Origin of the sequence: Lysinibacillus sp. NPDC086135, assembly GCF_044746345.1 — a bacterium.
GTDB lineage: Bacteria > Bacillota > Bacilli > Bacillales_A > Planococcaceae > Lysinibacillus.
Window position 1 is genome coordinate 380,584 of the sequence record NZ_JBIVCA010000001.1, and the last position, 57,671, is coordinate 438,254.

At 37.6% G+C, this 57,671-nt stretch carries 51 protein-coding genes, 2 pseudogenes and 2 other annotated features (1 of these 55 running past the window's edge); of the genes and pseudogenes, 46 read left to right on the forward strand and 7 right to left on the reverse strand.

Annotation, left to right across the window (positions count from 1 at the left end):
- Nucleotides 1-88 precede the first annotated feature (88 nt).
- The 6 genes from qoxD to ACIPKN_RS01955 all read right to left on the reverse strand — a co-directional run bounded on the left by qoxD (nt 89) and on the right by ACIPKN_RS01955 (nt 6,348).
- Nucleotides 89-373, reverse strand: coding sequence for a cytochrome aa3 quinol oxidase subunit IV (gene qoxD / locus ACIPKN_RS01930; RefSeq protein WP_400932878.1), 285 nt, complete (start codon nt 371-373; stop codon nt 89-91).
- Nucleotides 373-972: a cytochrome aa3 quinol oxidase subunit III gene (qoxC, locus tag ACIPKN_RS01935; RefSeq protein WP_142509044.1), complete on the reverse strand. Its 600-nt coding sequence runs from the start codon at nt 970-972 to the stop codon at nt 373-375. The genes qoxD and qoxC overlap by 1 nt, the downstream gene beginning before the upstream one ends.
- A gap of 1 nt (nt 973) precedes the next feature.
- The gene (gene qoxB / locus ACIPKN_RS01940) at nt 974-2,917 is read right to left on the reverse strand and encodes a cytochrome aa3 quinol oxidase subunit I (RefSeq protein WP_400932881.1); all 1,944 of its coding nucleotides are present in this window, start codon (nt 2,915-2,917) and stop codon (nt 974-976) included.
- A gap of 27 nt (nt 2,918-2,944) precedes the next feature.
- Entirely contained in the window at nt 2,945-3,886 is a 942-nt protein-coding gene (qoxA, locus tag ACIPKN_RS01945; protein ID WP_142509042.1) for a cytochrome aa3 quinol oxidase subunit II, read from the reverse strand.
- Nucleotides 3,887-4,718: 832 nt separating this feature from the next.
- On the reverse strand, nt 4,719-5,561 hold the full coding sequence (locus tag ACIPKN_RS01950; RefSeq protein WP_400932883.1) for a DUF2785 domain-containing protein: 843 nt from the start codon (nt 5,559-5,561) through the stop codon (nt 4,719-4,721).
- Between the two features lie 319 nt (nt 5,562-5,880).
- Entirely contained in the window at nt 5,881-6,348 is a 468-nt protein-coding gene (locus ACIPKN_RS01955) for a hypothetical protein (protein WP_400932885.1), read from the reverse strand.
- A gap of 388 nt (nt 6,349-6,736) precedes the next feature.
- On the opposite strand from ACIPKN_RS01955, the gene ACIPKN_RS01960 reads away from it, so the two are divergent.
- The 41 genes and pseudogenes from ACIPKN_RS01960 to ACIPKN_RS02160 all read left to right on the forward strand — a co-directional run bounded on the left by ACIPKN_RS01960 (nt 6,737) and on the right by ACIPKN_RS02160 (nt 52,602).
- Nucleotides 6,737-7,726 carry a CDC27 family protein gene (locus ACIPKN_RS01960; protein ID WP_400932887.1) on the forward strand — a complete coding sequence of 330 codons (990 nt, stop codon included), beginning with the start codon at nt 6,737-6,739 and terminating at the stop codon, nt 7,724-7,726.
- 112 nt (nt 7,727-7,838) lie between these two features.
- Nucleotides 7,839-9,128, forward strand: coding sequence for a trigger factor (tig, locus tag ACIPKN_RS01965; protein ID WP_400932889.1), 1,290 nt, complete (start codon nt 7,839-7,841; stop codon nt 9,126-9,128).
- 826 nt (nt 9,129-9,954) lie between these two features.
- On the forward strand, nt 9,955-11,226 hold the full coding sequence (clpX, locus tag ACIPKN_RS01970; RefSeq protein ID WP_142509037.1) for an ATP-dependent protease ATP-binding subunit ClpX: 1,272 nt from the start codon (nt 9,955-9,957) through the stop codon (nt 11,224-11,226).
- A gap of 229 nt (nt 11,227-11,455) precedes the next feature.
- The gene (gene lon, locus ACIPKN_RS01975; RefSeq protein WP_400932892.1) at nt 11,456-13,780 is read left to right on the forward strand and encodes an endopeptidase La; all 2,325 of its coding nucleotides are present in this window, start codon (nt 11,456-11,458) and stop codon (nt 13,778-13,780) included.
- A 4-nt stretch (nt 13,781-13,784) separates the two neighbouring features.
- Complete coding sequence (gene yihA / locus ACIPKN_RS01980; protein WP_400932894.1) at nt 13,785-14,366, forward strand: ribosome biogenesis GTP-binding protein YihA/YsxC; 582 nt, start codon at nt 13,785-13,787, stop codon at nt 14,364-14,366.
- A gap of 119 nt (nt 14,367-14,485) precedes the next feature.
- Nucleotides 14,486-14,659, forward strand: a complete 174-nt coding sequence (locus ACIPKN_RS01985; RefSeq protein ID WP_012295488.1) for a YjfB family protein — start codon at nt 14,486-14,488, stop codon at nt 14,657-14,659.
- 161 nt (nt 14,660-14,820) lie between these two features.
- Complete coding sequence (locus tag ACIPKN_RS01990) at nt 14,821-16,482, forward strand: hypothetical protein (RefSeq protein WP_400932896.1); 1,662 nt, start codon at nt 14,821-14,823, stop codon at nt 16,480-16,482.
- A gap of 297 nt (nt 16,483-16,779) precedes the next feature.
- Nucleotides 16,780-18,234 (forward strand): S-layer homology domain-containing protein, encoded by a 1,455-nt coding sequence (locus ACIPKN_RS01995; RefSeq protein ID WP_400932898.1) that lies wholly within the window; start codon nt 16,780-16,782, stop codon nt 18,232-18,234.
- A 19-nt stretch (nt 18,235-18,253) separates the two neighbouring features.
- The gene (locus ACIPKN_RS02000; RefSeq protein WP_400932900.1) at nt 18,254-21,157 is read left to right on the forward strand and encodes a vWA domain-containing protein; all 2,904 of its coding nucleotides are present in this window, start codon (nt 18,254-18,256) and stop codon (nt 21,155-21,157) included.
- 985 nt (nt 21,158-22,142) lie between these two features.
- Entirely contained in the window at nt 22,143-23,498 is a 1,356-nt protein-coding gene (hemA, locus tag ACIPKN_RS02005) for a glutamyl-tRNA reductase (RefSeq protein ID WP_400932902.1), read from the forward strand.
- Between the two features lie 189 nt (nt 23,499-23,687).
- Nucleotides 23,688-24,515, forward strand: coding sequence for a cytochrome c biogenesis protein CcsA (gene ccsA, locus ACIPKN_RS02010; RefSeq protein WP_142509031.1), 828 nt, complete (start codon nt 23,688-23,690; stop codon nt 24,513-24,515).
- Between the two features lie 18 nt (nt 24,516-24,533).
- Nucleotides 24,534-25,466, forward strand: coding sequence for a hydroxymethylbilane synthase (gene hemC / locus ACIPKN_RS02015; RefSeq protein ID WP_400932905.1), 933 nt, complete (start codon nt 24,534-24,536; stop codon nt 25,464-25,466).
- Nucleotides 25,456-26,217: a uroporphyrinogen-III synthase gene (locus ACIPKN_RS02020; RefSeq protein WP_400932907.1), complete on the forward strand. Its 762-nt coding sequence runs from the start codon at nt 25,456-25,458 to the stop codon at nt 26,215-26,217. Before hemC ends, ACIPKN_RS02020 begins: the two co-directional genes overlap by 11 nt.
- The gene (hemB, locus tag ACIPKN_RS02025) at nt 26,214-27,194 is read left to right on the forward strand and encodes a porphobilinogen synthase (RefSeq protein WP_400932909.1); all 981 of its coding nucleotides are present in this window, start codon (nt 26,214-26,216) and stop codon (nt 27,192-27,194) included. Before ACIPKN_RS02020 ends, hemB begins: the two co-directional genes overlap by 4 nt.
- Entirely contained in the window at nt 27,195-28,487 is a 1,293-nt protein-coding gene (hemL, locus tag ACIPKN_RS02030) for a glutamate-1-semialdehyde 2,1-aminomutase (protein WP_142509027.1), read from the forward strand. It begins immediately after the preceding gene.
- Nucleotides 28,488-29,132: 645 nt separating this feature from the next.
- A complete protein-coding gene (locus ACIPKN_RS02035; RefSeq protein WP_400932912.1) occupies nt 29,133-29,579 on the forward strand; it encodes an SRPBCC family protein in 447 nt (148 codons plus the stop codon).
- Nucleotides 29,580-30,108: 529 nt separating this feature from the next.
- Nucleotides 30,109-30,972, forward strand: coding sequence for a valyl-tRNA synthetase (locus ACIPKN_RS02040; RefSeq protein WP_400932914.1), 864 nt, complete (start codon nt 30,109-30,111; stop codon nt 30,970-30,972).
- Between the two features lie 268 nt (nt 30,973-31,240).
- Nucleotides 31,241-31,519: a binding site (T-box leader), on the forward strand.
- Nucleotides 31,520-31,645: 126 nt separating this feature from the next.
- Nucleotides 31,646-34,291, forward strand: coding sequence for a valine--tRNA ligase (locus ACIPKN_RS02045; RefSeq protein ID WP_400932916.1), 2,646 nt, complete (start codon nt 31,646-31,648; stop codon nt 34,289-34,291).
- A gap of 292 nt (nt 34,292-34,583) precedes the next feature.
- Nucleotides 34,584-35,879: a bifunctional folylpolyglutamate synthase/dihydrofolate synthase gene (locus ACIPKN_RS02050; RefSeq protein WP_400932918.1), complete on the forward strand. Its 1,296-nt coding sequence runs from the start codon at nt 34,584-34,586 to the stop codon at nt 35,877-35,879.
- Nucleotides 35,876-37,129 (forward strand): bifunctional folylpolyglutamate synthase/dihydrofolate synthase, encoded by a 1,254-nt coding sequence (locus ACIPKN_RS02055; protein WP_400932920.1) that lies wholly within the window; start codon nt 35,876-35,878, stop codon nt 37,127-37,129. Before ACIPKN_RS02050 ends, ACIPKN_RS02055 begins: the two co-directional genes overlap by 4 nt.
- 528 nt (nt 37,130-37,657) lie before the next feature.
- Entirely contained in the window at nt 37,658-38,305 is a 648-nt protein-coding gene (locus tag ACIPKN_RS02060; protein ID WP_142509022.1) for a hypothetical protein, read from the forward strand.
- A 99-nt stretch (nt 38,306-38,404) separates the two neighbouring features.
- Complete coding sequence (locus ACIPKN_RS02065) at nt 38,405-38,998, forward strand: Maf family protein (protein ID WP_400932922.1); 594 nt, start codon at nt 38,405-38,407, stop codon at nt 38,996-38,998.
- Nucleotides 38,999-39,032: 34 nt separating this feature from the next.
- A pseudogene (gene radC / locus ACIPKN_RS02070) lies at nt 39,033-39,554 on the forward strand (RadC family protein); the annotation flags it as partial.
- Nucleotides 39,555-40,281: 727 nt separating this feature from the next.
- Complete coding sequence (locus ACIPKN_RS02075; protein WP_400932924.1) at nt 40,282-40,779, forward strand: hypothetical protein; 498 nt, start codon at nt 40,282-40,284, stop codon at nt 40,777-40,779.
- 22 nt (nt 40,780-40,801) lie between these two features.
- Nucleotides 40,802-41,179, forward strand: coding sequence for a hypothetical protein (locus ACIPKN_RS02080; RefSeq protein WP_400932926.1), 378 nt, complete (start codon nt 40,802-40,804; stop codon nt 41,177-41,179).
- 148 nt (nt 41,180-41,327) lie between these two features.
- Nucleotides 41,328-41,474 (forward strand): annotated as a pseudogene (locus tag ACIPKN_RS02085) (JAB domain-containing protein); the annotation flags it as partial.
- A 606-nt stretch (nt 41,475-42,080) separates the two neighbouring features.
- Nucleotides 42,081-43,100, forward strand: a complete 1,020-nt coding sequence (locus tag ACIPKN_RS02090; protein ID WP_132356994.1) for a rod shape-determining protein — start codon at nt 42,081-42,083, stop codon at nt 43,098-43,100.
- A gap of 13 nt (nt 43,101-43,113) precedes the next feature.
- Nucleotides 43,114-44,025 carry a rod shape-determining protein MreC gene (gene mreC / locus ACIPKN_RS02095; RefSeq protein WP_400932929.1) on the forward strand — a complete coding sequence of 304 codons (912 nt, stop codon included), beginning with the start codon at nt 43,114-43,116 and terminating at the stop codon, nt 44,023-44,025.
- Nucleotides 44,025-44,549, forward strand: a complete 525-nt coding sequence (gene mreD / locus ACIPKN_RS02100; RefSeq protein WP_142509018.1) for a rod shape-determining protein MreD — start codon at nt 44,025-44,027, stop codon at nt 44,547-44,549. The genes mreC and mreD overlap by 1 nt, the downstream gene beginning before the upstream one ends.
- Before the next feature lie 27 nt (nt 44,550-44,576).
- On the forward strand, nt 44,577-45,245 hold the full coding sequence (gene minC / locus ACIPKN_RS02105) for a septum site-determining protein MinC (RefSeq protein WP_400932932.1): 669 nt from the start codon (nt 44,577-44,579) through the stop codon (nt 45,243-45,245).
- Nucleotide 45,246: 1 nt separating this feature from the next.
- Nucleotides 45,247-46,044 (forward strand): septum site-determining protein MinD, encoded by a 798-nt coding sequence (minD, locus tag ACIPKN_RS02110; protein ID WP_400932934.1) that lies wholly within the window; start codon nt 45,247-45,249, stop codon nt 46,042-46,044.
- 93 nt (nt 46,045-46,137) lie between these two features.
- The gene (locus ACIPKN_RS02115) at nt 46,138-46,692 is read left to right on the forward strand and encodes a peptidoglycan DD-metalloendopeptidase family protein (RefSeq protein WP_400932936.1); all 555 of its coding nucleotides are present in this window, start codon (nt 46,138-46,140) and stop codon (nt 46,690-46,692) included.
- Nucleotides 46,682-47,293: a zinc metalloprotease gene (locus ACIPKN_RS02120; protein WP_400932938.1), complete on the forward strand. Its 612-nt coding sequence runs from the start codon at nt 46,682-46,684 to the stop codon at nt 47,291-47,293. The genes ACIPKN_RS02115 and ACIPKN_RS02120 overlap by 11 nt, the downstream gene beginning before the upstream one ends.
- A gap of 45 nt (nt 47,294-47,338) precedes the next feature.
- Nucleotides 47,339-47,414 (forward strand) — a sequence feature (ribosomal protein L21 leader region).
- Nucleotides 47,415-47,428: 14 nt separating this feature from the next.
- The gene (rplU, locus tag ACIPKN_RS02125) at nt 47,429-47,737 is read left to right on the forward strand and encodes a 50S ribosomal protein L21 (RefSeq protein WP_036124117.1); all 309 of its coding nucleotides are present in this window, start codon (nt 47,429-47,431) and stop codon (nt 47,735-47,737) included.
- Between the two features lie 16 nt (nt 47,738-47,753).
- On the forward strand, nt 47,754-48,110 hold the full coding sequence (locus tag ACIPKN_RS02130) for a ribosomal-processing cysteine protease Prp (protein WP_132356987.1): 357 nt from the start codon (nt 47,754-47,756) through the stop codon (nt 48,108-48,110).
- On the forward strand, nt 48,107-48,406 hold the full coding sequence (gene rpmA / locus ACIPKN_RS02135; protein ID WP_132356986.1) for a 50S ribosomal protein L27: 300 nt from the start codon (nt 48,107-48,109) through the stop codon (nt 48,404-48,406). Before ACIPKN_RS02130 ends, rpmA begins: the two co-directional genes overlap by 4 nt.
- 138 nt (nt 48,407-48,544) lie before the next feature.
- Nucleotides 48,545-49,072, forward strand: a complete 528-nt coding sequence (locus ACIPKN_RS02140) for a Spo0B domain-containing protein (protein ID WP_400932941.1) — start codon at nt 48,545-48,547, stop codon at nt 49,070-49,072.
- 5 nt (nt 49,073-49,077) lie between these two features.
- On the forward strand, nt 49,078-50,367 hold the full coding sequence (gene obgE, locus ACIPKN_RS02145) for a GTPase ObgE (RefSeq protein WP_142509013.1): 1,290 nt from the start codon (nt 49,078-49,080) through the stop codon (nt 50,365-50,367).
- 23 nt (nt 50,368-50,390) lie between these two features.
- Complete coding sequence (locus ACIPKN_RS02150) at nt 50,391-50,846, forward strand: ACT domain-containing protein (protein WP_053484814.1); 456 nt, start codon at nt 50,391-50,393, stop codon at nt 50,844-50,846.
- A 466-nt stretch (nt 50,847-51,312) separates the two neighbouring features.
- The gene (gene pheA, locus ACIPKN_RS02155; protein WP_248716680.1) at nt 51,313-52,188 is read left to right on the forward strand and encodes a prephenate dehydratase; all 876 of its coding nucleotides are present in this window, start codon (nt 51,313-51,315) and stop codon (nt 52,186-52,188) included.
- Nucleotides 52,189-52,212: 24 nt separating this feature from the next.
- Nucleotides 52,213-52,602 carry a thiol-disulfide oxidoreductase DCC family protein gene (locus ACIPKN_RS02160; RefSeq protein ID WP_400932944.1) on the forward strand — a complete coding sequence of 130 codons (390 nt, stop codon included), beginning with the start codon at nt 52,213-52,215 and terminating at the stop codon, nt 52,600-52,602.
- A 154-nt stretch (nt 52,603-52,756) separates the two neighbouring features.
- Here ACIPKN_RS02160 and ACIPKN_RS02165 read toward each other — a convergent pair whose 3' ends face one another.
- A complete protein-coding gene (locus ACIPKN_RS02165; protein WP_400932946.1) occupies nt 52,757-53,290 on the reverse strand; it encodes a transcription repressor NadR in 534 nt (177 codons plus the stop codon).
- A 140-nt stretch (nt 53,291-53,430) separates the two neighbouring features.
- Between ACIPKN_RS02165 and ACIPKN_RS02170 the strand changes: the two genes are divergently transcribed.
- The 5 genes from ACIPKN_RS02170 to queA form a co-directional block, all read left to right on the forward strand.
- Complete coding sequence (locus tag ACIPKN_RS02170) at nt 53,431-54,459, forward strand: LysM peptidoglycan-binding domain-containing protein (RefSeq protein WP_400932948.1); 1,029 nt, start codon at nt 53,431-53,433, stop codon at nt 54,457-54,459.
- Between the two features lie 70 nt (nt 54,460-54,529).
- Nucleotides 54,530-55,327, forward strand: a complete 798-nt coding sequence (locus ACIPKN_RS02175; protein ID WP_400932951.1) for a phosphotransferase — start codon at nt 54,530-54,532, stop codon at nt 55,325-55,327.
- 115 nt (nt 55,328-55,442) lie between these two features.
- On the forward strand, nt 55,443-56,063 hold the full coding sequence (gene ruvA / locus ACIPKN_RS02180) for a Holliday junction branch migration protein RuvA (protein WP_400932953.1): 621 nt from the start codon (nt 55,443-55,445) through the stop codon (nt 56,061-56,063).
- An 18-nt stretch (nt 56,064-56,081) separates the two neighbouring features.
- Entirely contained in the window at nt 56,082-57,086 is a 1,005-nt protein-coding gene (ruvB, locus tag ACIPKN_RS02185; protein ID WP_400932955.1) for a Holliday junction branch migration DNA helicase RuvB, read from the forward strand.
- Nucleotides 57,087-57,103: 17 nt separating this feature from the next.
- Nucleotides 57,104-57,671: the 5' portion of a tRNA preQ1(34) S-adenosylmethionine ribosyltransferase-isomerase QueA gene (gene queA, locus ACIPKN_RS02190; protein ID WP_400932957.1), read on the forward strand. It continues 476 nt past the right edge of the window; the window shows 568 of its 1,044 coding nt (coding positions 1-568); the start codon lies at nt 57,104-57,106; its stop codon lies off the right edge, out of view.

Below are 57,671 nucleotides of genomic sequence, written 5' to 3' on the forward strand. Positions count from 1 at the left end.
TTGAGTTGGGTCTACTTTCAATGGTGGAAAAATATATTTACAAAAAGAAAAAGCCGAGAAAATGATATCATTTTCTCGGCTTTGTTTATCAATTATAGCCCCAGATCATTGCGAATAATGTACCAATGATTGTGACAACACCTACGAATACTGAATATAAAATCGTTGTATATAACGTTTTCTTGTCTTCAGATTCACCGATGTGCATGAATAATACTAATTGTACAGTTGCTTGCGCAAGAGCAGTTACTAGTAAAACGGCGAATGCCATGTTAAGAGACATATCGAATTTAATAACAGATAAAGCTACAACAGTTAGTAATAGTGAGAAGCCGAAGCCCATCACATGTTGTTTTGGGAATAGTTCCTTCATCAGCTAATCAGTCCTTTCAAGTAAACGAAGCTGAAGATGAAAATCCAAACAACGTCTAAGAAGTGCCAGTACAGTGAGAAGATAAACGCTTTGTTAGCCGTTTGTGGGTTTAAACCACGGCTAGCTACTTGGATTAAAATTGCAACGCCCCAGAAGAAACCGAATGTTACGTGGGCACCGTGCGTACCAAGTAAAGTCATTAATGCCGATAAGAATGCACTTGTTTGAATTGTTGCACCTTCATCAACATATGTGATAAATTCATCAATCTCAATGCCTAAGAAGCCAAGACCTAATAGAAGTGTGATGATGAAAAATGCCATCATCGCTTTTTTATTGCCAATACGCATTGCGTGAACACCAAGACCAATTGTGAAACTACTAGTTAATAATAAGAAAGTTTCCCATAATACTGGTGTTAATTCGAAAATCTCAGCGCCATTTGGGCCACTACCTGTACGTGTTTGAAGTGTGAAATACACTGTAAATAGTGTGGCGAATAATACGATTTCGGCGCCAAGGAAAACCCAGAAACCGAAAATTTTCAGGCGATTTTCTTCTGTACTATATTCTAATGGAAGTGAAGAATCGATTTTCATATTATTTATCACCTCTCAAGCTTTTCTCAGTTGCCATAACTTCTTCAACTGAAATGTATCGACCATGATCTTTTTCAAATGAACGGTGAATCATAAAGCCGAATACACCAATCATACTAATGATGGCTGGAATCCATAGATTAAATACAGCGAAGAATGCTGCAAGGAAGAAGAATCCGCTCATCCAGAATGGTGTGCCAGTGTTGTTAGGCATGTGAATCTTTTCAATTTTACCTGCTGTAATATCGCGACCTTCTTTTTTCGCGAACCAGAATTCATCTAAACGAGTAACAGTTGGAACTACTGCAAAGTTATATTCTGGTACTGGAGAATGAGTAGCCCATTCTAACGTACGACCATCCCAAACATCTGCTTTTTCATTACGTGGCATATGTTTCCAGCTGTAGTAAATGTTATATACGATTAACGCAAAGCCGACAGCAAGACCAATACCACCGATGAACGATAGCATGTTCAATGGACCGTAGCCAGTTGACTCAGAGTAAGTGTACATACGACGAGCGTAACCATCTAAACCTAAAATGAATAGAGGGAAGAATGTTACGTTAAAGCATACTGCGATAAACCAGAAACCAGCTTTACCTAGTTTTTCATTTAAACGGAAACCGAACATTTTTGGCCACCAGTAGTGGTAACCTGCAAGTACACCGAATACTGTACCTGGAATTAATACATAGTGGAAGTGGGCAACTAAGAACATCGTATTATGATATTGATAGTCAGCACTTGCCATTGCTAGCATTACCCCTGTAACCCCACCAATTGTGAAGATAGGAATAAAGCCAAGAGCATAAAGCATAGGAGTTGTAAATTGAATTTTACCGTGTCTCATTGTGAGCAACCAGTTAAATATTTTAACCCCTGTCGGAACAGCGATTGCCATTGTAGTAATAGAGAATACGCTGTTTACCATTACACCGTGACCCATTGTATAGAAATGGTGGGCCCATACTAAGAATGATAGTAACGAAATTACAACCATACTCATAACCATTGATTTATAGCCATATAAGTTTTTACGTGCAAATGTCGCAATGATTTCAGAGAAGATACCGAAAGCAGGTAGGATAACGATATAAACTTCAGGATGTCCCCAAACCCAGAATAGGTTGGCCCAAAGCATATCCATACCGCCATTTTGCATGGCAAAGAATTGTGTACCGAATTGACGGTCAAGCATCATTAAAGCAAGTGCTACAGTTAATACTGGGAATGCAAATACGATAATAATGTTTGTTATTAAAATTGACCAAGTGAACATTGGCATTTTCATTAATGTCATACCAGGTGCACGCATTTTAATGATTGTTGCGATGAAGTTAACACCAGTCATTAACGTACCAATCCCTGATAATTGTAAAGCTAAAGAATAGTAGTTGTTCCCAACAGTTGGACTAAATTCTGTCCCAGATAGTGGGAAGTATGCTGTCCAACCAGCATCAGGTGAACCACCAATAATAAATGATAGGTTTAGTAAACCGCAACCAGCTGCAAATAGCCAGAAGCTGACCGCATTTAGACGTGGGAAGGCAACGTCACGTGCACCAATTTGCAGTGGGATAACAACGTTCATTAAACCAATTACGAATGGCATAGCCATGAATAAAATCATTAATAAACCGTGTGTTGTGAAAATCTCATTATAGTGTTGTGCATCAAGAAGTCCATTATCAGGAACTGCCGTTTGTGCACGCATTAACAATGCATCGATACCGCCGCGGAATAGCATCAAAAGTGCTGTAGCGATATACATAATACCGATTTTTTTATGGTCAACAGTTGATAGCCAGTTTTTGTAGAAATAGCCCCACTTTTTGAAATACGTAAGGCCAGCTACGATAACCACTGCTCCAACTACGATACTAATAGCTGCCGCTAAAATCATCGGTTCTTGCATAGGATGGAATACTTCTTCCATACTCATTGGATGCGCTCCTTTCGGGTAAAAAAATTAATGTGAATGTGTAGCTTCAGAATGATTTCCATGATCCATTTTAGAGTGATCCATTTCTTTCTCAGACATGTTCATATCACTATGATCCATGTCTCCCATTTTCATGTGTTCACTGTGTTCCATTGGAGCAGGTCTAAATTCTAAGTGTGTAGATGAATAGCTTGAACGACCAACATGTTCTGCTTTTAATAGTTCATCAAATTTTTCTTCTGTTAATGGTTTTTCTTTTGTTTTTACATCAGTAGCCCATTTGTCGAAGTCTTCTTGTGTCATAGATTGCGCTTCAAATTCCATTTCAGCAAAACCGCGACCACTGAAGTTAGAGTTTCGGCCCATGAATGAACCAACCTCATCTGCAGCAAGGTGAATAGTTGTTAACATGTCACTCATCGCGTATTTTTGACCAGCTAATTGCGGAATCCAGAAACTTGTGATTGGTCCGAAAGAGTAAAGTTTGAACTCAATTGGACGGTCAGTTGGAATATTTACATAGTTTACAGTTTCAATACCTTGCTCTGGGTAACTAAAATGCCATTTCCAGTTAGAAGATGATGCGTAAATAACAAGTGGCTCTTTATTGTCATAACCTTCTGGTGTTGACTCTACCGTACTTGTTGTTCTTACAGTAACAATTGCTAAGAATGCCACTATGATAATAGGGATAACTGTCCATGTAATTTCAAGTAGATGACTACCCTCTTCGTGAGGAGGCTCATAATCGGCAGGTGTTTTTGAAGCACGGTATTTTGTTAACATAAATGCTAAAAGCACGTACACGACTAGTAATATAAAGGCCATTGTAATAATGGATAAAATAATTGTGTCTGATAATGTTTTGGCATTTGGCCCTTTTGGATCAAAGATTGTTAGGGGTTCGCAGCCAGAAAGAACTGCAAGCGCACCGAATGCAATAAACATTAAGCTTAACTTTTTCTTCATGTTTGACTCCTTTCTATAAAACGGCTATTCATAAATTTCATTTGTTTTATATAGATCGAATTTATAAATAGTGGGTAATACGGTCACCTCTTTTAGTTGTTGTACCAATCAAATAATAAGAAAAACTTACAATGGCATGGTTCATAATGAAACATTGAATCTAGTATTTGATTGGTCTAGTGCAAGCGTTCGCAAAATCATTAATCTTTGTAATCGATTTTTTAGACAAAGTATCATAATCAACCGACACAAAATGTCTTTGTTTGCAAATAGGATTATACGCTCGTTTCAAAGAAAAAAAATTGTTTTTTTATATTTTTAATAGTAAACCGAGGATGATTATGAACATTTTTTGAACAAAAATCGTTATTTCAATATTAGTATTTTTGCATTTAATTAAATAAACACTGTTGAAACGTTGAAAACACTGAGTTTCTTGTGTTTAACCATGTAAATAGTTTTTTTTGTGAAAATATCATTTCACATTTTAGACTTCATTTTGTAATAAAATTGCCGTTATGTTGAGGTTTTGAGTGCTTTTTTGTTGCGTTTTTTTGAAAGATGAGTCCGCGAAAAGATGGATTATGGATATATCAGGATAAATTTTAAATGTAAGGGATGAATGGGAAGGGGGATAATATTAATTATGTTAATATAATTATGGACTCCCATATAATGTAATATAAATATTTTATCCAAAAAGTAAAAATAGCAAACTAAGGATATCCTTGGTTTGCTATTTTTGGTTACAAAGACGAAAATAAATGTTCAAAGCAGAAAGAAAGTGATTTATCTTTATTTGACACAAATACGCCAGGTAATGAGTATAATTTTAAGCTCCTAACTTTAGCCATTTTGCTACTTGTCCATAGATAGTATTTTGAAGTTTTAAGGCTAGGTTATTCATCTTTAAGGCGAAGTACAATGTTTTCATTAAATTTAATGTGCATGTACGTCCACTAAAAAAGGCTTCGTTATAGCCCTGAGTCACTAAATGCATTTCAAATTTATCAAATACTTGATCGACAAATTCTATTAATGCTTCCTCGGAATAGTTACGAGCTAGTAACGCTTCAATTATATTCATTAAGCGTTCCTCCTCATCGTTGACGAAGACAGTATCTTTCCATGTAACAAGTTTTAATGCATGCAAGATGAGAGGTGCATACTGTAAGTTAAATTTAGGGTGTTTAATCGTCATGGCTGCTAAATCTGCACCATGTGCAATGCTATGCGCCCAGCCCTTATCATGAACATGACCTCGTGTATCTTTTTCCAATAATAAATAGCGGCCAATCTTTTGAAAGAAAGCTTGTAGACGATCATCATTTAATACCAGTAGTTCAGCATCTTTTGCAAGAATACCTGCTGCAAGTAAAGCAGAAAACGAACGTGTAAAGACACTATCTGTCAATTCTTCACCTAGCTTTAAATATAAAAAATCGTCGCTTGTAACAGTATCAAATAAATATTGTAACTGTTCGGTGCTCAATAAATTATCGCTAAGTATATTAATAAAAGTACGATAAATTAATTTGTCGCGTAATTCGGCATCTGGTGAACCGATGTGCGTTAACATTTCTTGTAACAACCAATCGCCTTTTTGTAACATTAATTCTTGTTGAGCTGAATGTGTCATAGTGGAAAATGATTGTAAAGTATTTTTGATATCCATATGTAATTCCCCCGAAGTTAAGTTAATTCTCTATAAGAGCATTTTTTTTAATATATTCCTTGATAATCAGTAGTCTTTGTAATTACCTTTATAACAATTCGCAGACATAGTAAATGCTTTTAGAGCTATGCATTTTTATTATAGCGTTTCAATGATAATTTGTGAGTTGTGAAGTTTTCTAGTGATATAGGAGTATATTCACAATGGGAATTCCAGAATCAACAGAAAGTTGATATGATAGACAAGCAACAAAAAGGAGTAGACTTAATAAACGAGCTCAAAACAAAAGACATACCTATTAAAGTATGTCTCATCCTAGTTATGATATAACGGCTGACTTTATACCGAGCGGCCATTCGATAAAGGTATTTTGATTAGTTTTTAATTCTACAAGAATATTTGCATTTATAATGGCATCGATTAGCCATTCACTATAATGAAAGTTCGGTTGAGCGTGCATTAAGATTCGTTGCATATCTTTTTTGTCGATACTTAGCAGTTTATAGTTGCATTCAATGTGTACATTTTGGGGAATAATAAAAAGTGACTCATGTTGGTGTCCAAGTGAAATGGAGCCAGGAATGTGACCTTTGATACTTATAATATGTGTAATCGCTTCTTGTGTATATACATCAATCTTAGTTCTTGTGAGTAGTTCAAATTCAATCGGATAATCCTTCAGATGGGGACCGTCCGCTGTAGATAACGATACAACTTTAATTGATAGTGCCTCATACATAGAAGAGATGCTACTACCAAATTCACTGACTGTATCTATTAATTGCATGTATTCCACTCCTTATGAAGAACTTTAAATTACAAAGCTGGTGTCTGTAAATAGTAATAAAAAAGATATTATTAATTATAATACAATTTATTACAAAATATGAAATACTAAAGTGGATATTTTTGTTAGAAACGAGCAGTGGATAGATTGTATATATGTGTTGTTAATTACTTAAAAAGTTGAAAGTAACATTTTTTAAAGCGTATTTCAACTAATGGGATTGATTGGAGTGAAGGTGGGGAGCGTCCTAGATGTGTGGCAAACCTTCGAGGTCAAATAAGAGTAGCTTACTGGTAAAGTGTTCAGTGAATACGGAAATCAACTCCATGTTATGATGATTATTCAATAAGAAACTAATAAGTAAAATAGAGCTAAAGAGGTGAGAAAAATGACAAAGCGAAAACGGCATGTTATCAAACATGACAATATTGTTGTTTTTCCTGGTGCTGTTCAAACATTAATACGTGAAGGACATATGTATGCGGAAAATTATCAATATGAAGAGGCTGTGGCAAGCTTTGAAAGTGCATTTTCATATGAAGATGGAGACGAAAGTGCATTAAGTACCTACGCGTATGCTTTATATGAATTAAAAGAATACGATAAAGTTAAAAATGTTTGTGAGCAATTGTTTGCTATGGGGACGACATTGTATGTAGAAGTAATGGAACTGTATGTTACAGTATGTATGCAGTTAAAGGAATACCATCAAGTAGAATCGTTAATTACGACATTAATTGAAGAAAACGTACTTCCAGAAGATCAGCTTGAGAAATTTGAACGCATAAGAAGCTTGAATCAAGAGGTTGCTAAGAATCTCCAAAAAAAAGAGGATGCTAAACGATTGTTAGAAGAGCAAGAATATGAACTTTCGAAATTTAGTGCATTAACGCCAAACGAACAATCTATTCGACTGCATCGCTTAATGGAGACGAATGTACGACAATTAAAAATAGCATTGAAAGCTATTATTGAATGTCCAACAATCCATCCATTTGTTCAGAGCTTAGCATTAATTCTATTAGTGGAACAAGAAGTGTCGATTGACATTACTGTCTCAAAATTTGATGAAACAATAACTGTTAATCCTAATAATTTAGTCCTACCAAATCAGTTGCCTCAGTATAGGGAAGTAAAAAAAATAATTGAAAATAAATTAGAGCAAGACCCAGCGACGTTGGAAATGGTACAATATTTAATGGCGAAGCATTCCATTGTAACGTATCCGTTTGAATGGCAACCATTCGAAGCCGATGATATTGCTTATAGTTATATTGACTTTGTACAATCGATGCTCGGAAAAGTACAGGAAATGGATTATGAAATCATTGACTTTTTACAAATGTTAGAAAAACTAACTGAACTACATGAGGTATGAAATAAGTTGAAACTATACGCATCTATGTTATACTAAAATGGTTGTCAAAATCGTAGTTACGAATGAATTGTCTAACATTTAAACTTGATTATTTATTTGGAGGTATTTATACATGTCAGCAAAATGGGAAAAACAAGAAGGTAATATCGGTACTCTTACAATCGAAGTATCAGCTGCAGAAGTAGACGCAGCAATGGACCAAGCGTTCAAAAAAGTTGTGAAACAAATTAACGTTCCAGGTTTCCGTAAAGGAAAAATGCCTCGTAAAATGTTTGAACAACGTTTTGGTATCGAATCTTTATACCAAGATGCATTAGAAATCATCGTTCCTGATTCTTATTCAAAAGCGATCGATGAAGCTGGAATTATGCCAGTTGATTACCCAGAAATTTCTGGTACAGAAAACTTCGTACACGGTAAAGATTTCACATTTACTGCTCAAGTAACAGTGAAACCAGAGCCGAAACTTGGTGAATACAAAGGTTTAGAAGTTGCGAAACTTCCAGTAGAAGTTACTGATGAAGAAGTAGAAACACAAATTCAAGACCAATTAGCTCGTAAAGCAGAGCTTGAAATTAAAGAAGACGAAGCTATCGTAGAAGGCGATACAGCTACTATCGACTTTGAAGGTTTCGTAGGCGAAGAAGCATTTGAAGGTGGTAAAGGTGAAGACTACCCACTAGAAATCGGGTCAGGCTCATTCATCCCTGGCTTTGAAGAACAACTTGTAGGTGTAAAAACTGGTGAATCTAAAGACGTAGTTGTTACTTTCCCAGAAGAATACCATGCAGCAGAATTAGCTGGTAAAGAAGCTACTTTCAAAGTAACTGTAAAAGAAGTTAAAACGAAAGTTCTTCCAGAACTAAACGACGAATTCGCTAAAGAATTAGACCCAGAAGTTGAAGGTGTCGATGCTTTACGCGCTAAAATCAAAGAGCAAACTGCTGAACAAAAACAAGCTGAATCTGATGCAACACTTCGTGATCAATTAGTTGAAAAAGCTGCTGAAAATGCAGAATTTGAAGTGCCTGCTGGTATGATCAACTCTGAAACTGATCGTATGTTACAAGAATTTGGTCAACGTTTACAAATGCAAGGCATGAACTTAGACCTTTACTACCAATTCTCAGGTCAATCAGAAGAAGATTTACGTGGACAAATGAAAGAAGAAGCACAAAGCCGTGTACGTGTATCTTTAACACTTGAAGCAATTGCTGAAGCTGAAAAAATTGAAGCATCTGAAGCTGATATCGCAGCTGAATTAGAAAAAATGGCTGCTCAATTTAACATGACTAATGAGCAAATTACTGGAGCTTTAGGCGGCACAGCAGTTCTTGAAAACGACATTAAAATTCAAAAAACAGTTGAATTTTTAGTGGAAAACGCTAAAATTACTGAATAGGATTTTTTTGTAACTGGATAAAAAAATGAAAACAAGGTACGGCATTAAACCGTGCCTTGTTTTATCACATATTTTTTATTTAGAATAAGCTAGATTCCCCTTTTAGTTCAGTTAATTATATTATTAATATTACGACTACTTTCACCGCAAAAAGCATCCTCCAAAAGGAAATACTTTTTTGAAAAGGGGATAAGGCAAAGGCCTTTACACTTCTCTAATACATAGTATTGTTTGACTTTTCACACGATGCTAAAATTTGACTTTATTCAGTAGAGATCAAATTGATGTCTCAATTCTTCCAAATGAGAACGAAATACATCCTCTTCTGAATGAAGTTAAGCCTCTGGCGAATATAATAGATTTTAACTTCTTTCAGCCATTATTTTCTGTAGCGACAGCAGCAAATGTTTTCTGCGCGAAAGCAAAGCGACAGCTACAATTATGCCGAGGCGTAATTAATAGAAATATAAGTTACTTGAGTATTTTTAACTTGTATTAACGGTATTTCAGTGAAGCCACAAGCCAAATATCAGTCGAGAGTCAGAGATCTTGACGGAAAGAAAGGTCTTTGGTGCTAGAGGTTTCTGAAGAATCAGTCAGTTATACACACAGAATCCAACTACACACTAAGGTTAAGAGCTGGAATTCATCAAGTTAATGAATGGGCATTATTTGCAATAAATGATAATGTTTTTTGTGCAATAAATGTCGAAAACTTTTTGAAATCTTGAAACATAAACGCCATGGTGTAAATAGATGCAGACAATTTATTTGATAAAGATTCAATAATCTTGTAAGATTGTTGCTTGAATAGGGGTGAAACATATTGTTCAAATTTAATGATGAAAAAGGCAATTTAAAATGCTCATTCTGTGGAAAACCACAAGAACAGGTACGTAAACTAGTTGCAGGTCCTGGTGTTTATATTTGTGATGAATGTATCGAACTTTGTTCAGAAATCGTTGTAGAGGAACTGGGTGTTGAAGAAGAGATTGAATTCCAAGATATTCCAAAACCGAAAGAGATCTTAACGATTTTAGATGAGTATGTAATAGGGCAAGAACGTGCTAAAAAAGCTTTAGCAGTTGCGGTTTACAATCACTACAAACGCATTAATACAAATAGTAAAATTGATGATGTAGAATTAGCAAAATCGAACATTGTGTTAATCGGCCCAACTGGTAGCGGTAAAACTTTATTGGCCCAAACATTGGCGCGTATATTAAACGTTCCTTTTGCTATTGCAGATGCTACTTCTCTAACAGAAGCTGGTTATGTTGGTGAGGACGTTGAAAATATTTTATTAAAATTAATTCAATCCGCAGATTACGATATCGAGCGTGCTGAAAAAGGAATCATCTATATTGATGAAATCGATAAAGTTGCACGTAAATCTGAAAATCCATCCATTACACGTGATGTTTCTGGTGAAGGTGTACAACAAGCTCTTCTGAAAATTTTAGAAGGTACAGTTGCAAGTGTTCCACCACAAGGTGGTCGTAAGCATCCACACCAAGAGTTTTTACAAATTGATACTACAAACATCTTATTTATTGTGGGTGGAGCATTTGATGGAATAGAATCCATTATTAAACGTCGTCAAGGTGAAAAAGTAATTGGTTTCGGTTCAGATCCAAACAAAATTGATATGGATGAAGGCTCAATTATGGCAAAGCTAATTCCAGAGGATTTATTAAAATTTGGTCTAATTCCAGAATTTATCGGTCGATTACCAGTACTTGCAAGTCTAGAACAATTAAACGAGGCTGCGCTTGTACAAATTTTAACGGAGCCTAAAAATGCACTAGCTAAGCAATATCAAAAAATGCTTGAACTAGATGGTGTTGAGCTTGAGTTTGATGAAGGTGCTCTTTCTGAAATTGCAAAAGAAGCAATAGAACGGAAAACGGGTGCACGTGGTCTTCGTTCAATTATTGAGTCAACAATGCTTGATGTAATGTACGAACTACCTTCACGCGAAGATGTGAAAAAATGTATCATTACGGCAAAAACAATTACGGATAAAGAAAAACCGAAATTGCTTCTTGAAGATGGCACTGAACTCGATGAAGGTAGCGACACAAAAACTTCAGCATAACGAACAGACACTATGTCTATTGTTATGAGATAAAGAGTAATTTAGCTGACTTCGATTGTGCAATATTCGCACATATCGACAGTCAGCTTTTTATTCATTCATACATAAAGCCAACTGTAATTAGATGAAATTTTTGGCTCAATTGATTAACTAGTGTGAATCAGCTTTTTAGACACATACTAGTAGCGTGGGAGTGAATAAGAAAATTTTGACGGAGGTGAATACCCGCATGGTGACAATACAAAAAACAACAAGTGTACCATTATTGCCTTTACGTGGACTTTTAGTATACCCGTCGATGGTGTTACATATTGATGTGGGTAGAAATCGTTCTGTAGCGGCGCTAGAACAAGCGATGCTAGAGGACCAATTGATATTATTGGTAACACAAAAAGAAGTGCATGATGAACAGCCTGAAGAGGAAGATTTGTATACAGTTGGTACGATGGCATATGTCAAACAGATGCTAAAATTACCAAATGGAACACTGCGTATTTTAGTGGAAGGTGTGGCGCGAGCAACATGGTCTAACTATCGGGCGCTAGAAAAATATACGATTGTTGACATCGATGTTAAGGAAGAATCAAACGGTAAGGATGTAGAAACGCAGGCTTTAATGCGTACGTTGTTAACGTATTTCGAGAGATACGCGAAAGGCTCCAATAAAATTACACCTGAAACCATCAGTACTGTGGCAGACATTGAAGAGCCAGGTCGTTTAGCAGACATTATTGCATCGCATTTACCCTTTAAGATTGCAGATAAACAAGAAGTATTAGAGATGCTCAATGTAAAGAAGCGTTTAGATCATTTAATTATTCGTTTGCATGACGAGCAAGAAGTACTTGATCTTGAAAAGAAAATTAATACAAAAGTTAAGCAATCCATGGAGCGTACACAAAAGGAGTATTATTTACGTGAACAAATGAAAGCTATTCAAACTGAGCTAGGAGATCGCGAAGGAAAAACTGGCGAAGTAGCTGAATTACGTAAACGTATTGACGAAACAGGAATGCCTGAATCAACGAAAGAAGTAGTGCTTAAAGAGTTGGATCGCTACGAGAAGCTACCAGCGGCTAGTGCAGAGAGTGGCGTCATCCGAAACTATATTGATTGGATTGTTTCATTACCATGGACGAATGCGACTGAAGATCGCATGAATATCGAACATGCGGAGAATATTTTAAATCGTGATCATGACGGGTTAGAAAAAGTAAAAGAACGTATATTAGAATATTTAGCTGTACGTCAGTTGAAAAAATCGTTACGTGGACCAATATTATGTTTGGCTGGCCCTCCAGGTGTAGGTAAAACCTCATTAGCTCGATCTATTGCAGAAAGCTTGGATCGCAAATTTATCCGTATTTCATTAGGTGGGGTACGAGACGAATCGGAAATTCGTGGTCATCGTCGTACGTATGTTGGGGCAATGCCAGGTCGTATTATCCAAGGGATGAAAAAGGCAGGAACTATTAATCCTGTGTTCCTTCTAGATGAAATTGATAAAATGTCTAATGACTTCAGGGGAGATCCTGCAGCGGCAATGCTTGAAGTTTTAGATCCGGCTCAAAATAATACATTTAGTGATCATTACATCGAAGAACCTTATGATTTATCAAATGTATTATTTATAGCAACTGCGAATGATTTAAGTACAATTCCTGGGCCTTTACTAGATCGTATGGAAGTAATCTCAATTGCTGGTTATACAGAAATTGAAAAAGAGCAAATTACGAAAAATCACTTAATACCGAAACAGTTAAAAGAGCATGGCTTGAAAAAAACACAAGTTATTATTAAAGACGAAGCAGTAGTGGATATTATCCGTTATTATACTCGTGAAGCAGGTGTTCGCGGACTAGAGCGTCAAGTCGCAACCCTCTGTCGTAAAATCACTAAGATCATCGTTTCTGGTGAGAAAAAACGAGTAACAGTGAGCTCGAAAACGTTAGAGGAATTACTCGGTAAACATCGTTTCCGATATGGACAAGCGGAAGAGGAAAATCAAATCGGTGTAGCTACTGGGCTTGCTTATACAACTGTGGGTGGTGATACATTACAAATTGAGGTATCATTAACACCTGGTAAAGGAAAATTGCAGTTAACTGGGAAGCTCGGCGATGTCATGAAGGAATCTGCTCAAACAGCTTTATCGTATGTCCGTTCAAAGATGGAAGATCTAAAAGTGGATGCAGAATATTTTGAAACACATGATATTCATATTCATGTTCCTGAAGGAGCTGTTCCTAAAGATGGACCTTCCGCAGGTATTACTATGGCAACCGCAATTGTTTCTGCAATTTTACACCGTCCAATACGCCGTGAAGTCGGTATGACAGGTGAAATTACATTACGTGGACGTGTACTGCCAATAGGTGGCTTAAAGGAAAAAACACTCAGTGCGCATCGAGCGGGTTTAACGACAATTATTTGCCCGAAAGATAATGAGCGAGATATTGAGGATATTCCTGAAAGTGTACGCGAACAACTAACATTTAAACTAGTGTCATCGGCTGATGAAGTATTAGCCCATGCACTGGACGGAGGTTTTTAAGAAAATGAAAGTCCATAACGTAGAAATGGTCATAAGTGCTGTAAGACCAGACCAATATCCAGAAGATGGACTGCCAGAATTTGCACTAGCCGGTCGTTCAAATGTGGGGAAGTCCTCCTTTATTAACCGAATGATCGGTCGTAAGGCTTTAGCACGTATTTCTTCTAAGCCCGGAAAAACACAAACGCTTAATTTTTACAAAATTGAAGAACAATTATTTTTTGTAGATGTTCCGGGCTATGGTTATGCAAAGGTTTCAAAAACTGAGCGTGAAGCATGGGGAAAAATGATTGAGCGTTACATCACTGGACGCAATGAATTAAAGGCAGTCGTACAAATTGTTGATTTACGTCACCCCCCTACAGCTGATGATCGCATGATGTATGATTTTTTAAAGCATTACAATATTCCTTGTATTGTTATTGCAACAAAAGCAGATAAAATTCCAAAAGGTAAATGGGATAAGCATAAAAAAATCGTGAAAGAAACGCTAGACATGGAAAAAAATGATCCTCTTATTGTCTTTTCTTCAGAAAAAGGACTTGGCTTTGAAGAAGCTTGGCGTACGATCGAAAATAAAATGTAATAAAAAAACATCTATTGAGTCTATTATTTAGGACAGTAGATGTTTTTTTATTAAATAATAGGGAGAATCGCTTGATGAATGGAACAACTGACCGATAAATTAAATAGGAGGTGGACTAAATGGATATCGCAGCCTTATCAATGGCCATGAATCAAGCAACTTTAATGCAAAATGTATCTCTAGCTGTAACGAAACAGGCAATGGAGATGCAACAGCAAAATACAGAACAATTAGTTGAAATGTTAGATGCTCCACATCCGACAGCCGGACATACAATTGACGTTCAAGTATGATGAAGCAAAGGTAGCTTGAAATTGGAAGCTACCTCTATCTTTATGTCTAATGGTAGATTTAAAAAGTAAGTAAAAGCACTAAAATGTAACTTTTTGAATAGGAAAAACTACCAATAGTACGATATACTATATATTAATAACAATTTTTTAGGAGGCGGGATTTGTTGAAGAAGATTCCATACATACTAATGATTGTGTTACTAACGGTTCTCGGATATTCATCGAATAAAACAGCTCATGCTGCCCAAATGGTGACTGGAACCTTTGTTGATGTAACATTTTCAGAATATGCAAATGCTAACGGAGTAATAGAAAAAAAGCTTAGTAAAATTACTTTGCAAAATGAAAGCGGTCGTCAAGTTACATACAATATAAATGATAGTGCTCGCCTGTATATTAATAATACAGTGACAACAATCGAAGGCTTTAAGATGGGAATGCAAGTAGAAGCGGAAATTTCTCTTCGCAGTGTTGTTGAGCTGCGAGGTACTTCTAATTCTACAAGTGAAACAGAATCTCCAACAGTTGCACAAAATACTAAAACACTTGCTGGAGCAGTGACAAGTATTGATCCAAATGGACTATTCATTATGCTGAAACCAGATATTGGGGAGGAAACAACTTACTATATAAATAAAGATACAGAATATCAAAAAAACTCCTCAGTTGTCGATATTAGCGCCTTATATGTGGGGGATCGTGTTAAGCTTAGCCTTAAAAATCGAAACGCATCCATTGTCACAAAAATAGAAATTAGTGAGACGGGTACATTAGTTGAAAACCTATATAAAGGTGAGATACAGACAGTTAATGCCAATACAAATAAATTAACTGTCAAAAACCAACATGCTTTTATAAATTGGCAGTTTGGCTCTGACACAACAACGGCTTTATCAACAATGAATTTTTCATCGAAGGTTCCGATATTTGTTGGAAATACAAAAATTGAAAAAGGTCAGTTGAAAAATTACATTGGCAGTCAAGCATATTATGCAACTGTTAAACAATTTGGCAAAGAAGTGATTGAAAAGATTGTTGTATTGAAAAACAATGAGCGAACTTACTATGAGCCTATGCTTTCTGTAGATACTAAATATCAATTATTAAAACTTAAATCGGCCGGTACATTATACTTCCATGATGGAACGATTTTAATTAGAAATGGTCGTTTAATTGAACCTACTGGCTTATTAGCGTATGGTACAGCCTTTGTAATTTCGGACGGTGCTGCACGTGATCATTATGCCCAAGTTGTTCAAGTAACAAGTGATAGCTTTATGTCACCAAACTTATCAGGTCATGAATTATATTATGGACGTTTATCACAAGCAGATGGCTATTTAATCGAAATTGATGATGCGATGAAGATCGAGTCAAATGTCTTCAAGAAAACAGAGCGAACTGTACTATCTGTTAGTAATTCAACAAAAGCCATAGTAGATAATGGTAACAAAATATATAGTGTCATTCCTGATATTGAGCTTCATTTATATGAAGGAGAATATGGATACTTTTATGTAAAGGATGGTCATGTGCAGGCCCTTCATATGCTTAATAAAGCGAAGCCTGTTGCACCATTAATGTTAACTGGTAAACTACAGTCAGTTAAATCGAAATACCCAGCTGTAATTAATGTGAAGAGCGTTAGTCAATGGCAAAATGGTCGCTGGTATGAAGCTGGTGAAATGATTGATATGAATATTGACCAAGCTACAATTATTAAAGCTGGTAAAGTTATTCAAGCATCTGATTTAAAACCTTCTGATCGTTTAGTAGTATTATCAGATCGTTTTGTCAAAGCTCATTTAATATTAGTTGATTAATCAATTTAGAAGTCTGTGAGTCTTCTGCGAGTTTACGTTAGCACTGCACTTTTGCACGAAAAACAATTGCCGCTGCCGCTACGCTATCGCGCAAAAGACATCTGCAGGCCTAAGCACAAAGCCGATTCCGGACGCAATTATGCCGAGGCATAATTGACCTTGAATTTTCCAGGTGTGTTGATAAAAGCAGATAAGAATGGTAAATCAACACACCTGATTATTTTGTTAAGTGGAAGAAATTTATTGACAGCCCCAGATGCGGATATGTATGGAATGAAAGTGAGGAACAAAAAAAGAATGCGAAAACATTTATCTAAAATAATGTTAGTGGTTCTTGCTGTATTTATTATTGGAATTACTATCCCAGAAAATGCATCAGCTGTTTCATTAGAAACAACAGGTGCTGTAAAAAATGAATATACATATGAGGAAGCTGTTTTCATTACAGGAACACCCATTATATTTAAAGGTACTAGTAAAGACATTAAAATTACACAAAAAGAATCTAAAGGAAAGTTAACAGAAACACATAGTCTAAAGCTAACAGCAAGTAATGGTGCTACATTGACACGAAATATGACCTATGAATCTGATGTCGTAGATTATGCTACGATTGGTCAAAAAACATCGAATGGTGTAGTGAAAAAGTATACTGAGAAAATTGTTGTTGGGAAAATAACATATACATTGGTAGATTACCAATTTTCACAAGGGACTGTAGCGGACAATCGTGCAGCCTCTGATTATTACTCAGGTAATGTGATTTCAAGAAAAACATATGCCTATCAAACTGGAACTGGGAAAAATGCAGTTCAAAATACAGTAACAATTGATACTGATAGTCGTCATGCTGGCTATGAAAACTTCTGGGGAGCGACAGAAACGCAAATTACAGAAGCTGTTTATAAATATAGCGACGGTAAGACTAGCCATGTGAAAAATCGCTTATCAATAAGCAAATCACGTGTACTAAACTATGAAGAAAACTTAGGAAGTTTAGGTAGCTTTGATGGTGGATATGCGGTAGTAAGTGAAAAAGATGTTATTTCTGAATATACGTTTGATTTATCCTCTGGGCAAAAAGGTACTCTTGATTTAGATAAAGAATATATGCCGACAATAGAGCGTTTAATCATTCCTAAGTTCCGTGATTTATCAAAGCATTATGCAAAAGGAGCTATTGAAAAATTATACTCTTTAGGTATTTACTCTGATGCAAGTAACTTCTTCTCACCAAATACCCCTATGAAGCGTATTGACTTTACAACGGCGATTGGTAAGGCAGTTGACTTACGTGTTATGGAAGAACCGAAAACGAAAAAATCGACATCAGCTACAAGTGTTTTTAAAGATGTTAAACGTACGGTGAAAGATTATGCCTATATTGAGTCTGCGTATAAAAAAGGAATTATTAAGGGTGTAACGCCAGAGTACTTCAAACCTGATAATCAAATTACTCGAGCTCAAGCCGCTACGATTTTTGTACGTGCATTAGGGCTAGAAAATAAGGCGCCAAATCCAGGTTATATGACGAAATTTAAGGATGATGCGCAAATTCCGAACTATTCAAAAGACGGTATATACATTGCGAATGAGTTAGGATTAATGACTGGTGACCCTACAACAGGTCGATTTAATCCAGATCAACCATTAACGCGAGCACAAGCATCCGTAGTATTAGAACGTTTCTTGAATTATTTGGAAAGCGATTTAAAACAAAACTATCGAGATGACATATTGTTCTTTAATTAACGAAAGGGCTGAAAAATAAATGACCTATGCTAAAAAAGCATTTCTATCTTTGCTTTGTTTCGTACTAATTTTGGTGACAGCAGCTCCAGCTGTGACCCAAGCAGCTACGACAATTAATGATGTCCCAACAAATAACGGTAAATACAAAGCTATTTCGTGGGCAGTCGATAATGATCTACTCTCATTAAATAGCGCTAATAACTTTTTACCTAATGAGCAAATAACTGATCGAGAGCTTGTTGTAATGTTTACGAAGCTCGATAAGAACTATGCATTAACATATAACGAAAGTGTCGCATATAACTTTTACAGTGAGTTTTATTTACCGTTCAATGGTACTTACACAACAGCAAATCGTTCGAAAGCTGTTACACGTGGACAATTTGCGCGTATATATGCTGCCTTTAAAGGTTTAGATTTAGACGAGCCTCAGGCGGTTCAATATTTATACACAAATGATATTTCAACAGGAAGCACTGGTAAAAAGACATTTGCCGATTTCGATCCTTCTACAAAGCTGACTCGTGGAGATATTGCTGAATTTTTATATCGCAGTGTACAAAACGGCAACTTTGCTGTACTAGGATTAAAACGTGCAGCAGCAGGTCGTGATAATGATAAAATCACATTACCGCCAGGCTTCATGGGCTCAAACAACGCAGAATTTGAAGAGCCAAAAGATAATTCTAATGATTTTACTGGACCAGAGTATGTGAATAATGCTCTTCAAAGTATTGATGTAGAAAAACCAGATTTAATTGCAAATAATCAAGATTCAACGCTCATTACTGTATCTTTAAAAGCTTGTAATGGTGATCCAATACCTGATGATAAATCTTATACATTCCGTGTAACTTCGTCATATGGAGCAAAAATCGTTGACACATCTGGTGAGGCTGTTCGAAATGTACAATCAGATGGCTCTACTGTCTCTGCAATTGTTATAGCACCAAAATTAACAAAATCTGTACGTGATACAATTACATTTGAGCTTATTAACAACACAGATCCTGGTATGAAATGTCTTGTAGGTGAGAAATTGAATGCACATGTACGTTACTCACCTCAGCCAGAAATGCGCATTGATTATCAAGTGTATGATCCAGCAAACACGGATGATGAAAATGGAAATGTCACACCTCCATATGTACCGTATGAAAAATTACCAACGTTCTTTACTGAAAACATTATTAACGTTCATTGGATTAATCCAGAAGAAAAGCTATTTAGTATTGGACAGCAAACGAATGTAACGAATAGTTTAGGAAATGTGGAAAATAAATATTTACAATATGGTGGCAGTGATAAAAATTACCCTGCATTAGGCTATGAAAATGCCATCTTACAGTTTGAGAATTATAATATTTCAGTTTGGCTATTCGAAACAATTATTCAAAAACGCTTAAAGGATTCTATTAGTGATAAGATTGAAATTATGTATATGATTTCAGATGATGGGCGTCCTATTTACCGTATTCAAGGAATCGATGATGCGATCACCTCACAGGTTGAGAATATTAATCCAGTAGGTTCTATTATTCAACTTATGGGCTATATGCCAGACGAAAAACAGCTGACGCTCGAGCATTATGATAGTGTCATGAAAATTTATGCAATTCTTACAAGCTTGAGTAACTATGATCGAACAGTATTATTAAAATACCAAGGTGGTAAATTACTCGGTCAAGTAGAAGCCTATAAAAAACGAGTGGAAGCATTAAAGGAAAGTGCAGATGCGGCATCAAGACCATCGGGTAAAGATCGTTATACGAAGGTTATGGTTACATTAGTAAGACCAGGTGGAGAAATTATTACTGATTACCAAGGAACAGTGAAAATTAAATTTGATGGTGTTGAGAAAACAGCTTCATTTGTGACAAATACTTCGGATTATTTAAATCACACAGGAAGCCCAGGGACAGCTGTAGCATACTTTGATTCGGTTATTTATGGAAAATCAAAAGCTGAAGCAACATTAGTTAATAAAATAGATCCTCGTTATGCAACAATATTGAAGGATTTTAAAGATAAAACAATACCAAAGGAAATTTTCACAAATCCTTACTTTAGTAAAAATTCTTGTTCTTTAGCAACAGAAGTTGCTTACGTAGTTGATTACTCTGCTTCCATGAAAGCTTCTGATCAAACAAATTATCGTGGTAAGAAGATGATGGAAGTAATCAATCAAATTAAGGCTAAAAATAATATTGTTATTGAAACGAATACAAAAGCTACTGTTCTTGGAGAGGGCAGCACAGACAATGTCTTGAAAAAAGATCTATATAAAGCATCAAAAGAGAAGGGTGCTACAGATATTTTTGCAGGTATAGATCTAGCTCTGTCTAAATTCTCAAATGACTCGAAAACTTCAAAAGCTATAATTGTCGTATCAGACGGTAAAACAAGTAAATCTAAAATGACAAAAGTGCTGAACGATGCGAAAAATAAAGGGGTTAAGGTTTACACAGTAAGTATCGGTAAAAAATCACAAGTTAATGATGCAATTTTAATGCAACTGGCTACTGAAACTGGTGGTACTTATTACCACGCTAATGATAACTTACAATTACATCAAGTTTTCCAAAAAATTATTGATGCAATTTTATGTAAAACTGCGCCTTCAAGTTGCGTGAATCCTGAAGATTTATTTGAAGAAGCGACAGTCACTCTACGCAAAGGCAATATTACGATGAATGCAAGAATCGATGGTAATTGCTCAAATGTTGCAAAGATTAATGTACGTTTCCCTTCTTTAAGTGGAGATGTGCAATTTGAATTGACAAAGCGTAGTGATAATGTCTACATGCTAACAAAAACAGTGCAAACAATGCAGGACTTCAAAGTTAATAATGAGATTGAATTCGTAGCATATGATAAAGACGGTAAAATTATAGCTACTAAAACTGTGACAATTACAAATTAATAGATTAATACTCAAAATTAAGCTGAACTAATAGACAAAATTAGTTCAGCTTTTTTTGATTTTATATACTTATTACCATAACGTGGGGTTGATTTCCGTTGCACCTCCAATTCAATCAACTTATCTTCATCATATATGTCAAAAAAATTTATCCTAACCTTCGAAATGAAGCTTTTATTTAGTTAATTTATTAAATTTGGCAATAATACACCTAAAGATACTTTGAGGTGATGATTAATGTACATACAGAAATGCTTATCTTAATTTAGAATTAGGGAACAATAGTATAAGAAAGTAAATTTAGCCTTGTTAAAAATAATAATTCAACATAGGCATTTTTCTTACGTCAATAATAATTAAAAGAACAATAGAGTTGTAAGATTTGGTTTAACTCTATTGTTTATTTCGAAAGACATATTTACCTAAAAAGAATAAAATAATTGATTATCCTTATTCCAACGTGAAAGTAATAGTTTGTACGTATGAATAATTAGAAATTGCCTTTAGGAATCTTCAATATCAATCATCTTTTATTTGTTCATCATCGGAAGATAGGAATGCCTTTAATAAAACGTATATCATGTGAATAAGTTGATTGGAGTGGAGACTGGGCGACTCCTTGGGGATCAGCGATATAGAGGAACGAAGGCTAAAAACATCACGTCCTGTGATAACGCCTTCGTGACCAACATCCTGTTGGCCCGAGACCCTGCAGCGAAGCGAAGCGGCTCATCGGACGCCCCCAGGAAAGCGCCCAGTCGGAACGGAAATCAACCACACGTTTTGATAATGAGCCATTAAAGAAAATGTTCTGGAAAACATTAAATTTGAAACAGGAAGTATAATTTGTTACACTTAGTTTATAATAATTCTAATGTAGATAACGAATTTTAGTTCTTCATGACATGTTCACAAATTATTGATGAACTCTTGTCGAACTGTGCTATAATGAGATTTGTTAATTAGAACGTGAGAGGTGTTATTCATGCATACCATCGTAGTAGGCTTGAATTATAAAACGGCGCCAGTTGAGATTCGTGAAAAGTTATCATTCATAGAGAGTGAACTACCACAGGCAATGGAAGCGCTACAGAAGCAAAAAAGTATATTAGAAAATGTTATTGTTTCGACATGTAACCGCACAGAAATATATGCAGTAGTTGATCAATTGCATACCGGACGTCATTTTGTGAAACAATTTTTAGCGAATTGGTTCGACTTACCTGTGGAGACATTTTCTTCGTATTTAACAATTCGTGAAGAAGATGAGGCAATCGAACATTTATTTAAAGTGACTGCTGGAATTGATTCGATGGTACTTGGCGAAACTCAAATTTTAGGACAAGTACGAAAAAGCTTCTTAAATGGACAAGAGATTGGAACGACAGGTACGGTATACAATCAGTTATTTAAACAAGCAGTGACATTTGCGAAGCGTGCACATAATGAAACGGCTATCGGTGAAAACGCGGTATCTGTCTCTTATGCAGCAGTTGAATTAGCGAAGAAAATATTCGGATCTTTACAACGGAAACATGTAGCAATTTTAGGTGCAGGGAAAATGGGGGAACTTGCTATTGAGAACCTTTACGGTAGCGGTGTAGGAAAAGTAACCGTCATTAACCGTACGTTCGAAAAAGCAGAAAGTTTGGCAGCTAAATTTGACGGTGAAGCAAAATCTATGAAGGAACTACAATGTTCGTTATTAGAAGCGGATATTTTAATTACGTCTACAGGTGCAACAGATTATGTTATTGACTATGAATTGATGCAATTTGTTGAACGTTTACGTAAAGGTAAACCATTATTTATGGTCGATATTGCAGTTCCTCGTGATATTGATCCACGTGTTGGAGATTTACCAAATGTTTTCTTATATGATATAGATGATTTACAAGGCATCGTCGAAGCAAACTTAGCAGAACGTGAACGTGCTGCTGCTGATATTTCATCGATGATTGGCAAAGAGATTGGGCAATTTAAAGATTGGGTTGCAACTCTTGGCGTTGTCCCTGTCATCTCGGCTTTACGTAAAAAAGCGAATCATATTCAAGAAGAGACAATGATTAGTATTGAAAATAAAATGCCAGATTTAACGGATCGAGAACGTAAAATTTTAAGTAAGCATACGAAATCTATTATTAATCAATTTTTAAAAGAACCAATTTTACAAGCTAAGGAAATGGCAAATTCACCAAAAGCAAATGAACAGTTACGTTTATTCCAACAAATTTTCGGTATTGAGGATGCTGTGGAAGCTGAAGTTACTGCGATGACAGAACAAGAGCTTGAACGCAAAGAACGCGTACAGTCTTCCACTGAACCAAAGTATTCTTTCTAAAGATGTCTAGGTGTTCGCGGTGCAACTTTAGAAAAGTTTTCCTTCGAGCTTTTTCCCGCGAACGAGATTTTCTACTGATATTAAATGAGGCGTTTTCGTATCTGTGTGGTAAACTAAGGATACGAAAACGTTTTTTTCTAGGCTAAAGTACATTACTTTAGCACTCTCAAAATAAAGAAGGGATGTCTATTGGCTGATTTGACAATGACAAGGCTCTATGAAGTAATGATCGTCTTGTATGGGATCAGTCTAGTATGTTACTTTACTGATTACTTTTATAAACAAATAAAAGCAAGGCGGATTGCTTTTTGGCTTGTCTCATTCGTATGGGTAATTCAAAGTGCCATTATACTATTAACTTTTGTGGGAACGAAGCGTTTTCCGATTTTATCTTTGTCAGAAGGGATTCTCTTTTATTCCTGGTTGCTCGTGACATTATCAATTATATTACACTGTATTGCACGGGTTGATCTACCGGTGTTTATTATTAATATACTAGGATTTTTATTCGCTAGTATCTTTACTTTTATGCCGAAACGGTCTACAGGAGTAGTTAGCGATACTTTAATTTCGGAATTGCTTTTTATTCATATATCATTTGCAATATTATCGTATGCAATGTTTTCGTTAACATTTGTTTTTGCGATATTGTATTTAGTATTATATCGTTTGCTAAAAAAGAAAAAATGGTCGCATTTATGGACAAGGTTACCATCACTACAGCAGACGAGTAACTGGATGAATGTTTCATTTTTCATTGCTATTCCAGTGCTATTTGTAAGTTTAGTTTTAGGGTTTGAATGGGCACTACTAACGCTAGAGAGTTTTTCAATTTTTGATGCGAAGATTATTGGGTCCTTTATTATTTTAATTTTGTATTGCTTTATATTGTATGTGAATCGTAAGAGTAAGCTGACAGGGACAAGTTATGCGTGGGTACATATATACGCTTACCTATTAGTTGTTGTTAACTTCTTTTTAGGAAGTAGTTTATCACGATTCCATTTATGGTATTAGAAGAGAGGTTGGAGACTGTTGAGAAAAATTATTGTAGGTTCTAGGAGAAGTAAGCTAGCTTTAACTCAAACAAATTGGTTTATCAATGAGTTAAAAGCTGCTGGTGTACCATTTGAATTTGAAGTGAAAGAAATTGTGACGAAAGGTGATCAAATTTTAGATGTGCAGCTATCTAAAGTAGGTGGTAAAGGGCTTTTCGTAAAAGAAATTGAACAAGCACTTTATGACAAAGAAATTGACTTTGCTGTTCATTCTATGAAGGATATGCCTGCAGTACTGCCTGAAGGATTAGTAATTGGCTGTATTCCACCACGTGAAGATGCGCGTGATGCATTTATTTCAAAAGGACATGTGAAATTTGCCAATCTTCCAGCAGGAGCTGTTGTTGGGACAAGTTCTCTTCGTCGCAGTGCTCAACTTTTAACAGTCCGTCCAGATATAGAAATTAAATGGATTCGTGGAAATGTGGATACACGTTTAGCTAAACTTGAAACTGATGAATACGACGCTATTATTTTAGCAGCAGCTGGACTAAAACGCCTTGGCTGGAGCGATGATGTAGTTACTGAGTTTTTACCTGTTGAAGATTGTCTACCAGCAGTAGCACAGGGCTCTCTAGGTATTGAATGTCGTGGAGACGATACGGAGCTATTAACAGCATTAGGCAAGTTAACAGATAGCATTACATGGCAAGAAGCGCATGCAGAACGTGCTTTCCTAGCTGCTATGGATGGAGGCTGTCAAGTACCTATCGCAGGATACGCAAAGTCTAATGGGGAAGAAATTACATTAACTGGACTTGTTGCTGCTCCAGACGCTTCAGTTGTTTATAAGGAAACTGTTGTGGGCACTGATGCGGAAGCAGTTGGAAAAGAGCTTGCTGAAATTTTAACGAAGCAAGGTGCTTTTGAATTAATTCAACGAGTAAAGGCAGAGCAAGATGCAAAATAATTTACCTTTAGAAGGTAAAAATATTATTTTGACAGGTACATCTAAAACGACAACAATAATAGATGACATTACAGCTTTAGGTGGCCAAGCAGTAATTGCCCCATTGATTGAAACTTGCGAGCTGATCAATAGAAATGATGATATGCAACTAGAGTTTGCGCGTCAATTTGAATGGCTCATTTTTACGAGTCAAAATGCTGTAGAAGCTTTTGCTAGTAAGATGCGACGATTTAGCGTAAATGCAGCGCATTTTCCCGGGAAAATTGCTTCTATTGGTACTAAAACTACTACAGCCCTAGAACAGCTAGGATTCCATGTGAGCTTTATGCCTTCTATATTTAGTGCAGATGTATTTGTTCAAGAATTTCCGAGTGTAGCAGGTAGCAATCCTACATGTCTATTTATTCGTGGAGCAAGAGCGAAAAAGACATTGAAGGAAGGGTTGCCCTTTAAATTGAAGGAATGGACAGTTTATGAAACGATTGAGCGACACGACCAAAAGCAATTAATGATTGAATGTATCCGCGCGAATAGCGATGTCACAGTGATTTTTGCTAGTCCTTCCGCTGTTGACGTCTACGCCAAGGATGTAGCTTCGGTAGTTGGTTGGGAGGCAGTACGTGTAGCCGTAATCGGTCATATTACAGAAGCAGCTATTTTGAATCACGGTGCTATTGTGGATGTTATGCCGAGCGTATATACAATGCAAGCAGTCATCGAGGAAATAACGAAAGTAGGAGAAAGAAAATGACAAAATTACAATTTCAAAGACATCGTCGTTTGCGTGCAAATGCTGCCATACGATCAATGGTAAAAGAAACATACTTACACAAAGAAGATTTAATTTATCCAATCTTCGTTATTGAAGGCGAAAACATTAAAAATGAAGTATCTTCTATGCCGGGAGTTTTTCAATTTTCATTAGATAAACTTGAAGCTGAAATTGATGAAGTTGTTGCTTTAGGTATTCCTGCGGTTATTTTATTTGGCTTACCTGCAGAAAAAGATGCAGCCGGAACTGGTGCATTCCATGATCATGGTATTGTGCAAGAAGCAACACGACTTATTAAAGCTCGCTACCCAGAGCTTTTAATCATTGCAGATACATGCTTATGTGAATTTACAGATCACGGTCATTGTGGCGTAATTGAAGGCGATCAAATTTTAAATGATCCTTCATTAGATGTTTTAGCACGTACAGCAGTATCACAAGCAAAAGCCGGTGCGGATATCATCGCTCCTTCCAATATGATGGATGGATTTGTGGCTGCCATTCGTGCAGGTCTAGATGAAGCAGGCTTTGAAAATGTTCCGATTATGTCATATGCCGTAAAATATGCATCTAGCTACTATGGTCCATTCCGAGAAGCAGCTGATGGTGCGCCTCAATTTGGTGATCGTAAATCATACCAAATGGATCCATCGAATCGTATGGAGGCATTCCGTGAAGCAGAGTCTGATATTGCAGAAGGTGCAGATTTCTTAATCGTTAAGCCAGCTCTAAGTTATTTAGATATTATTCGTGATGTAAAAAATAACTATACATTACCGATTGTTGCATATAACGTTTCTGGTGAATATGCAATGATCAAAGCAGCGGCTATTAATGGCTGGATTGAAGAGAAAAAAGTAGTGCTTGAAACGTTACTTAGCATGAAACGCGCAGGCTCAGATTTAATCATTACGTATCATGCTAAAGATGTTGTACGTTGGTTGGAGGAGAAATAAATGACGCGTTCTTACGAAAAATCAAAACAAGCTTATGCTGAAGCAATTAACTTAATGCCAGGCGGTGTTAGTAGCCCAGTACGTGCATTCAAATCCGTAAATATGGATCCAATCTTCATGGAATCTGGTCACGGTGCTATTATTAAAGACATTGATGGCAATGAATATATTGATTATGTATTATCATGGGGACCTCTTATTTTAGGTCATTCACATCCTGAAGTTGTACAAGCAATTGCAGAAACAGCAGCGAAAGGCTCTTCGTTTGGAGCACCTAGCTATACAGAAAATCGATTAGCCAAATTAGTGTTAGATCGACTTCCAGGTATGGAAATGATTCGCTTCGTGTCTTCTGGTACAGAGGCTACGATGTCTGCTTTACGTGTGGCACGTGGTGTTACAGGACGCGATAAAATTTTGAAATTTGAGGGTTCTTATCATGGTCACGGAGATTCCTTACTAATTAAGGCAGGCTCAGGGGTAGCTACATTGGGCTTACCTGATAGCCCAGGTGTCCCAGCGGATATTGCACGTAATACGTTAACAGTAGCGTACAATGATTTAGAAGGAGCAAAACTAGTTTTCGAAAAGTTTGGTTCAGAGCTTGCGGCAGTAATTGTTGAGCCAGTCGCAGGAAATATGGGCGTTGTACCTCCACTACCAGGCTTCCTACCAGGCTTACGTGAATTAACAAAGGAACATGGATCATTGTTGATTTTTGATGAGGTTATGACAGGCTTCCGTGTTGACTATGGCTGTGCACAAGGTTATTTTGATGTAACACCAGATATGACAACATTAGGAAAAGTAATTGGCGGTGGACTTCCTGTCGGCGCATTTGCAGGGAAAAAGGAAATTATGGAGCAGGTAGCACCAGCTGGTCCAATCTATCAAGCTGGGACATTGTCAGGGAATCCATTAGCAATGACGGCAGGCTATGAAACATTATCTCGCCTTGATAATAGCTCTTATGAATACTTCAAAAAGCTAGGAGATCAATTAGAGGCTGGTTTCCGTGAAGCAGCAACGAAATACAATATTCCGCATACTGTAAATCGAGCTGGTTCAATGATAGGTTTCTTCTTTACGAATGAAGATGTTATAGATTTTGATTCAGCAAAAACGTCTGATTTGCAATTATTCGCTGAATACTTCCGTCTAATGGCAGAGGAAGGTATCTTCTTACCGCCATCTCAATTTGAAGGTTTATTTATTTCTACCGCACATACAGAGGAGCATATCGCAAAAACAGTTGATGCCTTCCATAAAGTATTTGCACAATTAGCAAGATAATAGGTTGTTACAAAATAGCATGCTAGAAGAATTTTCTGGCATGCTATTTTTTGTGGTTTACTAATGTAATTTGCCTTTGTCTACAATGGCTTATATTTTTGCGGTTCATCACCAAAAGTTGTGTATGACTTTTGTTAAAACGTCTACTATGTAAATTAGTTGATTGGAGTGGAGACTGGGCGACTCCTTGGGGATCAGCGATAGAGGAACGAAGGCTAAAACCATCACATCCTGTGATAACGCCTTCGTGACCAACCTCGTGTTGGCCCGAGACCCTGCAGCGAAGGGGCTCATCGGACGCCCCCAGGAAGCTCTGCTCTGCGCGAAAGCGAAGCGTCAGCGGCAATGTTTTATCTGTGCGAAAGCGAAGCGTCAGCGGCAATGTTTTATCTGTGCGAAAGCGTAGCGACAGCAACAAATGTTTTAACTGTGCGAAAGCGTAGCGACAGCAACAAAGCGCCCAGTCGGAACGGAAATCAACCACACGTTTTGGTGATGATCCATTTTTACCCGTTAAATGACAATGAATGTATGATCGCTTCCGCTTGAAAAAATTTTTATTAAAATTATAACTTTCAGCATAGCCAAATTGTGGGCGAAATCGTATATAATAGAGCTATTCGTAAAAGAAAGTAGTGAATTGATATGGCAACTGGCACACATATGGTCGAAGTACCCGTAGGAATTGAAAATGTATGGGATTTCGTCAGTGATATGGAAAAATGGGCAAAGCTTGTCCCAGGTTATAATGCACATGAAATGATTGATGAAAAACATTCAAATTGGACGTTTAAAGGCAATGTTGGTGTTTTGAAAAAAACAGTACAAGTAGAGATTACTATTTTAGAATGGGTAGCGCCTACAAAAGTAACATTCGAATTAAAAGGACTTTCTGATAACTTTTCAGGAAACGGTTATTTCCTAGCAGAAAGTATTGATGCAGAAAATACAAAAATGACAGGCTTTTTAGAAGTAACTGCAGGAGGATTAGCGGGTCCGATTTTAAATCCAATCTTTAAGCCGATTGTACCTAAAGCAACACAAATGTTAACAGACCGTGTAGCAAATAAAATTAAATTGGTGAATGTATAATAACGCCGTTAACTTCTTTCAGCGGATGTTCAAACACTCGCTAAAATAGGGGAACTCAGGCTAAAAACTTCACATCCTGTGAAAATGCCTGAGTGACCAACCTTGGTACCGCTGACGCTTCACTTTCGCACAGGCAAAAAACCCGTTGCTGACGTTGCGTTAGCACTACGCTTTCGCGCAAAAACATTTGTTGGCCCAAAGCCCCTGGCGGATGTCACGGAATCGGCTTTGTACAAGCACAAACCCGATTCCAGACGCATTATGCCGAGGCATAATTGATATAAACAGTAAAAAGGCATGCTAGACGTTCTAGTATGCCTTTTTTAGGCTCATTATTGGGGCTGATTCCCATTACGGCCGGGGCGCTCCCCTTGGGAACAATACAAAATCCGAATGCATTGTATATCTTCACGAAAACAAAAAATTTTTACGCCAAGACGAAATTGATTAATCATCCTATAGCATACTATCCTTCGGAACTTCATATGATGCAAGGGGAGGGATTATTATCGAACAGAAAACTTGGAATATGAGTGAAACTTTTTGTTTTCCTGGTTATGGCAGTCCAACAGAAATAGCAGATGTACAAATTAAGCCACGGTGGCAGACGATGCAGTTAGAAGATTCTCTACGTTTAATGGGTATCTATCATATCACAGCGCATGTTCGTTTTGATTTTCAAGACATGAAAGCTTTCCTTGATGATGAAGAATTAGTACAAATTAATGCTCTCGATATTCAAGGGGATACTGGTTATTTTGAGTATGCAGTTCCTTTAAATGTGGATTTACCAAAGGAAGCAGCTATTGAAGATTTAACGGTAAAGGATGTTCGACCTAAATTGACGAATCAGATGTGTCAGCTCGAATGGACGGTTACAAGTATTTTTAATGAGCCTGAGCCAGCATTCGCTTTAGAAAAACAGCCTGTTACTGTCAATGCCTCAGCTCAAATAGAGAAGGGATCCCCTATAAAAGAAACGGCAGCTGTAGTAGCTTCGATTCAAGAAGAAAAACCTGCGGCTGTAGTAGCTTCGGCACAAGAAGAAAAAACTATAGCTGTAATGGCTTCGAGACAAGAAGAAAAATCTGCAGCTGAAGCGGCTTCGGCACAAGTAGAAAACTCTACAGTTGTAACAACTTCAGAACAAGAGGAAAAATCAAAGTTTGTAACATTTGCAGTAAAAAAGGAGAAGTCTGAAGCAATAGTAGCTTCAGACAAAAAAGAAAAGCCTGCACCAGCTGAGCAAAAAACAATGTTGAGGGAATCCTCAAGTCATATTGTAGTCCGTGAATCCAGCTCCTGGCATGAAGTTCCATCGATGATTTGGGATTTAACGGAAGATTATACACCGCTAAAGGTTCGTGTTTCAAATGACTTCATTCAAAAGTAAATAGCATAGAAGTAGCAGGAGCAATAAGATGATGAAATCTCCAGATGTTGGAATGATGATGACACGTATAAACTGAAAAACACAAATTGGTACAATTATCGTTTTGCAATAAAAACGAAATTGTCGTAACCATGGTGGTAAAAGCCAAGGATTATACTTACGTCGTCGCATTTGAATTTTCACTTCCTTTTCTAGTAGTGCTTCCTAAAAATGACTAAATCACTTGAAAAAATGCACGATTTTGCGGTACAATGTGAAAAAGTCGAATATAGATGCTATGACAGGGAAGAGTAAATTATTAGTACATTTTAAGAGAGGAAACGGTAGCTGAAAAGTTTCTATTTGTACCTAATTGAATGTAGCCCTCGAGCAGCTTTAGTGAACTAGCAGTAGTTAAAGCCGGTTAAACACCGTTACCGAATTGAGAGCCAGTAGTAAAAGGTTTAAGTGAGTAGTACATTTTTTTCTGATGAAATGTGTGGCAGCTTAACTCGCCTCTGCTGGAATTAAAGGTGGTACCGCGAATTTAAACTCCTTCGTCCTTTTAGACGTTAGGAGTTTTTTTTATTTTCATTAATCTTCTGGTACATGTGCCTCTAGCTGAGACATAAAAACAGAACGATTGGTACGATCTCACACCGGTAAAATTATTAAGTCAACAGGAGGAGTCAAAATGACAGAAAACATTTCAATGCCTACAAAATATGATCCGCAGTCCATTGAAGCGGGTCGTTATGAATGGTGGTTACAAGGGAAATTTTTTGAGGCGCAGCCTACAAGTGATAAGGAGCCTTATTCTATCGTTATTCCACCACCGAATGTAACAGGTAAATTACATCTTGGTCATGCTTGGGATACAACATTACAAGATATTTTAATTCGTATGAAGCGCATGCAAGGTTACGATGCACTGTGGTTACCAGGAATGGACCATGCAGGTATTGCAACACAGGCAAAAGTAGAGGCCAAACTACGTGAAGATAATATGACACGTTATGATTTAGGGCGTGAAAAATTCCTAGAAAAAACATGGGAATGGAAAGAAGAGTATGCTGGGCATATTCGCGATCAATGGGCGAAGCTTGGTCTTGCCTTAGATTATTCTCGTGAGCGTTTCACACTAGACCAAGGTCTTTCCGATGCAGTTAAAACTGTTTTCGTTCAATTATATGAAAAAGGCTTAATTTATCGCGGTGAACGCATTATTAACTGGGACCCTGCTGCAAAAACAGCCTTATCAGATATTGAAGTTATTTATCAAGATGTTCAAGGTGCATTCTATCATATGAAATACCCATTAGCTGATGGCTCAGGATATGTGGAAGTTGCGACTACACGTCCTGAAACAATGCTAGGTGACTCTGGGGTAGCCGTTCACCCGAAAGATGAGCGCTATCAACACTTAATCGGTAAAACAGTTATTTTACCAATCGTTGGCCGTGAAATTCCTATCGTAGCAGATGACTACGTAGATATGGAATTTGGTACTGGCGTTGTAAAAATGACACCAGCACATGATCCTAATGACTTTGAGGTTGGTAACCGCCACAACCTTGAACGCATTCTTGTAATGAATGAAGATGGTACAATGAACGAGCTTGCTGGCAAGTATAACGGTATGGATCGCTTTGAATGCCGTAAGCAAATCGTAGCTGATTTACAAGAATCGGGCGTGCTTATTCGTATTGAAGAGCATACACATTCAGTAGGTCACTCTGAACGTTCTGGTGCTGTTGTAGAGCCGTATCTTTCAGCACAATGGTTCGTAAAAATGCAACCACTAGCGGATGCTTCACTTGCTCTTCAAAAAGATGAAGAAGGAAAAGTGAACTTCGTACCATCTCGTTTCGAAAACACATATTCTCGTTGGATGGAAAACATTCGTGACTGGTGTATCTCTCGTCAGTTATGGTGGGGTCACCAAATCCCAGCTTGGTATCACAATGAAACAGGTGAAATTTACGTAGGAAAAGAAGCACCAGCAGATGCAGAAAATTGGACACAAGATGAAGACGTTTTAGATACATGGTTCTCGTCAGCACTATGGCCATTTTCTACAATGGGTTGGCCAGATGAGACAAATGAAGAATACAAACGTTACTATCCAACAAGCACACTTGTAACTGGTTATGATATTATTTTCTTCTGGGTTTCTCGTATGATTTTCCAAGGTCTTGAATTTACAGGTCAACGTCCATTCAAAGATGTTTTAATTCACGGTTTAGTACGTGATGGTGAAGGACGTAAGATGAGTAAATCACTTGGCAATGGTGTAGACCCTATGGACGTTATTGATCAATATGGTGCCGATTCATTACGTTACTTCTTAGCTACTGGATCTTCACCTGGTCAGGATTTACGCTATACAACTGAAAAAGTAGAAGCAATTTGGAACTTCTCTAACAAAATTTGGAATGCCTCTCGTTTTGCTTTAATGAACATGGAAGGTATGACATTTGATGAAATCGACTTAACTGGTGAAAAATCAGTTGCCGATAAATGGATTCTAACTCGCTTAAATGAAACAATTGAACGTGTAACATCTCTTGCAGAACGCTACGAATTTGGCGAAGTTGGCCGCGAGCTTTATAACTTTATTTGGGATGATTTCTGTTCTTGGTATATTGAAATGGCGAAGTTACCGTTATACGGTGATGACGAAGCAGCTAAGAAAACAACTCGTTCTATTTTAGCTTACGTTTTAGATCAAACGATGCGTCTATTACATCCATTCATGCCATTCATTACAGAAGAAATCTGGCAGCACTTACCTCATGAAGGTGAATCAATCACAGTGGCAGCATGGCCAACTGTACGTACGGATCTTCATTTTGCTGAGGAAGCAGACAATATGAAGCTCCTAATGGATATTATACGTTCAGTACGTAATATTCGTGCGGAAGTAAATACACCTATGAGCAAAAAAGTGCCGCTATACATTTCAGCGAAGGATGTTGCAACGGCTACAGTGCTTGAAGCCAATAAAGCCTATTTAGAAAAATTCTGTAATCCAGAAACGCTAACAATTGGAGAAAGTTTAGAAGCTCCTGGTCAGTCAATGACAGCAGTAGTTACTGGAGCTGAGCTATTCCTACCGCTTGTTGGACTTATTAATCTAGAAGAAGAAATTGCTCGTCTTGAAAAAGAATTAGAGAAGTGGTCAAAAGAAGTCAAACTTGTAACTGGTAAGTTATCGAATGAAAAATTCGTGTCCAAAGCGCCAGAAGCATTAGTTAATGCAGAACGTGAAAAATTAGCCGATTACGAAAGTAAACATGCGGTTGTATTAAAACGTTTAGAAGAACTGAAAAATATGTAAGATTGGGACAGCGGATGGCGAAAGTCATCCGCTGTTTTTTGTATGCAACAAAAGATATGTGTTGTTTTAGGTGAAAATATTTAGTAATTAGATCATGTGGGAGCACTATGGTGCACAACAACTACAATAGTGTGAAATCAACTTAAAAACACATTGATTCTCACTTTTTAAAGTGTTTTTATGTGTGTTTTTTAGCTTTCATTCAAAGTATAAGAGTTTTTTTCGAAATGTATGTGTATTGGGCGCTACTTATACTAAAATAGAGATATTGTAGTAAGAGGGAGTGTTTCTTTTGTTTAAAACGATGCAAGAATGTACAGATTTTATTTTTACGTTAAAGGCAGTTGATTATAAACGTGCACCTCTCGTATTAATACGAGAGGTATTAGCACTTCTTAATAACCCACAGGATAGGCTACGAGCTATCCATTTAGCAGGCTCAAATGGAAAGGGATCAACAGTGAATGCGCTGAGAGAAATGTTACAACATGCTGGCTATAAAGTTGGCGCCTTTACTTCACCCCATTTAGAGCGTGTTAATGAACGTATGACTATTAATGGAATTCCAATTTCTGATGAACAATTTTTACACTATATGAACAACGTTGCTGAGATTATTGAGACACATTATGAAGGTGACTTTCCGAGCTTTTTTGAAGTTGTAACACTTATTATGTTCCAACATTTTGCGGATCAAGAAGTGGATATTGCGCTGATTGAAACAGGACTGGGTGGACGTTTAGACGCTACGAATGTCATAACGCCCTTAATTTCAATTATTACAACGATTTCACTAGAACATACTGCGTTTTTAGGAGATACATTAGCAAAGGTAGCGTTTGAGAAGGCTGGCATTATTAAAGAAAATATACCTGTTGTAGTGGGTGTTAAAAGTGAGGAGGCACTTACTGTTATCGAAGAGGTAGCAAATGAGCGTCATGCCCCATGTTTTGTTTTAGGGAAGAACTTTACGGTTGAAAACATTGAACAAGGTACTAATATACAGCATTTTAATTACCGAAAAGAAAATGTGGAGATGGTAGCTGTCCCATTAAAAATGGCTGGGCAGCATCAAATAAATAATGCAAGCCTGGCGATTACAGCAATCCTGACGTTAAGAGAGAATGGAGCCATTGATATTTCAGATGAATCAATTCATCAAGCTCTGGCAAAAGCTCAGTGGGCTGGCCGATTTGAGCAATTGCCGGGCAATATTATATTAGACGGAGCACATAATTCTGAAGGAACTACCGCACTAATTCAAACGCTTAAAACGGTCTATCCACGCCAAAACTATCGATTTATATATGCAGCATTATCGGATAAAGATCATGCGAAAAGTATTGCTTTAATGGATAGTATTGCTACATCCATTGCATTTACACAAATTGAGCTCCCGAATGCTATGCCTGCTGATCAATTAGCTGCATTATCTACAAATACGAACAAAATGTATAATGCGAAATGGCGTGAAATGGTTCAAACGATGCTACACCAAAGAACTAATAATGAGGATGTTATCGTCATTACAGGCTCATTGTATTTTATAGCTGAAATACGACAATGGCTACAGGGGGAACAACGATGATTCCAAAATTGAATAGCTACAAGGAAAAGTGGAATGTTCAGAGTGATGATGTTATTAAACCTGGTCTAACTGCGATTGAAGAGGCATTGGCACGAGTAGGTAATCCAGAAAACAAATTGCAAGTCGTGCATTTAGCAGGGACTAACGGTAAAGGCTCTACACTTACATTGCTAGAATCTATCGCCAAAGAACATAGCTTACGTGTTGGTAAATTTATGTCTCCTTGTATTGTGGACGTACATGACCAAATTCAAGTAGCGGGTCAAGCTATTACAGAAGCGGAAATGAATGATGTATTTCAACAAATGCAGACTGCCGGACTAAGTGGGAAACTAACAGATTTCGAACTTTTAACGGTTGCAACATTTTTACACTTTGTCGCTAGTGATGTAGATATTGCCCTTATTGAAGCAGGAATGGGGGGCTTACTTGATAGTACGAATGTGGTTACACCAATTGTGTCAATCATACCGAGTATCGCATTAGAGCATACGAATTTTTTAGGAAATACGATTGAAAGTATTGCTCATCATAAAGCAGGAATTATTAAGCCGTATCGTCCAGTTATTATCGGGGATCTACCGTTAGAAGCGAAGAAATTAATTTATCAGGAAGCTCAAAAAAAGTATGCATCCGTTCTTGAACTAAATCATCAATTTTATGTGGAACAAGAGAAAGATGGAGAGAGCTATATGCATAACGACAATGGCTTCCATATAACAAAGCTTACGCGCACTATGAAGGGGGCTCATCAGGCAAATAATATGGCACTAGCTATTACAGCTTTTTTTGAAGTGGCGACGGCATTAGAGTTACAAGTTAGTGAAGAAGCTGTTCAAAAAGCTGTGAAAAACGCAACTATTTTAGGACGTTTTGAAGAAATTATGCCTTATATTTTTTTAGACGGTGCGCATAACCCAGCGAGTGCTAAAGAATTAATAGCAACGATTAAGCAAGAGTTTCCAGATGAGCAGATTACTTTTGTAATTGGTATTCTTGCTGATAAGGCTGTAAAAGAGATTTTGCAGCAATTCGAGCAGGTAAGTGATTGTTTTTACTTTGTTGATTTCAATAATCCCCGTGCGATGGCTGCTCACAACATGCTTAAGCTGTCGAACGCTTCTCATAAAGCAATTTTAGAGGATTATGTGCAATTTTTAAAACGACAGTCAGAAAACAAATCGAGAACGATTGTATCGGGTTCGTTGTATTTATTAACGGAAGTACGTAGTAGATTAAAAAATATTTAACATCTAGTTGAGCGAACAATATATTTACAGTAAAGAATCAGGTACTCATTAAAAATGAGTCCTGATTTTTTTAATTTAGTGTGAATAATAATTCATTAATTTTTGAGTATTCCGCCTTCGATTCCCTCGAGCGCTTTTTTCTAGTGTATTCCCATTTATTCTCTTGCATACTAAACGAAAATTTTTTCTTGGTGAAAACGAATAAAAGCGCCCAGTCGGAACGGAACTCAACCATACGTTATGGTGATACTCTATTACTGTCTATTAACTCCTTTTTTTCTTGGAGCAAAATTAATCTTTGATAGAGGTACACATAATAGAGTAAAGAATCCACCTCTTTTTTTATAGTAAAACTTTCGTAGCAAAAATATTTAAATTTGAAGTGAAACATCGAAAATAACTATTAAATCAAAATATAGTAAATTCGCATTTACACATTCTTTTATACATATACTTATATATCAAATTGTAACAATACCGTCTTGTCTAAATTGACTTTGATATGTTAAAGAAAGAGGTGATGGTCGAATGAAAATTGTCAGTCATGTGATGAAAAAACAAGTATTTCGAGCGATGATTATTGGAGGAATAGTTGGACTTTTTGGTGTAGCCCTTTTTTTAGGTATTCTTCAAGCAAGTACTAAATTTTCTTTAAAAAATGATAACGCTGAAGTAGCCACTAAAAGTAATAATGGTAATTCATCAAAAGAAACAATTCCGACAGCAGGAGGAGCAACGAACGGACCCTTGTTTTTTGCAAGTCAAGCAGGGGTCTATTCAAATTATGAAAGTGCAAGCTCGTTTGTAGCTGAACATCCTTCATTAAAAGAAAGTGCCATTGTCGAGGTTGACGGAAAATTTTATGTTTGGACAAGTATGGTTACAGATGAAAGTCAGCTTGTCTTTTTAAAAGATCCTGCAACATTTAAAAAAGCATTTACTTTAAGCGGTGACAGTTGTAAGGAGGCAATGATTGCAGAACTTCCATCTGTGCTAGCTGACAAAAATGCAACAAAATTAAATTTTAAGGATAAATCGAAGGATTCTACGTTGCCTGCTGATTGGCAATCTATTGGAGCGGCAGCATCGTCTATTTCAACAGATATTAGCATCGTTCGCTTACAAGTTTTTGCCCATTACAAATCGAAAAATGCTTGTCTTCAAGTGAAATTTTAAGCACAAAAGATGGTGAAATAAGCATTATCTTGATATTTAGAAAATTTTCAAATCCAAAATTCTCCGTTATGATAACTAATAAGGAGGAATGGTCAGATAATGTTTAAAACAAATCACAAGCTAGTGCTAGCTTCAGCTTCACCACGACGAAAGGAATTGCTTGCTATGCTATCACTTCCATTTGACATAATAACTAGTGAAGTAGAAGAGACAAGCGTCCAGGCAACTACAATGCAAGATTATGTAAAAGGTGTAGCTCTATTAAAAACACGTGATGTGGCGAAAAAAGCCCCAAAAGCCACGATTATTGGAGCAGATACGATTGTTGTTTATGAGGATGAGTTACTCCATAAACCTAAAAATCGTGAGGAGGCGATTTCTCACTTATTGCGCTTATCAGGTAAGCGTCATGCGGTCATGACAGCTGTTGCCATTATTGAGCCTAACGGTAATGAAACTACATTCGTCGAAGAGACAAACGTTGTTTTTCATCATTTATCGCAAGAGCTCATCGAAGCATATGTAAATTCGGGAGATCCTTTCGATAAAGCAGGTGGTTATGGCATTCAAACTGCTGGAACCCTTCTAGTTAAACGAATTGAAGGAGATTATAACAATGTTGTCGGCTTACCACTTGCAGCGTTGTTTACGCAATTGATAGCACTCAATATTATCCAATTTGCGAAGGAGTGAGGCTTTTTTGCCAAATGATGTTTTACCAAGGACGATGATACGAGACGTTAATATAGAGGATCGACCACGCGAAAGACTACGGAGACAAGGAGCTATGAGTTTATCGAATCAGGAGCTGCTGGCGATTTTACTAAGAACAGGCACGAAAGAAGAATCTGTTCTTGTACTTGCAAATCGCGTTCTAAGCGTTTTTGAACGTTTACATCATTTGAAACATGCAACAATAGAAGAAATGGTTGCTATTAGAGGGATTGGTGAGGTCAAAGCCATTCAATTATTAGCGGCAATTGAACTCGGTAGACGTCTCGCACAGAAATATAACGATGAAAAATATACGATTCGTTCACCGGAAGATGCAGCTGCCTATTTAATGCCTGATATGACCTCACTGAATCAGGAGCATTTCGTAGTTCTTTTTCTAAACGTAAAAAATCAAATTATTCATAGACAGACGATTTTTATAGGCAGTCTAAATGCTTCAATCGTCCATCCTAGGGAGATTTATCGCGAAGCTGTAAAAAGATCTGCGGCTTCTATTATTTGTGCTCATAATCATCGTGCGACACGTTCGTAACTAAAAAGGTTGCGCACGCTGTCTTATAGTCAAATGGCTAGAAGAGAGTCGTGAACTCTTCACTTGATAGGTGGAATGAGAGGGTAACGCCTTGAAACGCCTACTCTAATACTCCGACATGCGGTGTTTAAGTGTGTAGAAGAACACCGTATGAAGCTCGGTGAAGTCGGCTGAACGCTACCGTAGTACTAGAAATTTTAGTAACCGAAATGCACCTAGAGGTAGGGGCTGTAGCGGATAGGTCGGGAGTCGCTAAAAACCTAATATGGTAAGAATGTGGTACAACACTGACGAACTAGCGAATGTACTATCTGTGAGTGGCGAGCACTTAGAAATGAGTGGGCTTGTTGAAAGAGACAAGCGCGTTCCATGGGCGAGTAAGTATGGTGGTTTCGAAAGCTCCATGCACCGTTATAGGCGGTGGAGAGGACGCCAGGTAAGAGCTAGCACCTAAGTTAGGACATGGATAGAGTGAAGGGAACGTGGAAAGCTACCAACATGGAGCGGACACACGTAATGAAGTGGTGGAAAGTAAAAGAGGCTTCTCTATAACTTTCTTTTATGGTAGTGAGAGTAGAGGCATGAGCGTTGAAGTTTCTGTAATGGAAATGGAGCGATAGCCTCAAGTCGTTTGTTTACGTGATTTTAACTCAAACCTTCAAGGATTCTCGTATGACTAAAAAGGTCACGAGCCAACAAATGGAGCGTGATGCACCTTGAGCGAAAACTTCAAAAAGATTCATCTAGAATGAAAAACACGAGACTTCGCCATGCCGAATATTATGGCATGACTGAAACATTTAAGAAATTTGTTTGTCAATCGCACATCACGGAAAAGGCGAGAAAGCGTATTAAAGACCAATTGAAAAATCAAATCAATGCCATCCAACGAGCACCTAATGGGACAGAACTTATAAAGCAACTTCAAATCTACAACAGTATGGTCATTGGTATTCATAATTACTATCAAATCGCCACGCAAGTCAATGCGAGTTTGATGCCGATTCAATATCAATTGACACAAGTAGAGCGACACCGCTTTAAATATTTGTCCTTAAAGAAACACTCAAAAGGATACCGTATTACTGATAAAGGCATTCGACCGTACTTAAAGTCAGAAATGACGAGGTATATCAATGATTACCCCATTATTCCCATTGGCTTTATTCGAACCAGAACGGCATTGATGCCGAAATGGTGTTTGTAAATTTACCCCTGAAGGTCGTGCATTGATTCACCAAAATCAACACAGTGTACCTGAATGGCAGCTTCAATGGTTACGGGAACACCCCATCACAAATGAACGTGCAACCATTGAATTAAATGATAACCGTATATCCCTATTTGTCGCACAAAATGGGAAATGTGCTGTCATGGGTGATGAATTAATTTTAACCGAAATGGATTGTCATCATAAAACATTATGGTATGAAACGAAGGATGACCGATATGTGAACTTAGTTTTGTTATCAAGAGATGTACACAGACTCATTCATGCGACATCCGACGAAACCATTCGAAAATATACAGATTTAATAAAGCCAAATGACGAACAACGAAACAAAATCAATCAATTAAGAAAAATGGTTGGAAACGAAGCAATTTAACACGTAAGGAATAATGACCGAATCGTGGTTTGAGAAAAATGAAAGAATGTAATGAACGATGGAACGCCGTGTGCGATGAAAGTTGCATGCACGGTGTGGAGCAGGGGAAAAGGTGGCGATAATTTCAAAGCCTTACCTATTGCTATCTAGCGGTGTTCCAACACCTAGTGATGAGGATATTGAAGTAACGAGAAGAATTTTAGAGGCTGGTTATATTATAGGCATAGAATTAATTGATCATCTTATCATCGGTGATCATCAGTTCATTAGTTTGAAAGAAAAAGGATATTTTTAACTTCTTTTTGCGGGTGTCAAACATCCGCTGAAAGAAGTTCAAGCCTCCGGAGGATGTCACGCAATTATGCCGGGGCATAATTGAACTCTGCAATGTATTTTGCAGAGTTTTTATATTTCCTTAAATTGGATAAAATAATCAAATCGCTTTATTATTTTAAAAATAAATATTTTGTAATATTTTGCGGAAAACTAAAAATATTAGCGAACCTTTTCTGATAGAAAACGTTACTGTATTCGTAGAAATGTCTATAATATTCACAAAAATTGGTAACCTATTACACGTTGTCTTACAAGAATAAAAATTATATGCTAATCTATACATACTATTTTTGTTTGGGTGGGAATTAAAATAGTATCTTTTCCGCGAGAAGAGGTATGTGGCACTACAAATTCTTGCGTTTTTCCGTTATAATGAACGGTATGATTTTATTTTTATTCAGAAAAAGACTCTCACTCCAACAGGTGTGAGATAAATGAGTGTGTGTAGTTTTTTTCAGTAGGTGTCTAACACTGGGTGAATGAAGATAGAGACTCGGGAGGAAATACGCCTGGGTGCAGTTGATGTCAACGAAAGTATGGCTTAAATAGAAAGGGAGTACACAAATTGTTTGGATTAGGAAGTAAAGATGTCGGGATTGACCTTGGCACAGCGAATACATTAGTGTTTATTAAAGGGAAGGGAATCGTTTTACGCGAACCTTCAGTTGTAGCGAAAAATACAAAAACGGGAGATATTGTTGCAGTTGGTAATGATGCGAAAAATATGATTGGTCGTACACCTGGGTCAATCGTAGCAATCCGTCCTATGAAAGATGGCGTTATTGCTGATTTTGATATTACTACAGCAATGATAGAATACTATTTAAAAGAAGCTTGTAAAAATTCTGGTGGCAATTGGAAAAAACCGAATGTTATGATTTGTGTGCCTTACGGTATTACATCGGTTGAACAACGTGCGGTTATTGATGCTGCTCGCCAAGCAGGTGCTAAAGAAGCATTTACAATTGAAGAGCCATTTGCAGCGGCAATCGGTTCGAACTTACCAGTATGGGATCCAACAGGGTCAATGGTCGTTGATATCGGTGGTGGTACAACAGAGGTAGCGGTTATTTCATTAGGTGGTATTGTAACAAGTGAATCCGTGCGTGTTGGCGGGGATGCAATGGACCAATCTATCATTTCGTATATTCGTAAATCATATAACTTAACAATTGGTGAACGTACTGCGGAAGCAGTAAAAATGGAAATTGGTACAGCATTGGCTGAGGGCCCAGAAGAAAGAATGGAAATTAGAGGACGCGACCTTTTAACAGGTTTACCAAAAACGATCGAAATTTCTTCACAGGAGATTTCTGAATCTTTACGTGAGGCGGTAGCATCTATTATTGATGGTGTTCGAAAAACCCTTGAACAAACACCTCCTGAATTATCTGCAGACGTAATGGAACGCGGAATTGTACTAACAGGTGGTGGTGCGCTATTAACGAATTTAGACAAAGTTATTAGCCAAGAAACTAATATGCCAGTATTTATCGCAGAAGATCCACTGGACTGTGTTGCTATTGGTACAGGTAAAGCTCTAGAACATATTGATTTAATTCGTCAACAACAAGTTAAAGGGTAAGGAGGTTTAGGCAATGCCACATTTTTTTTTCAATAAGAAATTAATTTTGCTGCTCGTAGGCATGGTTTTTCTTGTGGCATTGATTAGCTTCTCATTACGTGAACGGACGAATGCAACTTTACCAGAGCAAATTATTAAAGACACTGTCGGCGTCGCACAATCTGTTGTTGCGAAGCCGGCGAATTATATTACTGGTGTTTTTAATAGTATTGATTCCCTCTTAAACACGTACGAAGAAAATAAACGTTTAAAAGCACGCTTAGATGAATTTGCAGCCGTACAAGCTGAGGCATCGGACTTGAAATCTGATATTAAAAAGTTTCAAGAGCTTACGGACAAATCGGAAAGTTTAAAAGCTTATGATCCGATTCATGCCACAGTTATTGCTAGAAATCCTGACCAGTGGGAAGAAAAGATTATTTTAGATAAAGGATCTTCACACGGTGTAGAAAAAAATATGGCAGTTATGACAGCAAAAGGGTTAGTCGGTAAAGTTACTTTAGTGACACCTTTCACCTCTGAGGTAGAGCTTTTATATACAAATAATCCAAACTATCGTGTTTCGGCGATGGTTCAAGGAGATAAACAAGCATACGGTTTAATCGAGGGCTATGATAAAGAGCGTAATGAACTCATCATGAAGCGAATCGATTCAAGTTTAACAGTTAAAAAGGGTCAGCAAGTTGTTTCATCAGGACTTGGCGGTATTTTCCCTAAAAATGTGCCAATCGGAGAAATAACTGAAGTAAGTACAGATGATTTTGGCTTAACAAAAATGGCCTATGTTAAACCAGCTGCTGATTTTTCAATTTTAGACTATGTTGTTATTGCTAAACGTTCCGCTACTGTAATAGATGGATCTGATGGTAATACATCGAACAAGGATTTAACACATCCACAAAAGGGTAAAGAGGAGGCGGAATAATGGTTCGGTTTCTCATCCCCTCTGTGGCAGTTTTACTATTTTTGGTAGAACCGGAGTTTGCTATGTTTTCACCGATTGAAGTGAAAGGGCAAATCTTTTATTTAGTTCCGAGATTTTTAATCTTATATTTAATATTTATATCCATCTATTATAGCCGTCAGCGAGCGGTAATGTATGGACTTTTTTTTGGTGTCTTGTATGATGTGTTTTACATTGATATTATTGGATTATATTCAGTACTGTTTCCGCTTATTTGTTTTTTAGCAGGGTCTATTGTGAAAGTTATTCATCAGCACTTAGTTGTGACAACGACGATTTCAGTTGTTTTAGTAGCAATTTTAGAATTTATACTCTATCAATTCTTCTATCTTATTGACTTTACAACGATCCCATTATCGGAATTTTTACGTTCACGACTGCTGCCAACGATCATTGCAAATGCACTGTTTTTAATGATTCTTGGTTGGGCCTTCAAGTATCTAATTAATGCGCGTGTCTTGCAGAGAGCACGTGAAGTTTCTTAATAAAGAACAACGTGGGGTGAGGCATTCATGAAAAAACAGTTAGTTAATATGAAGGGGACAAAGGATGGATTTGTTCTTCGTTTAGACGATCAATGTTCGTATGTCGATTTAGTAGAAGAGCTTAAAAAGAAAGTGTCAGAAAGCGGTATCGATAGTAAAGTAGATGTACAATTATATTTGGGCTATCGATACTGTTCTGCTGAACAAATCAAAGAGCTTATTAAAATTGTTCAGGAAACTGAGCAATTAATTGTTTCAAAGGTGCAAAGTGAAGTACTGACTGTCCATGAGAGCAACCAGAAAAGGATTGAAAGTCAACAAGATACATATATTGGTGTGGTCAGATCGGGTCAAGTTCTGCGTTCGTCAGGAGATATTATTATCGTAGGGAATGTCAATCCGAACGGACGTGTAGAAGCGGGTGGCAATGTGTATGTCCTAGGTAAACTCAAGGGCATTGCGCATGCTGGTGTTCATGGTAATAAGGAGGCAATCATTGCAGCATCTCTTTTTGAAGCCACACATATTATGATTGCTGATCAGGTTCAGGTGATGTCGGACGAACATGTAAAAGCAATTAAACATGAAGAGATGACTTGTGCATTTATTGGCTTGGATGGACGCATTACGTACGATCAAATTCACTCGTTAAAAAATATTCGACCATTATTAAATGTGTCTAAGGGAGGTAGCTAGTGTGGGAGAAGCGATCGTCATAACTTCAGGTAAAGGCGGTGTCGGAAAAACAACGACAACAGCTAACCTGGGGACTGCATTGGCTCTACAAGGTAAGAAAGTATGTTTAGTAGATACCGATATTGGACTTCGTAATTTGGACGTAATTTTAGGTCTTGAGAATCGGATTATTTATGATTTAGTAGACGTTGTTGAAGGGCGCTGTAAGATTCATCAAGCGTTAATTAAAGATAAACGTGTAGATGAGAAACTATTTTTATTACCTGCTGCTCAAACAACAGATAAAAATGCTGTTAAACCTGAGCAGATGAAGAGGTTAGTAGAAGAATTAAAAAGAGACTATGACTATGTTTTAATAGACTGTCCAGCGGGCATTGAACAAGGCTATCGCAATGCTGTTGCTGGTGCAGATCATGCAATTGTTGTAACAACACCAGAAATCTCTGCCGTTCGTGATGCAGATCGAATTATTGGCTTGCTCGAACAGGAAGAAATTACTGCACCTAAACTAATTATTAACCGCATTCGCCAGCATATGATGAAAAGCGGTGATACGTTGGATGTTAATGAAATTACAACACATTTGTCTATCGATTTATTAGGGATCATCGTAGATAATGAAGGGGTTATTTCATCATCCAATAAAGGTGAACCAGTAGTAATGGATCCTACTAATAAAGCATCTCTAGGCTATCGTAATATTGCCCGTCGAATACTTGGCGAATCTGTGCCACTTATGGCCATTGAAGATGAAAATAGAGGTGTATTTTCAAAACTAAAAGCGTTATTTTCTAAATAATCATCAGCCTTTTCGTGCATTTGTACGAGAAGGTTTTTTTCTTGTGCATGAATGGACATGCAATCTCATATAGTGTGAAAAAAGGATGAGGGCTTGTTTAAAAAATGGAAATGGTTGGTCACAATAATGCTTGTGGCCGCAATTATACTTGTAATACGTTTAGAGGATCAAGGTGTATTGGAAACACCTGTGAGGAAACTTGTTACAACATCAGCGGATTTAACCTACTTAAGTGAGCTCGGACAAAGCTGGCTAAATAAAGAGGATACAACAATTTTAGTTTCGAGTGATGTTGGGCAAACTGAACTATTATCATTTGCCAATGCGCAAGTTTTTAAGGAAGGTTTTTTATTGCAATATGACATGGGCCTACCGGTTTATGCTGGAAAGAATGGACTTGTCGTTTTTACAGGGCATACAAAGTATACCGGTAAGACAATGACAATAAGCTATGGTGATGGTACAACAGTATCCTATGGTATGCTGGATAGTTTAGCACAACTTCCATATACAACGGTGCAGGCAAACGATTTAATCGGCATGAAAGAGGCGGGACAACTCTATATTTCGATTGAAAAAGATAAGACACAATATAGCTTAGAGCAGATTGTACAGTGGCTTGAAACAGCGGCGTCCAATGAAAATTAAACTACATCTTCTATGCATCCCTCTCGTATTTTTAATGATTTTTACTGGCCAAATCGCTTATTACGCCATTATTTTATCTTCGTTATTATGGCATGAAGCTGGTCATTTGTTAACGGCAATGTTTTGTGGCGTAAAAGTAAAATCATGCGTTATTACACCTTACGGAGGGGAAATAGAATTTGAAAATCCAGCGGTTGTGCCTGCAACGTCACTCCTTTGGATTGCCTTAGGGGGACCAATCGCTACAATATTAGGGATTGGCCTCGCTTTTTTTATGCCAGAACTGCTTGCTACTAAACTTATTAATGTGCAACTTGTGCTATTAGCAATCAATGTTTTACCGATTATTCCGTTAGACGGTGGTAGAATATTTTTAGCATGCTTATTTTTATTCAATCCAAGTGTTCGTGCATTTGAATATTACTACTGGTTTTCTCTTTTAATTGCCTTTATACTATTCATGGTAACTTTATGTTACCTTCCACAATCTATTTTTTTAGCAATTTTATGTTTATTTATATGGCTTCAAGTGTTTAAGGAATGGAATTATCGAAAATATCGTTTAGCATTCGAGAAATATGTAATGAATAGATTGACTTAAAAAAAATCTTGTGGTAATATTTTAATGTTATTGTTTGTAGCACCTGTGCTACTGCAACCGCACTGGAAAGGTTTAAGTATCGTAGGATCACCTTTATAAACAGGCGAGTCTGAGTCTAAGAGGAGGTGCAGTAAAATGTACGCAATTATTGAAACTGGTGGTAAACAAATCAAAGTAGAAGCTGGTCAAGAAATCTATGTTGAAAAATTAGGTGTAGAAGCTGACGAGGTTGTAACTTTCGATAAAGTTTTATTCGTTGGTGGCGAAAACGTTAAAGTTGGAGCTCCATTCGTAGAAGGCGCTACTGTAACAGCTAAAGTTGTTAAAGAAGGCCGTGCGAAAAAAATCGTTGTTTTCAAATTGAAAGCTAAAAAGAACTACCGTCGTAAACAAGGTCACCGTCAACCTTACACAAAATTAGTTGTTGAAGCTATCAACGCTTAATTGTGAGGTGTAGCGAATGATACAAGTTACGATTCATCACGATGAAAATAGACATGTGTCAGCATTTGAATTTTCAGGACATGCAGAATACGATGAATCTGGTAAGGATTTAGTATGTGCTGGGGCATCTACAATTGCCATTGGTACAGTAAATGCTATTTATGCACTATTACAATTACAGCCAGAAATCGAACAAGCTGCTGAAGGTGGAGGTTATCTTAAGGTAAACTTACCGTCAGAATTAGAGCCTGAGATTGATGCGAAACTACAGTTAATTGTCCAAGTAATGACTGCCCAAGTGTATTCGATGGTGCAAAATTACGGACAATACATCCAAATCAACTACAACCAAGTAGGAGGTGGAACGGAATGAAATTATTATTAACTTTAGACTTACAATTTTTCGCATCGAAAAAAGGTGTAGGTTCTACTAAAAACGGACGTGACTCTGAGTCAAAACGCCTTGGTGCTAAACGTGCTGATGGCCAATTCGTAACTGGTGGTTCAATTCTTTACCGTCAACGCGGTACAAAAATTTACCCAGGTACAAACGTAGGTCGTGGTGGTGACGATACACTATTTGCTAAAGTTGACGGCGTTGTTAAATTCGAACGCTTAGGTCGCGATCGCAAACAAGTATCTGTATACCCAGCATCACAAGAAGCTTAATCTTTTAAAAAGATAACATAAAGCGGAGGACTGCATTTATTGCAGTCCTTTTTTTGGCTAAATTTCAATGAAGAATTAAGGGAAAAATACAGCAAAACTTGTTATACTAGTAAGGATAACTTTATTGGAGTGAATGGGATGAACAATCAATCACTAACCATTAGTGAAGTATTACGTTTTGCAAATCATGATTATGTGAATCAGCTTCAGCTTATTCGCATGAATTTAGATTTAGGTAGAATTGATGAATCAAAAAAACTTATTAAAGAGTATTCAGAGCAATTACAAGTATTTTCTATCCTTAATCGTCTACAATTACCCCAAACAATAGAATGGCTGCAAACAGCAGGCTGGCGCTACCCTTCATTACCAATGAAGTTAAGCGGTGAGATAAAAAAGCCTGTCACAAATACTATTGATTTGGAAGTTGTAGATTACTTAAACAAAACAGTTATGCATGTTTATGATACATTAGATCCATTTACAGAGCAGAGCTTTGTGCTCGATGTACGTGTTGACGATCATACATTTGCCGTGACATTCACGTTAAATGGGCTATGGAGTGCTGAAGCATTCACCGAAAAAGGTTTGAAACAATTCGACATTCAAACAGTGGAAGAGACAAATACGTCTTGGATATATGTATTGAGTGCAAGTAGGGAGTGAATTAAATGTTTGTCGATCACGTCAAGATTTATGTAAAAGGTGGCGACGGTGGGGATGGAATGGTAGCCTTCCGTCGTGAAAAATTTGTACCGAATGGTGGTCCCGCTGGTGGCGATGGAGGTCACGGTGGGAATGTTGTATTTCAAGTTGAAGAGGGTCTGCGTACGTTAATGGATTTCCGCTACAAACGCCACTTCAAGGCTGACCGTGGTGAGCATGGTATGAGTAAAGGAATGCATGGTAAACGTGCAGACGATTTAATCGTTAAAGTGCCACCAGGTACAGTCGTAATGAACGAAGAAACAGGCGTTGTTATTGCGGATTTAGTCGAGCATGGTCAACAAGCGATTATCGCAAAAGCTGGTCGCGGTGGCCGCGGGAATTCCCGCTTTGCAACACCAGCCAATCCTGCTCCAGAACTTTCTGAAAAAGGTGAGCCAGGACAAGAATTAAATGTTATATTAGAGTTGAAAGTACTAGCAGATGTAGGATTAGTTGGCTTCCCAAGTGTAGGTAAATCAACATTATTATCTGTTGTTTCTGCGGCAAAGCCAAAAATAGGTGCTTATCATTTCACTACAATCGTACCGAACTTAGGAATGGTTGAAACAGATGATCATCGTAGCTTTGCAATGGCCGATTTACCAGGTTTAATCGAAGGTGCGCACGAAGGTGTTGGTCTAGGTCACCAATTCCTCCGTCATATTGAACGTACACGTGTTATCGTACATGTAATTGATATGTCGGGTATGGAAGGGCGCGATCCTTATGAAGATTACTTAACAATCAATGATGAGCTAAAACAATATAATCTTCGTTTAACAGAACGTCCACAAATTATTGTGGCAAATAAAATGGACATGCCAAATGCAGAGGAAAACTTAGAAATTTTCCGTGAAAAAGTGGGAGAAGATACGAAAATCTTCCCAGTATCAGCGGTTTCTCGCCAAGGTTTAAAGCCGGTATTATTTGAAATTGCCGACTTACTGGAAGTGACTCCTGAATTCCCATTATTCGACGATCTAGATGAAGAATCAGATGCAACGGTACTTTACAAACACCAATCTGAAGCAGATTCAATCGAAATCTCTCGTGATCCTGATGGTACATTCATTCTTGGTGGATATGCGATTGAGCGTATCTTCAAAATGACAGACTTCAGCCGCGAGGACGGTGTACGTCGTTTTGCACGTCAATTACGTGGTATGGGCGTCGATGAAGCATTACGTGAACGTGGTGCACAAAATGGAGATATTGTACGCTTATTGGAATTCGAATTTGAATTTGTCGACTAAGAATAGGTTTTAGGGGGAAGCGTATGAAGAATGTTGCGAATCAGCGATATTATTTAGTTCGTGAAGATGTTTTAACGGATGCTATGCAAAAAACTTTGGAGGCGAAACACTTACTTTCAAGTGGTTCGGTATCTTCCATTTGGGATGCGGTAAAGCAGGTGGATTTATCGCGTAGTGCGTTTTACAAATATCGTGATGCTGTATTTCCTTTTCACTCAATTGTGCAGGAACGCATTTTAACAGTCTTTTTACAGCTTCAGGACCGTAAAGGAACACTTGCAAAGCTTTTAGAAACAGTGACAATTACACATTGTAATGTACTGACTATTCATCAAACAATACCGATTCAAGGACGTGCTAATGTTACATTGTCATTAGATGTAACTAGTATGACATGTGAACTTGATGATTTAATACAGCAACTCAAACGTTTAGATTTTGTAGAGTCAGCGGAAGTAATTAGTTCTGGTGCGCTGTAACTGAAGGCAAGCTTGAATTTTTGACAGAATGTAAGTAAACTCAAAAGGAGCAGTCCCATGTGGTGTAGTGATATCGCTTCATGGGACAGCTCCTTATTCTATGCTAAGAGCATATAGGAAAGCTTCACATTCTGTCTCAATCTAACATTTGATGGAGAAATATAAAGTGGTTTTTATAGATTTAAAATTCCGAATTTTTCATTAGTTAAATTTAAGAAGCTCATTATCAAGAAGTTGAGGATACTATTTGATAGAACGTTGTCATGTATATAAGTTGATTTCTGTTCCGACTGTGCGACTCCTTGGGGATCAGCGTCACAGATGAGATTCTGGAGCGAGCAAAGCGGCTCATCGGACGCCCTAAGGAAAGGACGCAGTTGGAACGGAAAACAATGCCACGTCATGGTGATGAGCCACTTTAATATAAAATCAAAAGCTACAAGTTGTAGTGAAGGAGGTAAATGTAATGACAGAACAACAATGGGAAAAACGAATTGGCTATTTAGGACCAGAAGCATCATTTACATACTTAGCAACAAAGGCAACTTTTCCGAATGAGTGGCTTGTCCCTTGTTCTACAATTCCAGAATGTATAGAGGCAGTAGCTGAGGGGAAGGTAGATTTAGCGGTTGTACCACTAGAAAATGCTTTAGAAGGATCTGTATCGCTAACGCTTGATTATTTATTCCATGAGGCGACCCTATATGTTACAGGTGAGCTTCTATTAAAAATACAGCAGCATTTAATGGTCAATAAAGCGCAAAAGGACAATTGGGAATCGATTACAGGTGTTTATTCACATCCACATGCTTTAGCCCAATGTCATAAATACTTATTTTATCGTTTCAGCCATGTTCCGTTACATCAAACGACATCTACAGCAGCAGCTGCAAAATTTGTATCTGAAAATCCAAACGAGTGCATTGCGGCAGTTGGAAATGCAGCGGCAGCAGTTAAATATGGCTTAGAAATCGTTCAACCTGATATTCATGATTTCCATTTTAACCATACACGCTTCTTCGTATTATCAAAGCAAAATAGACGATTGCCACAAGAATTATCTGATGGACAGGCGAAGACAACTTTCATGATTACATTGCCAACGGACCGTTCAGGAGCATTACATCAAGTATTATCAGTATTTGCATGGCGACAATTAAATTTAAGTAAAATCGAATCACGACCATTAAAAACAGGCTTAGGTGATTATTTCTTTATGATTGATGTATTAGCAGATGAAAAGGAGCCTATGATGCGTGGAGCTATGGAAGAACTAGCTGCACTTGGTTGCAAGGTGAAGTCACTTGGTACATACTTTACTTATCTAACATCGGACGAGTAATAAAAGTGGCTAGGAGGGATCATTGTGGGAGGCATTATTTTGTTTGACGGAGTGTGCAATTTTTGTGATAGTAGTGTGCAATTTATTATCAAATATGATCAGGCAGAGTATTTTCAATTTGCGTCCATCCAAAGTGAAGCTGGGCAGGCATTACTTGCACAATATAAAGTACCAGAAAATATTGATAGTGTCATATTAATTGAACAGGGAAAGGTATATTTTGAATCCACAGCAGCACTTAAAATCTGTAGGAGATTAGATAGTTTTTGGCCTGTTAATTATATTTTCATCATAATTCCTCCATCTATACGAAATAAAATGTATCGATTATTTGCCAAAAATAGATATCGTCTTTTTGGACGAAAAGAAGTATGTTTATTGCCGACATCTTCACAACGAAAAAGATTTCTCTAACTTTGAAGCTATCCAAGTAAAGTGGATAGCTCTTTTTGTTGAAATCGCAATAGTAAGTTCAATATAAATATTAAATGAGCGTTCATGTAAACCATTTAAATTCAATAAGCTGCTAGTCTTTGTGAAAGCCAGCAGCTAAGGAAAGTTTGTTAAATTATTGATCTACAACTAAATAGCCCTTTTTTTGTAAAGTAAGTTCAATTAAATCTAAAATGTCAACAGAAGGAGCAGAAATAACATGAAGATGTGTACCACCTGTTAGTTCGGATAAATAACTTGCCTGTGTTTCATTGACGCGCTGAATAAATTGTTTTACCTCATGACGGTTAGAAACCAAAATGGATGCGGTAATTTCCCCATAAATTGGGTGTTCAACAATAACGTTTTTTACTGTACCACCGCAATCAACTATTGTTATAAGTTCATCTTCTGCATCCTCAGCAGTGTGGAAGCAAGGAATTGTACGTTCAACAGTTTGCTGTAATTGTTCTTGATGCATATAAAGATATCCTTGGCTAGTTGCAATAATAGGTTCATTTCTAGCCTTTAATAATGTCATATCATTGACAATGACTTGTCTAGAAACATTAGCGAATTTAGCTAGGTCCGTCCCTGTTATAGGTGCTGCGCTTTTTTTTAGTTGTGCTAGGAGTTGCAGTCGGCGTTCTTCGCCTAACATTTTTTTCATAAGAGATCACCTCTGCTTGTAATAAAGGAAGCAGTTTTCCTTAAAACTAGTGTACCATGAAGCATTTCCAACTGCGTGAAATTTTTGTATCCAAATGAAACATTGAACATATGATACGAAGAGAGGAAGGGAGGAAAAAATTGCGTATTCATATTGTCCAAAAGGGAGACACATTGTGGAAGATTGCGAAAGAGTACGGAGTTTCGTTTGAAGATTTAAAGCGGCTGAATGCCCATCTTGCTAATCCAGATTATATTGTACCGGGCATGGAAATTATCCTACCTGAAAAAATACACAAAGAACCACATAGAGAACATCATCGAGAAACAGATTGGGGAATGCATAGAGAAGGACATAGAGAGGGGGGACATAGAGATGGCCATAGAGAAGGCCAAGGCCATAGAGAACCCCATAAAGAGGGGCATAAGGAGCACATGCACAAGGAGTCACCTACAAGGCACGTTAAAGAAAAAGAGGTGCAAAGACCAACGCCACCACCAATTATTGTACCACCACCACCAATGCCAGAACCACAGATGATTCCAATTCCTTATCCAATGCCAATGCCGATGCCTCAGCCAGCGCCTGTTGAACTTAGCTGGAATCAAAACGTTGTCATGCCAAGTGTAGAGCAAACTGTATCTCCAATTCAAATTCAACCACAGCCCGTAGCCCAACCGGAGGCGCCACCACCAGCACCAATGCCGCAACCGATTTTTATCATGCCGCAAATGCCAGCGGTACCACATTGTGCAAGCTGCCATCAGCCAGTGCATCATCATATGTATTGGCCGATGCCAATGCAAATGCCGATGCAAATGCCTATGGAACCGCAAGTTGAGGCGTATACAATGCCAGAGCAACCATCATGTGAAATGGGATGCGAAAAAGTTGCTGGGGTGGGAGAATTCTTAGAATCTAGTACATCTCCATTCTTCCCTATGAGCCCTGAATATCAGCAAATGCCGGAAATGGAACAGCCATGTGGTTGTCATGCACAACCAGTCATGATGCCGACGTGGCAAATGGACCCATGTTACTGTCCACCGCCATGTCCACCACCATGCCCAATGCCATGTCCATCACATTGCCATATGCCACATGCTTCGGTAGGACCATGGATGTCACCGCATTTTTCTCCAGGCGGGATGACGCCTTATCGATGGTGAAAAAGCGTATATCATTGAAGAAGTAAAACCTAATATTTGGAAGTATAAATATCAATCCAAAAATTATTTTGTGAAACGAGCAAAGCAGATAGAAATAGCGGAAAAGGTAAGGGTTATACATCGACGACTTGGACATCTGGAGCCTTCGCTAATCTTACCTTTAATGAAAAGTGAAGATGAGTATTTAATCGTGCAAGATTGGCAAGAAGGAAGTCATAGTGCTAATTTTGCACATAAAAAGGATCGGAAGGAATCACTAAAGCTCTTAAATACATTACATGATACACATAAAAAAATTGCTTGGCAGCGGGTGCCAGGTTTGCACACCTATTCACAGCTTTTAAAATGGCAAATGCGTCATATGCGTTTTAAAAGCAGACGGAATGAATTTCGTGCATTTTTAACAAAAGAAGAAATCAATCAAATTTTACATTATAGTGAGAAATCGTTACAGCTAATCGCTCAGGAAGATGTAGCTGAAAAAGAAACAACGCTTTTACATGGAGATGTCGTCCATCATAATTTTTTATGGTGCTCAGATGGGGAATTACGTTTAATTGATTTTGATTTGGCTTACCTTGGGGAAGCTGATGATGAATACATTTTATGGTTACATCGTGTATTACCTGCCGTAGATTATGACCTTGGTAAAATATTTGCTGAGCTACCAGAGTTGAAACGATTAGATAAAAAAAAGCTACATCGTTTAAAATATCCAAATGAGCTATTACGTGAATGGCTTTTTGCAGTGGATTTACCATTAAATCAACAACTGGTATTTTTAGATTATTTAGTGCCATTTACAAAACGGGCCCTCACATATTGGCCAAAATTGTGGTACGATATTGATAAAATGATAAAGAAATGACCGTCTTTTGGCGGTCATTTTTGTTATGTGAACGACTACTTGTGTTATTTCTTATAGTCGAGCATTCGTTCGTAATATGCTATAATCGAAGACGATGATTGTGAGGGATTACAGAATGTATGATTATTTAAAAGGACAAGTAAAGCGTATAACTCCTGAGTATATCGTCCTTGAACAACAAGGGATTGGCTGGCAGCTAAATACACCAAATCCATTTGCGTTCCGGACATCGGCCCTTGAACAACAAATTTTTGTTCACTTGCATGTACGTGAGGATGCACAAGTGTTATATGGCTTTCCAAATTTAGATCAGCGAGAACTGTTTCGTAAACTTATTTTAGTGTCAGGAATTGGACCGAAGGGTGCACTTGCTATTTTAGCTACTGGGAACCCGCAACAGGTTATCAGTGCCATTGAACGAGAAGATGAATCATTTTTAGTAAAGTTCCCTGGTGTGGGTAAGAAAACGGCACGTCAAATGATTCTAGATTTAAAAGGTAAACTTAGCGGATTGTTGGAGACTATTGAGCTACCAAGTACAGAAGATGAGCTACCGTTATTTGGTGTGAATCCATATAAACATGAGCTTGAAGAAGCTATTCTTGCCTTAATGGCACTTGGTTATTCTGAAAAAGAATTAGAAAAAATACGTCCACAGCTCGAAGAAAACGACAAGCTTGAAACAACAGATGCATTTATGAAACAAGCTTTACAATTGCTATTAAAGTTAAAATAGTGAAAGGGGGGGAAGTACATGTCTGAACGTATGATTGCTAGTGAAGCAGGTAGCTATGATGAACAGTTTGAATTATCTTTACGGCCACAAAGATTAGCACAATACATTGGTCAACATAAGGTCAAGGAGAATTTACAAATTTTCATTGAAGCGGCAAAGCTTCGTCAGGAAAGTTTAGATCATGTGCTGCTATATGGACCGCCTGGACTTGGTAAAACTACATTAGCTGCTGTTATTGCCAATGAAATGAATGTCAATGTGCGCATGACTAGCGGCCCTGCGATCGAACGTCCTGGAGATTTAGCAGCTATTTTAAGCTCACTGGAACCAGGGGATGTGCTATTTATCGATGAAATTCATCGCCTGCCTCGTGCCATTGAAGAGGTGCTTTATCCTGCGATGGAGGATTTTTGTTTAGATATTGTCGTTGGTAAAGGCCCTGAAGCGCGTTCTGTCCGACTTGATTTACCGCCATTTACACTCGTTGGTGCAACAACAAGAGCTGGCGCATTATCAGCACCTTTAAGAGATCGCTTTGGCGTGTTGTTGAGGTTAGAGTATTATGATAATACGTCACTTGCAGAAATTGTTGTACGTAGTGCGCATTTATTTGATGTTGAGATTGAGCAAGTAGCAGCACTTGAAATGGCGACACGCTCGCGTGGTACACCCCGTATTGCTAACCGTTTGCTAAAACGAGTGCGAGATTATGCACAGGTGCTCGGAGATGGTATAATAACGGAGGGACTTGCTAAGCAAGCGCTTGAGCTATTACAAGTCGATCCTAGAGGGCTTGACCATATTGACCATAAACTTGTGACCAATATGATTGAGCGCTTCCGTGGTGGCCCTGTAGGCTTAGATACGCTGGCAGCATCTATAGGCGAGGAACGTGTAACGATTGAAGATGTGTATGAGCCATATTTGATGCAAATTGGCTTTATACAGCGTACGCCACGTGGACGTGTGGCAACACATTCAGCCTACGAACATTTTGGATATGAATATCCCCAACAAACCTAGAAGAAGGAAGTATTTTCATGCGTGTAGAAGATTTTGATTTTGAATTGCCAGAAGAGCTTATTGCACAAACACCACTTTTGGACCGTACAGCTAGTCGTTTAATGGTAGTGACGCCAGGCTCGAAAAATGTAGAGCATCATCATTTTGCTCATATTTTAGATGAGCTACAAGCGGGAGACTGCCTTGTGTTAAATGATACAAGGGTCTTACCAGCGCGTTTAATGGGCGTTAAAGAGGAAACGGGTGCTCATATAGAAGTACTGCTATTAAAGCAAATGGCAGGTACGGATGAATGGGAAACACTTGTTAAACCAGCCAAACGTGTAAAAGTCGGCACAGTTGTAACATTTGGAGATGGCTTACTGACAGCTACTTGTACAGGAGAGCTTGATCATGGTGGGCGTACATTTGAGTTTAAATATAATGGGATTTTTTATGAAATTTTAGAGCAACTTGGTGAGATGCCACTACCTCCATATATTCGTGAAAAATTAGAGGACAAGGATCGTTACCAAACCGTTTATGCAAAAGAGCGTGGCTCAGCTGCAGCACCAACTGCAGGCTTGCATTTTACAGAAGAATTAT

Excerpts from the sequence above, each read along its gene's own strand:
- qoxD (WP_400932878.1), bottom strand. The coding sequence starts at position 373 with ATGAAGGAACTATTCCCAAAACAACATGTGATGGGCTTCGGCTTCTCA.
- qoxC (WP_142509044.1), bottom strand. The coding sequence starts at position 972 with ATGAAAATCGATTCTTCACTTCCATTAGAATATAGTACAGAAGAAAAT.
- qoxB (WP_400932881.1), bottom strand. The coding sequence starts at position 2,917 with ATGAGTATGGAAGAAGTATTCCATCCTATGCAAGAACCGATGATTTTA.
- qoxA (WP_142509042.1), bottom strand. The coding sequence starts at position 3,886 with ATGAAGAAAAAGTTAAGCTTAATGTTTATTGCATTCGGTGCGCTTGCA.
- ACIPKN_RS01950 (WP_400932883.1), bottom strand. The coding sequence starts at position 5,561 with ATGGATATCAAAAATACTTTACAATCATTTTCCACTATGACACATTCA.
- ACIPKN_RS01955 (WP_400932885.1), bottom strand. The coding sequence starts at position 6,348 with ATGCAATTAATAGATACAGTCAGTGAATTTGGTAGTAGCATCTCTTCT.
- ACIPKN_RS01960 (WP_400932887.1), top strand. The coding sequence starts at position 6,737 with ATGACAAAGCGAAAACGGCATGTTATCAAACATGACAATATTGTTGTT.
- tig (WP_400932889.1), top strand. The coding sequence starts at position 7,839 with ATGTCAGCAAAATGGGAAAAACAAGAAGGTAATATCGGTACTCTTACA.
- lon (WP_400932892.1), top strand. The coding sequence starts at position 11,456 with ATGGTGACAATACAAAAAACAACAAGTGTACCATTATTGCCTTTACGT.
- yihA (WP_400932894.1), top strand. The coding sequence starts at position 13,785 with ATGAAAGTCCATAACGTAGAAATGGTCATAAGTGCTGTAAGACCAGAC.
- ACIPKN_RS01985 (WP_012295488.1), top strand. The coding sequence starts at position 14,486 with ATGGATATCGCAGCCTTATCAATGGCCATGAATCAAGCAACTTTAATG.
- ACIPKN_RS01995 (WP_400932898.1), top strand. The coding sequence starts at position 16,780 with ATGCGAAAACATTTATCTAAAATAATGTTAGTGGTTCTTGCTGTATTT.
- ACIPKN_RS02000 (WP_400932900.1), top strand. The coding sequence starts at position 18,254 with ATGACCTATGCTAAAAAAGCATTTCTATCTTTGCTTTGTTTCGTACTA.
- hemA (WP_400932902.1), top strand. The coding sequence starts at position 22,143 with ATGCATACCATCGTAGTAGGCTTGAATTATAAAACGGCGCCAGTTGAG.
- ACIPKN_RS02020 (WP_400932907.1), top strand. The coding sequence starts at position 25,456 with ATGCAAAATAATTTACCTTTAGAAGGTAAAAATATTATTTTGACAGGT.
- hemB (WP_400932909.1), top strand. The coding sequence starts at position 26,214 with ATGACAAAATTACAATTTCAAAGACATCGTCGTTTGCGTGCAAATGCT.
- hemL (WP_142509027.1), top strand. The coding sequence starts at position 27,195 with ATGACGCGTTCTTACGAAAAATCAAAACAAGCTTATGCTGAAGCAATT.
- ACIPKN_RS02035 (WP_400932912.1), top strand. The coding sequence starts at position 29,133 with ATGGCAACTGGCACACATATGGTCGAAGTACCCGTAGGAATTGAAAAT.
- ACIPKN_RS02040 (WP_400932914.1), top strand. The coding sequence starts at position 30,109 with ATGAGTGAAACTTTTTGTTTTCCTGGTTATGGCAGTCCAACAGAAATA.
- ACIPKN_RS02045 (WP_400932916.1), top strand. The coding sequence starts at position 31,646 with ATGACAGAAAACATTTCAATGCCTACAAAATATGATCCGCAGTCCATT.
- ACIPKN_RS02055 (WP_400932920.1), top strand. The coding sequence starts at position 35,876 with ATGATTCCAAAATTGAATAGCTACAAGGAAAAGTGGAATGTTCAGAGT.
- ACIPKN_RS02060 (WP_142509022.1), top strand. The coding sequence starts at position 37,658 with ATGAAAATTGTCAGTCATGTGATGAAAAAACAAGTATTTCGAGCGATG.
- ACIPKN_RS02065 (WP_400932922.1), top strand. The coding sequence starts at position 38,405 with ATGTTTAAAACAAATCACAAGCTAGTGCTAGCTTCAGCTTCACCACGA.
- ACIPKN_RS02075 (WP_400932924.1), top strand. The coding sequence starts at position 40,282 with ATGCACCTTGAGCGAAAACTTCAAAAAGATTCATCTAGAATGAAAAAC.
- mreC (WP_400932929.1), top strand. The coding sequence starts at position 43,114 with ATGCCACATTTTTTTTTCAATAAGAAATTAATTTTGCTGCTCGTAGGC.
- mreD (WP_142509018.1), top strand. The coding sequence starts at position 44,025 with ATGGTTCGGTTTCTCATCCCCTCTGTGGCAGTTTTACTATTTTTGGTA.
- minC (WP_400932932.1), top strand. The coding sequence starts at position 44,577 with ATGAAAAAACAGTTAGTTAATATGAAGGGGACAAAGGATGGATTTGTT.
- ACIPKN_RS02120 (WP_400932938.1), top strand. The coding sequence starts at position 46,682 with ATGAAAATTAAACTACATCTTCTATGCATCCCTCTCGTATTTTTAATG.
- rplU (WP_036124117.1), top strand. The coding sequence starts at position 47,429 with ATGTACGCAATTATTGAAACTGGTGGTAAACAAATCAAAGTAGAAGCT.
- ACIPKN_RS02130 (WP_132356987.1), top strand. The coding sequence starts at position 47,754 with ATGATACAAGTTACGATTCATCACGATGAAAATAGACATGTGTCAGCA.
- rpmA (WP_132356986.1), top strand. The coding sequence starts at position 48,107 with ATGAAATTATTATTAACTTTAGACTTACAATTTTTCGCATCGAAAAAA.
- ACIPKN_RS02140 (WP_400932941.1), top strand. The coding sequence starts at position 48,545 with ATGAACAATCAATCACTAACCATTAGTGAAGTATTACGTTTTGCAAAT.
- obgE (WP_142509013.1), top strand. The coding sequence starts at position 49,078 with ATGTTTGTCGATCACGTCAAGATTTATGTAAAAGGTGGCGACGGTGGG.
- ACIPKN_RS02150 (WP_053484814.1), top strand. The coding sequence starts at position 50,391 with ATGAAGAATGTTGCGAATCAGCGATATTATTTAGTTCGTGAAGATGTT.
- pheA (WP_248716680.1), top strand. The coding sequence starts at position 51,313 with ATGACAGAACAACAATGGGAAAAACGAATTGGCTATTTAGGACCAGAA.
- ACIPKN_RS02165 (WP_400932946.1), bottom strand. The coding sequence starts at position 53,290 with ATGAAAAAAATGTTAGGCGAAGAACGCCGACTGCAACTCCTAGCACAA.
- ruvA (WP_400932953.1), top strand. The coding sequence starts at position 55,443 with ATGTATGATTATTTAAAAGGACAAGTAAAGCGTATAACTCCTGAGTAT.
- ruvB (WP_400932955.1), top strand. The coding sequence starts at position 56,082 with ATGTCTGAACGTATGATTGCTAGTGAAGCAGGTAGCTATGATGAACAG.